Genomic DNA, 57,014 nt, shown 5'->3' with positions numbered 1-57,014 from the left:
CGGCGAGCGATTTCAGGAACGCGCGATAGAAAGGGAATTCGGCGCCCTGCAGCACCACCGAGGAGTGCTGCAGCCAGGCGATCACCCGCTTGGCCGTCGTTCCCGGCTCCCAGGCGATGCCGGAGATCTGGTTGCCATGCATGGCGATCCAGTCGGTCACCAGGGCTCTCGCGTTGGCGGCGGCGAGCTCGGTGCCGGTGGCGCGCATGTGGCGCAGCCAGCGGAAGCCATGCAACGATTTCTGCCAGCCGCGATTGGGCACGTCGAGCTGAAAAGGCGACTTGCCGCCGGTCTCGACCAAATGGCCGGACAGCGGGTAGCGGCCGTAATAGATCTCCAGCGCGATCTGCGGGTCGGCGAGCCGCAGATCCGGCGGGGCGATCAGGACGCGTTCGGGCGTGCGGCCGGAATAGCGCCAGCGATAGATCGGCCCGGCGCGGAGGCGCCGACGCGTTTTGCGCCAGAACTCCCTCGCGACAAGCGTCCAAAGACGCGTCGTGCTGCCGGCAACAAGTGCCAATAGCCCTCCTGATGTCCCCATAACCCAAGCACAAGCTTATGCGATTCAAGAACTTATGCGAAGGCGGATTTCGCCGAAGTGAACCGCTTCACGCCGCCTTGCCCGTGCCGTCGCTAAAAAAGTCAGCAAATTTTATGAGATAACGTCTCAATCGGCCCGTCTCATCCGCGCGGCAAAGAAGCCGTCCAGGCCTGAAATCCCGGGCGTTTCCAGCGCGAGGTCGGCCGGCGTGGTGCGCAACATACCCTCCAGGGTCAGAAACGGATCGACGCCGGCAAATTCGCCAGGCCGGATCGGATCGGCGACGACGCCGGGGTTCCCGGCGAGGAAATCGCGATAAAGCTCCTCGCCTTCGATCGGGTCGAGCGAGCAGTTGGAGAACACGATCCGTCCGCCGGGCCTGACGAGGGTAACGGCATGGGCAAGCAGCCGGCGCTGGAGGTCGGCGAGTTTTTCGACATCGGCCATGGTCTTGGTCCATGGCACGTCGGGATGGCGGCGCACCGTGCCGGTCGAGGAGCAGGGCGCATCGAGCAGCACGGCGTCGAACAATTGTGCCGGCCGGTAATCCAGGAGGTCGGTCTGTACGAGCTCGGCGGTCAGGCCAAGGCGCTCGAGATTCTGACTGAGCCGCGCCAGCCGGTTCTTCGAGGTGTCGATCGCGGTCACCTCGGCGCCGGCCAGGATAAGCTGCGCCGTCTTGCCGCCGGGCGCGGCGCACAGGTCGGCGACGCGCTGGCCTCTGATGTCGCCGAACAGGCGTGCCGGCAGGCTTGCCGCCGCATCCTGCACCCACCAGGCGCCATCGGCGAAACCGGGGAGGTCGATGACATTGGCGGCAAGCTTCTCGACGCGCACGGTGCCGGTCGGCAGCACGATGCCGCCGAGACGCTCGGCCCAGATCACCGGGTCGGCCTTGACGGTGAAGTCGACCGGCGCCTCGTGGCGATGGGCGGCAAGGATGGCTCGCGCCTTGTCGGCTCCGTAAGCAGCGGTCAGCCGCTCGGAGAACCATTGCGGCGCCTCGCTGGTGGCGGCAAGCGCCGGGGCAAGCTCAGCCTCCTTGGCGCGCGCCAGCGAACGCAGCACGCCGTTGACGAGCCCGGAGAAACGCAGCGTTCGCGGATCGGATTTGGCGTGGGTGACGGCAAGGTCGACGGCGGCGCTGTCGGGAACATCGAGAAACAGGATCTGCGCGGCGGCGACATTGAGGATATGCGAGAGCGCCGTGGCGTTGGCCGGCAGCGGCTTTTCCAGGCGCTTGGACAGCAGCCCGGCAATGGTCATGCGGTGGCGCAGCGCCGTGACCAGGATGGCGCGCACCAGCGCCCGGTCGCGGCCGTCCAGCGCCTTGTATTGCGGATGGCCGTGCTCGTTATCGGTCAACCCGTCCAGCGGCGTGCGGGCATCGATGACGGCGGCAAGTAGCCGCGCCGCTGCCTTGCGTGCGGCAAGGCCGGCGACGTTCTCGTCACCAGCCTTGTGTTGCGGATTGCCTGACTGTCCGCGCCTCGGCGGCGTCACGACCAGGGACCCTTCGACCGGACATTGCGCGGTCCGGTCGGGTTGCGGCCCCAGGGATTGGGCTTTGGCGGCGCCGGCTCAGCCTCCGCTGGCGGCGGGTCCGCCGGCTTGCCCCATGGCCCCGCCGACGGCTCCTCGGGCTGAATGGGTGGCGGAGAAGCCCGGCGCCGGGCGGCCGGCGATGCGCCACCCATCGCGCGCGCCATCTCCTGCAGCGCGGCTATGCGGTTCTCGGTGCTCGGGTGGGTCGAGAACAGATTGTCCATGCGCTCGCCATGCAGAGGATTGATGATGAAAAGATGCGCCATCGCCGGATTGCGCTCGGCATCCTCATTGGGGATCTGTTCGGCGCCCCGAGCGATCTTGTTGAGCGCCGAAGCCAGCCACAACGGGTTGCCGCAGATCTCGGCGCCGCGCCGGTCGGCTTCGTATTCGCGGGTGCGGCTCACCGCCATCTGCACGATCATCGCGGCGAGTGGCGCAACGATCATCGCTACAAGCACGCCGACAAAGCCGAACGGATTGTTGTTCTCGCGGCTGCCGCCGAAGAAAAAGGCGAAATTGCCGAGCATCGAGATGGCGCCGGCGAGCGTCGCCACGATCGTCATGGTCAGCGTATCGCGATGCTGCACATGGGCAAGCTCATGCGCCATCACCGCCGCGACCTCTTCATGGGAGAGCCGCTCGAGCAGGCCGGTGGACGCCGCAACGGCAGCATTTTCCGGATTGCGGCCGGTGGCGAAGGCGTTGGGCTGCGGGTTGTCGATCAGATATGTCTTCGGCATCGGCAGGCCGGCCTGCTTGGCCAGCGCCTGCACGATCGCGTAATATTCGGGCGCGTTCTTCGCGTCGACCTCGACGGCGCGGTTCATCGACAGCACCATCTTGTCGGCGTTCCAATAGCTGAACAAATTGGTGCCGGCGGCGATCAGAAGCGCGATGACCATGCCGCTCGGGCCGCCGATCAGATAACCGACGCCCATGAACAGCGCCGTCATCGCGGCGAGAAGCATGGCGGTGCGAAGCGTGTTCATCGTTTCATCCGTCTGGTCTGATGGCGGAGGAGGTGGCGAATAGGGGTCGATCCTTCTGTCGTCATGGCTATATGATGGGAGGCGCCGGTCTTCGTTTCAATCGGCGGGAGTATCGCATGACCGAAGAACCCAGCAAAACCGAAGCAGTTGCAACGACCAAAGAGCCGCAAAAAACGCTAACCCCAGCGGCGCAGCGCGCGTTGACCGAAGCCGAAGCGCGTCGCCGGACCTACCGAGCGGCCGAAGCGCAATTGCCGAAGGAAATCGGCGGTCGCGGCGGCAAGGAGCCCGGCCGCTACGGCGACTGGGAGGTGAAGGGGCTCGCCACCGACTTCTAAGCAACCGCACGCTCGGGCGCGAGCGCGATCCAGCCACTGACGTCCGTAGCGATGCCGATTTCGTCATAGGAACGGATTGTCGGGTGCGGCGTGACCAGCGGGTGGACATGCGTGGCGCTGATCACCACCACCGACGCGCCGGAGGCCTCGCCTGCCGCGATGCCCGCCGGCGCATCCTCGAAGACCAGGCAGTCGCGCGCCTCGACGCCGAGACGGCTTGCCGCCAGCAGGAAGCAGTCCGGCGCCGGCTTGCCATGAGTGACATCTTCCGCCGTGACCATCATGGCGGGAACCGGAATACCGGCCGCCTCGATGCGCAGCAGCGCCAGCTCGCGCGGCGCCGAAGTGACGATCGCCCAGCGCTCCGGCGGCAGCGATTGCAGAAACGCGATGGCGCCAGGAATCGGGACGATGCCTTCGAGGTCCTCCGCCTCGGCCTTGAGCAGCGCATCGGCTTCGGCGACGGCGTCGACGCCCGGCAGCTTCAGTCCCGCGATCGTCTCGATCGCGCGCTTGCCATGGATCGTGGGCAGGAAGCTCGCCACGTCGAGGCCGTGACGCTCCGCCCATTTTGCCCACACCCGTTCCGCCGCGGCGATCGAGTTGAGCACCGTGCCGTCCATGTCGAACAGGAAGGCAGCGAATTTTGAGCCTGCAAACATCGAATGTCCTGGAGAATCGTTTTCGGGAGGGGCGAAACGCAAAGCCCAGTTTAGACCGGCCGGCACCGCCTGAGAAGGCGAGAGGCCCACCATTTCATCCCGGCACGGGAACAAGCTCCGGCTCGCGGCGTTGAACGGGCAGTCTTTCCAAAATCATCAAGGGGGGCATGCGATGCTGATCCGGCTCGGCTATGAAATCGCCATCGAATGCGCGGCCGTGACGCCGATCATCTCGCTTCTCGACATCCATCCGGACCGCCATGCCGACATCAAGCGGCAGACGCGGGTTCTGACCTCGCCCTCAGTGCCGACCCGGACCTATCGCGACCGCCACGGCAATATCTGCCGTCGTTTCACGGCGCCGGCAGGCAACTTCCGCATCCTCTATGACGCGGCGGTCGAGGACAGCGGCGAGACCGACGAGGTGAACACGCTGGCGCACGAAACGCCGGTCGCGGAACTGCCGGACGATGTGCTGGTCTATCTGCTCGGCAGCCGCTATTGCGAGACCGACCATCTCAGCGACACCGCCTGGCAGCTTTTCGGCCAGCTGCCGCCCGGCTGGGCACGCGTCCAGGCGATCGTCGATTATGTAAACAGCCGGCTTTCCTTCGGCTACGGCTATGCGCGCGCCACACGCACGGCGGCCCAGGCGCATGAGGAGCGTGTCGGGGTGTGCCGCGATTTCGCGCATTTGGCGATCGCGCTTTGCCGGTGCATGAACATTCCGGCGCGCTACGTGAACGGCTATCTCGGCGATATCGGCGTGCCGGCCGACCCGGCGCCGATGGATTTCTCGGCCTGGATGGAAGTCTACCTCGACGGCAAATGGTACACGTTCGATCCGCGCCACAACCGGCCCCGCATCGGCCGCGTCGTCATCGCGCGCGGCCGCGACGCCACCGACGTGCCGCTGCTGCACAGTTTCGGCCCGCACCGGCTCACCCTGTTCAAGGTCTGGACCTACGAGCAGGAAGGCAACCGCTTCAATCCCCCGCATCACGGCGTCGATCGGACGGCCAGCGCGCAGATGCTGGGGTAGGTTCTGTCGATATTCAGGTGAGGGCCGGCCTGCGAAGGACGGCCTCCTGCGCTTCCGGTGCTCACGTACTTTAAGCACGCTCCGCTCCGGTTCTCGGAAGCCGCCCTTCTCGACTGGGCTGACCCGAATCTCAACAGACCCTGCGCTGCGCCATGTTTCACCGGAGCCGCTGACCCGCTTCGGCACAGTTCGATTGTGCCGAAGAGAGAACGACCGCGACAGTCTTCAAGACTATGGTAAGCGCTTCATGAAGGTCGCGTTTCCAAGGCATTTTCGTTTACTTCCGGTTCACCTTCAGATTTGCCGAAAGTCAGCAAAAACAACGGATTAACCTCTTGTTAATCGCCTTACGGCGGCTTCTGGCCGAAATCCTGCAACGCCTCTGCCGAGCGGCACGGTGCCGCGGACAGTGGAGGCGGAAGGGATGCGGCAGTTCAGAGGTGTCGTTCGTGGGGTGGACGGCTTTGCCCGCAACCGCGAAGGCAATTTCGCGGTACTGTTCGGAGCTGCCGCATCGGTCCTCGCGCTGGGGGTGGGATTCGCGGTCAACATCTCGCAACTCTACAATGCGAGATCGAGCCTGCAGGGCGTCGTCGACGCCGCCGTGACCTCGACGGCCCGCGATCTCACCCTCGGCGTCATCACGGAAACCGATGCCAACAAAACGGTGCAGGCGTTTCTCGACGCCAACAGCACGGCCGGCATCCTGCAGGCCAACCAGATCGTGCTCGACAGGCTTACGGTCAACAGGACGGCCAACACCGTACAGGCGGATGCGCATGTCGATGTCGGCCTCTATTTTCCGCTGTTCAGCACCAGCACCATGCGCCGCGTGACCGCCTCGACCTCGGCGCTCTATTCCGACAAGACCGTCGAGGTGGCGATGATGCTCGACGTCACCGGTTCGATGGCGGGCCAGAAGATCAAGGACCTGAGGGCCGCGGCGAGCAACGCGGTCAATTCCTTCCTTACCGGCCAGAACGCCGCCAATCCTCGGGTGCGGGTGGCGATTGTGCCTTATGCGAATTCCGTCAATGCCGGATCGCTTGCCGCAGGTTCGGTCTTCGTCGAGACAAAGGCCAGCGAGCGCAAACAGGCGCCGGGCAATGACGATCCGCAGTATGTTTCGGCGTCGACGCGGCCGGACAATTGCGCGACCGAGCGCAAAGGCGCCTATCAATATTCGGATGCTGGCCCCGAGGTCAGCATGGTCAACCGCGATCTCTTTTTGTCCGACTTCGCCAGGCAGAGCCGCACTCGGGCCTGTCCGCTCGCGACAATTCAGCCGCTGACCACGGATGCCTCGGCTCTGAACAACGTGATCAAAGACCTCGATGCCTCCGGCGGCACGGCGGGCCATATCGGCGTGCAGTGGGCCTGGTACATGCTGTCGGAAAACTGGGGCGGGGTGATGAAGGCCTCGGAGCGGCCGGCGAAGATGGATCCGAAGAAGGTGGCGAAATACGCGATCCTGATGACGGATGGCGAATTCAACCTGTCCTATTTCGACGCCAACGACCCGGATCAGGTCTACAACGATGCCGGCAAGGTACAGACACGCACCGCCGCGACGACACTGTGCGCGGCGATGCAAGACCAGGCCATCGAGATATTCACCATCGGCTTTGCGCTCACCGAGAAAAACGCCAAGTCGACGCTGCAGGCCTGCGCCAGCCCGGATACCGGAAACACCAAACATTTCTATCAGGCAGCCAACGGCGCCGAGCTCGATCAGGCGTTTCAGGACATCGTGCGCAACATCGACAAGCTGACGGTAACCAGATAGCGGCCGCGAGAAAATCGCACAACGATGGCGTTCAAAAGGAAAAGGCCGCCGCTTCTTGACGAAGCCGGCGGCCTTCCGTGTTTCCGTCCATGACGCGGCTTCCGGCGGCAACCCCATCGGGCTACCTGCCGCGCGTCTCGCGCCTTAACGGGAAGACTGCTTCCCGAAAGTGCAATCCGCTGAGCTCACGTTATGGAAAACGAAATCACTCGACATCGGATCACCTCCTTTCAGTTCGTTGAACACACACAGATGATGGGGTGCGTCGCGGCAAATGGCAAGGTGCCGCAACGGAATGGCAGGCGGGAAATCCCTGCCCGCGGTGTTTTTGGGCAACAGATCGGGATTGCGCTGGGCAGGCCAGTTGGATGACAGTGGCGCCCGGGAGGGCCCGCATTCGACGCATCGGGAGGTGAGAATGGACGCCGCCGACAAAGCCGCGCGGATCGCACGAACGGTCGTCGAGACGCTGAAACCGGGTTTCGCGGTCAAGCTCTGGACCGGTGAGCGCATCGGTCCCGCCGGCGGTCCTGTGCTCACCATCAACGACCAGGATATCGTCTGGCAATTGCTGCGCCGGCCGCGCTTCTCGACGCTGGTCGAGATGTGGATTTCCAAGACCATCGACATCGAAGAAGGCACGCTGTTCGATTTCTACGCGCTGCCTTCGCAAGGCAAGCTCAAGACGATGCTCAGATCGCTGCCGAAGCTGGCGATTTTGCGCGACCTGCCGGCGGTGCTTTTCTCGCGCAAACAAATGACGGCGCGCAGCGATCTTTCCGGCCGCAACCCTTATGTCAGCGGGTCGAACAAGGAGGCGATCCAGCACCATTACGACATTTCGAACGCCTTCTATCGGCTCTTCCTCGACGAGCGCATGGTCTACAGCTGCGGCTATTTCAGGGATTTCGCCAACGGCATCGACCAGGCGCAGATCGACAAGCTCGACCATATCTGCCGCAAGCTCAGGCTGAAGCCGGGCGAAACGTTGCTCGACATCGGCTGCGGCTGGGGCGCGATGCTGATCCACGCGGCGAAACATTACGGCGTCGTCGGCCACGGCGTCTCGCTGTCGCAGGCCCAGACCGAGCTTGCCCGCGAGCGCATTCGCGCCGAGGGGCTGCAGGACCGCATCACCATCGAAATAAAGTCCTATGCCGAGCTCTCCGGCAGCTTCGACAAGATCTCGTCGATCGGTATGTTTGAGCATTTGGGGATCGCCAACCACGCTGCCTATTTCTCGACTGTCCATCGCCTGCTGAACCCCGGCGGCATCTACCTGCACCACGCCATCACCAGGCGCAGCAAGGGCGACCTGAAGAAGACCCTGCGCAAGGGGCCGGAATACAAGGCCCTGATCAAATACATCTTTCCCGGCGGCGAGCTCGACACGATCGGCATGACGCTCGGCAATCTCGAGGCGCACGGCTTCCTGGTCTATGACGTGGAAAACCTGCGCGAGCATTATGCGCAAACCTGCCGCCTGTGGGCGGAGCGCCTCAGTGCACGCTTCGACGAGGCGGTCGCCGAGGTCGGCGAGCCCAAGGCGCGGCTGTGGCTGCTCTATCTGACGGGTTGCTCGATCACCTTCGAGCGCGCCTCGGCGCAGATTTTCCAGACCGTCGCCACCAGGCGCGCCCGCGGCCCGAGCGGCCTGCCGCCGACACGGGCGGATTTGTACCGGTAGACCCGACCCGCTTCAGTCCATCAAGCGCATCGGCGCGCCGAGCTCGATCCGTGCCGGCCGGTCGACCGTGCAGTAGACGCCGAGATTATGGGCATTGTGGCGTACCAAATTGCGCAGGATGCCGGGATCGGTGTCGAAACCGTCCTGGGCGATGATGGTGAAGCCGCAGCGGCGGCACGGTTCGGAGACGGTGAGCAGCAGATCGCCGACCGCGAGCTTCCTGCCGATCCATTGCGTCTCCGGAAAGGCGCCTTCGACCGGGTCCATCTCGACGACGATGTTGGGCCGGAAGCGGCGCGGATCGGGCACGCCTTCGGGATGCAGCGCCTTCAGTCTGGCCAGCGAGGCGGTGGTGAGCAGATGGATCGGCGCCTTGGCATAGCGGGCCTCGGTCAACGGGCCGGTGTAGCCGGGCGCTGCGTTCTGCGCGCCGAACGGCCGGATCGAGGCCTCGAAGCCGAGAAAGGCCGATACCGTGCGGTCGCTTTCAGGATCCGGCGCCGGCAGCCATTCGCCGCCGGGCACCGCCACTTCGAGCCGCCATTCCTTGTTCATCGGGGCCTCGCTCAGCCGGGTGCGAATCAGCGGCACCTTGTGCCACTTGGCCTCGCGGTCGGGCCTGGCGATCTCGCCGTCGGAAGCATCAACCAGTCCGAACAGCCGGTCGCCGTCGACGGTCCTCAGCCCGACGGAGATGGCATCGCGCCGCTCGCCGGCGAGCGAACTCGCCGGATAGCGCCAGAGCTGGCTGACGGTGCCGAGGATTGCCTTGCCGGTCATCAGCCCTTCTTGTTCTGCCGGTTGGCGACGAGATCGTCGACCACGGCCGGATCGGCCAGCGTCGAGGTGTCGCCGAGCGCGCCGAAATCGTCCTCGGCGATCTTGCGCAGGATGCGCCGCATGATCTTGCCCGAACGGGTCTTCGGCAGGCCCGGCGCGAACTGGATCTTGTCGGGCGCGGCGATGGCGCCGATCTCCTTGCGGACATGCGCGACCAGCTCCTTGCGCAATTCCTCGCTCGATTGGGTGCCGGCCATCAGCGTGACATAGCAGTAGATGCCCTGGCCCTTGATGTCGTGCGGGTAGCCGACGACGGCGGCTTCCGACACCTTTTCATGGCTGACCAGCGCCGATTCCACCTCGGCCGTGCCCATGCGGTGGCCGGAAACGTTGATGACGTCGTCGACCCGGCCGGTGATCCAGTAATAGCCGTCGGCGTCGCGCCGGCAGCCGTCGCCAGTGAAGTATTTGCCCTTGTAGGTCGAGAAATAGGTCTGCACGAAACGGTCGTGGTCGCCATACACGGTGCGCATCTGGCCCGGCCATGAATCGGCGATGCAGAGATTGCCGTCGGTGGCGCCGTCCAGCACCTTGCCTTCGCCGTCGACCAGCTGCGGCTGGACGCCGAAGAAGGGCCGCGTGGCGGAACCCGCCTTGAGGTCGGTGGCGCCGGGCAGCGGCGTGATCATGATGCCGCCGGTCTCGGTCTGCCACCAGGTGTCGACGATCGGCACCTTGGCGTTGCCGACGACGTTGTAATACCACTCCCAGGCTTCCGGATTGATCGGTTCGCCGACCGAACCCAGCACGCGCAGCGACTTGCGCGAGGTCTTCTTCACATGGCTGTCGCCGGCGCCCATCAGCGCGCGCAGCGCCGTCGGCGCGGTGTAGAAGATGTTGACCTGGTGCTTGTCGATCACTTCCCAGAAGCGCGACTGCGAGGGATAGTTCGGCACGCCCTCGAACATCAGCGTCGTGGCGCCATTGGCCAAAGGCCCGTAGACGATGTAGCTGTGGCCGGTGACCCAGCCGACATCGGCCGTGCACCAGTAGATGTCTCCGTCATGGTAGTCGAAGACATATTGGTGCGTCATCGAGACATAGACGAGATAACCGGCGGTGGTGTGCAGCACGCCCTTCGGCTTGCCGGTCGAGCCGGAGGTGTAGAGGATGAAAAGCGGGTCTTCCGCCTTCATCTTTTCCGGCTTGCAGTCGGCCTTAACGGTCTGCGCCTCGTCGTGGTACCAGACATCGCGTCCCGGCACCCAGCCGGTCTTGCCGCCGGTGCGGCGCACCACCACGACCTTTTCGACCTTGGTGCCGGCCTTGGCGGCGATGTCGATCGCTTTGTCGGTGTTGTCCTTGAGCGGGATCGGCTTGCCGCCGCGCAGGCCCTCGTCAGCGGTGATCACGATGGTCGATTTACAGTCGTCGATACGGCCGGCCAGCGCATCGGGCGAGAAGCCGCCGAACACGACCGAATGGATCGCGCCGATACGCGTGCAGGCGAGCATGGCATAGGCCGCTTCCGGAATCATCGGCATGTAGATGGTGACGCGGTCGCCCTTCTTGACGCCATGCTTCTTCAGCACGTTGGCGAAGCGGCAGACATGCGCGTAGAGCTCGTTATAGGTGACCTTGCGGTCGTCATAGGGGTTGTCGCCTTCCCAGATGATGGCGGTCTGGTCACCGCGCTTCTTCAAATGCCGGTCGATGCAATTGTAGGAAACGTTGGTCTGGCCGTCCTCGAACCACTTGATCGAGACCTTGCCGTTGAAGGAGGTGTTCTTGACCTTGGTGAAAGGCTTGAACCAATCGATGCGCTTGCCGTGCTTGCCCCAGAACTTATCCGGATTTTTCACGCTGTCGGCATACCATTTGAGATAGGTGTCGTTGTCGATCAACGCGTTCTTCTTCCACGCCGGCTGGACGCGGTGGACATGCACATCGGACATTTCTTTGCTTTCCTCCCAAACCATCCACCGGCTTGCGCCGCCGGCGCCATCGCAGCGAAGCGGCCGCGAATTCGCGGGCATTATTAACAGTTCCGCGGTGACGGCAACATTAGACGTTGGATTCGCGTGGCGGGATGACGCAGGGGCAATTGGGCCAGCCATTAGCACTCTCGCTTCGCGGCTGCTAACCGCCTGTTTTAACGACAAAAATTTTGCAGAGTCTCGAAGAAATCCATAGACAGTTAAGCAACCGTGGGCACAATTCAGCGTTGGGAGGAAGGAGAATCAACCAAGGAAACGCAATGCGCGACAATTCCGAAATGGATCTGATGCTCAGGGGATACGGGCTGACTACGGCTAAGATCCTTTATCATTATCCCGATCACCCGCACCTGCTGCAAAGCTATGTCTGGCAGGACTATGACCTAGCTCCGGAATTCCCGGTGCTGATCCGCTTCATCGAGTTCTGGAAGACCAAGCTCGACGGCCCGCTGCATTCGGTCACCTACACGCATCAGAAGCTGATCGCGCCGAACGAGTGGCGGAAGGTGGATGGGGAGTTTCGGGTGCACTGAGGCGGCGTAGAGTGTTTGGCGGAAACGCCCGTCGCTTCGTCATCCACGGGCGAAGCAAGGAGCGAAGCGACGCGGCGCAGACCCGAGGATCCATTCCGTGACTTCGAAGCGTTGCGACGATCCAGAATTCTGCCCCGCTGCGCTCTGCGATTGGGGTAACGGAATGGATCCTCGGGTCTTCGCGACGCCGCTTCGCGGCTGCTTCGCCCGTGGATGACGAAGCTCGCAGGGGTGCGGCTAATCGCATAAGTTCGCCCTGGATATGGACGGCCGCGACTTAGTCACACCGCCGGCGGGTTCAGCCGGGCGAAGCCTTCCTGGCGGCGATAGGGGAAGTACGGATAAGGCGCCGTCACCGCGCTTGCTTCATCGAGCGCCCCGATCTGCGTCGGCGTCAACGCCCAACCGACGGCGCCGAGATTCTGGCGCAGCTGCTCCTCGTTGCGCGCGCCGATGATCACCGATGCCACGGTCGGCCGCTGCAGGAGCCAGTTGATAGCGACCTGCGGCACGGTCTTGCCGGCCTCGGCGGCGACCGCTTCCAGCGCATCGATCACCTTGAAAAGCTGCTCGTCCTCGACCGGCGGGCCGAAATCGGCGGTGCCGTGCAGCCGGCTCTTCTCCGGCAAGGGTTTTCCGCGGCGGATCTTGCCGGTGAGCCGGCCCCAGCCGAGCGGGCTCCATACCAAGGCGCCGACGCCCTGGTCGAGGCCGAGCGGCATCAGCTCCCATTCATAGTCGCGCCCGACCAGCGAATAATAAACCTGATGCGCGACATAGCGCGGATAGCCGTGCTTTTCCGCCAGGCCGAGCGATTTCATCACCTGCCAGCCGGAGAAATTGGAGACGCCGACATAGCGCAGCTTGCCGGAGCGCACGAGGTGATCCAGCGTCGACAGCACCTCCTCGATCGGCGTCGAGGCGTCGAAGGCGTGGAGCTGAAGCAAGTCGATATAATCGGTGCCGAGGCGCTTCAGCGCCGCGTCGACGGAGCGAATCAGGCGCGAGCGGGACGAGCCCCAGTCGGCCGGGCCATCGCCCATCGGCAGGGACGTCTTGGTCGAGATCAGCACCGCGTCGCGGCGGCCCTTGATGGCCTCGCCCAGCACCTCCTCCGAAGCGCCGTTCGAATAGACATCAGCCGTGTCGAAGAGGTTGACGCCCGCCTCCAGGCAGATGTCGACCAGGCGGCGCGCTTCCTTCGCGTCGCTGTTGCCCCAATGGCCGAACAGCGGGCCGGAGCCACCAAAAGTTCCGGCGCCGAAGGAAAGCGCGGGCACTTTCAGGCCGGAGGCGCCGAGAGGTCGATAATCCATGTTTTTTCTCCTGATTGGATGTCGAAGGGAGTCAGCGCTCAGCACTGCGCGGTGACCGGCCTGCCGATCGCCCGGCCGCGTTCGAGACGCAGCGCCATGAACACGACGCCGAGCGCGGCGAGCGGCACCAAGCCGGCGATAAGGGGGACGGCGCCGAGGCCGGGGCCGTGGTCGATGACGAAGCCGCCAAGCCAGGCGCCGATGGCGTTGCCGAGATTGAAGGCGGCGATGTTGAAGGAGGAGGCCAGGCCCTGGCCGGCGCCCTTGGCCTTCTCCAGCACCCACATCTGCAGCGGCGCGACGGTGGCGAAGGCGGCGGCACCGAGCAGACCGACGGCGACAATCGCTGCCACCGGCTGGTGGATCGCCGCGGCCATGACGAACAGCATCGCCGAAAGTGCGACCAGCGTGCCGATAACCGTCGGCACCAGATGGCGGTCGGCAAGGCGCCCGCCAAGCAGATTGCCCGCCACCAGGCCACCGCCGAAAACCAGCAGGATCGGCGACACGGCTGCCTCGGAAAAGCCGGTGACGCGGGTGAGGATGGGCGCCAGATAGGTGAAGGCCGCAAAGACGCCGACCCAACTCAGCACCGTGGTCAACAAGCCGAGCAGCACCGGCCGGCGGCCGAGCACGGCGAGCGCGCCTTCGGAGGTCTCCTCTTCCTCCGTGGCGGTAGGCTCGTCGCGCGGCACCAGCAGCGCGATCACGGCAAAGGCGATGACGCCGACCAGCGTGACCGCCAGAAAGCTCGAACGCCAGCCATAGGCCTGGCCGAGCCAGGTGCCGAAGGGCACGCCGAGGATGTTGGCGACGGTAAGGCCGGTGAACATCAGCGCGATGGCCGAGGCCTTCCGGTTGGGCGCGACAAGGCTGGTGGCCACGACGGAGCCGACGCCGAAGAAGGAGGCATGGGCGAAGGCCGTCAGCACACGGGCCGCCATCAGCGTCCAGTAGTCGGGCGCCAGCGCACAGGCGAGGTTGCCGACGGTGAAGACCACCATCAGGGCAAGCAGCAAGGTCTTGCGCGGCAGGCGTCCGGTCAAGGCGCCAAGCAGCGGCGCGCCGACGACGACGCCCAGCGCATAGCCGGTAATGAGCAGGCCCGCGGCCGAGATCGAGACGCCGAGATCGGCGCTGACATCGAGCAGCAGGCCCATGATGACGAATTCGGTGACGCCGATGCCGAAGGCGCCGGCGGTGAGGGCATAAAGAGCAAGGGGCATGGCTGCGGTCCGGTTGATCAGGAAGGGACGCTCAGTCCCGCGCCCCGACACGCAAGATCGTGATCCGCCAAGCTGTGAACCAGCCTTGCATCGGGCATATTTTCTGTGAAATAGATTCACGAATGGCGAGACCGGACATCAACCGCTCCGGCGAGGTCGAAGTGTTCGTCCGCGTCGTCGAGGCGGGCAGCTTCTCGGCCGCGGCGCGGGCGCTGCGCATGACGCCATCGGCGGTGAGCAAGCTGATCGCGCGGCTGGAGGCGCGGCTTGGCGCGCGGCTGATCAGCCGTTCGACGCGCAAGCTGCAGTTGACGCCGGAAGGGGCTGCCTTCCATGACAGCGGCCTGCGCATCCTCGCCGATCTCGACGCGGCCGAGCGCGAAGCGGCGGCGGGCGCGGCGCCGCGCGGCAGGCTGAGGGTCAACTCCTATGTGCCATTCGGCCAGCACAGGCTGATGCCGCTCTTGCCGCTCTTCCTGGAAAAATTTCCCGAGATTTTCGTTGAAGCCGTGCTGACCGACAGTGTCATCGACCTTCTGGAAGAGCGCGCCGATGTCGCCATCCGCGCCGGGCCGCTGCGCGAGTCACGCCTGGTTGCGCGCAAGCTCGGCCAGAGCCGGATGGTCCTGGTCGCGTCGCCTGCGTATCTTGCAGCGCGCGGCACGCCACGCGCATTGTCCGATCTCGCTCGCCACAACATGCTGGCCTTCGGCTTCGCCAGGCACATCGAGGGCTGGCCCTTTATCGATGCGACAGGCAAATCGATCATCATGCCGATTGTCGGAAACATGTCGCTGACCGACGGCGAAGCGATGCGGCTAACGACGATGGCAGGAGCCGGCATAGCGCGGCTGGCGCGCTGGCATGTCGAACCCGATATTTGCGCCGGGCTGCTCGTGCCGTTGCTGGAAGAGTTCAATCCCGGCGACGAGGAGCCGACGCATGCCGTCTATGTCGGCCAGGGCAAGCATCTGCCGGCCCGCGTCCGAGCGTTCCTCGATTTTCTCGCGGAAACCGTTCGTCTCTGAATGAGGAAAGAGCCGCGCGCCAATGGCACGCGGCTCCGACCTGTCTGCGCGAACGGAATTACGCCTTCGGCACGAACGGCGCCGGACGCCGGCCGGCGCCTTGCCGCTCCAGCATCCAGCCGGGATATTCGGCAGGCAGCGCGCTCACCTCGTCGAGCCTGGCGAGGTCGTCGGCGTCGAGCTTCAAGCCGGTCGCGGCGAGGTTCTGCTGGAGCTGGTCCATGCGACTGGCGCCGATGAGGACGCTCATGACGAAAGGTTTTGCCAGCACATAGCCCAGCGCCACCGTGGCGACGCTGACTTCGTGCTTTTTGGCGACCTCGCGCATGACCGCAACCGCGGCCCAGGCGCGGTCCTCATTGACCGGCGGGAAATTGAAGGAAGCGCGCCGGCCCTCGCCATTGCCGGGTGCTCCGGGGCCGTATTTGCCGGAAAGCAGGCCGCCGGCCATCGGCGACCAGACCATCAGGCCAAGCTTTTCCTCGTTGATCAGCGGCACGATCTCGCGCTCGAGATCGCGGCCGGCGATCGAGTAGTAGGATTGGATAGTCTCGAAGCGGGCATAACCTTTGCGCTCCGCGATGCCCAGCGCCTTGGCGATACGCCAGGCCTGCCAGTTGGAGACGCCGACGTAACGGACCTTGCCGCTGGCGACGAGGTCGTCGAGCGCGCGCAACGTCTCGTCGATCGGCGTGACCGTGTCGGTGCCGTGCAGCTGGTATAGATCAATATGGTCGAGCTGCAGCCGCTTAAGGCTGCCGTCGACCGAATCCATGATGTGACCGCGCGAGGAGCCGCGCTCGTTCGGCCCGTTGCCCATGGCGCCATGCACCTTGGTGGCGATGATAACGTCCGAACGTTTCACGCCGAGATCCTTGAGCGACTGTCCCAGCAGCTGCTCGGACTGGCCGAAGGAATAGACATCCGCGGTGTCGAAGAAATTGACGCCGGCGGCGATCGAGCGGCCGACGATCTCGTTGACGCCCTTCTGGTCGAGACTGGCGATCAGGCCCCATTGGGCATTCTCGCCGGCGGCGCCGAATGTCATGGTGCCGAGGCAGAGTTCGGAAACGAACAGGCCGGTGTTGCCGAGCTGATTATAACGCATGGTGAGATTCCCCGAGAAAGGAGTGAATGTGCACCAAGCAAAATAGGAACGGTCCGTTTCGTTTCAAGTTCTGGCGCAAGCGCGGTGGTCAACTTGATGTGAAGTTGCCAATCAGCGGATCTTGAAACGTCAGACTTCCCAAGGATTGACGACCGTCACGCCCACGCCTTCGAAGTCGGCCACGTTTCGAGTGACCAGGATCAGGTCGTGCACGAGGGCGGTTGCCGCAATGAGGGTGTCGGCGTTCCCTCGCGTACGTCCGGCCGTGATACGGCCCCACGCGAGGGCGACCTCTTCCGTGATCGCCAGGATGCGGTCCGCATTGTCTCGGCGCAGTTCCCGCAGCCAGACGTCAAGCCGCGCTGCCCTGTCGGGGTCGGTCTTGCGCTGCTTGACGATCCCACGTTCGATCTCACCAATGGTGATCACACTGAGACTGATCGAGGTCGGATCAACCGAAGCCAGCCAGGCGGTTGGTTTCGGCAGTCGCCTTTGCACGTCTGAAACAACGTTCGTATCGAGCAGATACATCAGAGGTCGACGTCCCGGATCATCGTATCCGAGCGGCGGGTGATTTCCTTATGAAACTCATCGTCCCAGCCGGGGCCGGTCAGAAGATATTCAGCGAGCGATTTCTTCTTCCCGGCCAAGCGGTCGTAGTCCTCGGCGGACAGCACGACCGCAGCCCGTTCGCCGCGAAGCGTCACGGTCTGCGGCCCTTCTGTTCGCGCGCGCTGGACCACTTTTGAAAAATTATTCTTCGCGTCCTGAAGATGCCAGTTCATCCGCAGCTCCTAGCTAGCTTGGCTAGATATAGCGTGGCGGCAGCGGATCATCAATCAACCCCACGGAAAGATAGCGGGTGACGGCGTCACCGGTTGCCGAAGATTGCCGACCCGACCCTGACGCTGGTCGCGCCGAAGGCGATGGCGGTCTCGTAATCGCCGGACATGCCCATCGAGAGCTTCGCGACACCGGCCTCGCGGGCGAGCTTTTCCAGCAGCGCGAAATGCGGGCCGGGGTTTTCATCGGCCGGCGGGATGCACATCAGGCCTTCGATGGCGAGACCGTGCATGTCGCGGCAGCGTTTGACGAAAGCGACCGCCTCGCGCGGCTCGATGCCGGCCTTTTGCGGCTCGGAGCCGGTGTTGACCTGGACATAGAGTTTCGGCGCCCGGCCCTGCCGGGCCATTTCTTTTGAAAGCTCGGCGGCGATCTTCTCACGGTCGACCGTCTCGATGATATCGAAAAGCGCCACCGCTTCCTTGGCCTTGTTGGATTGCAGCGGGCCAATCAGGTGCAGCTCGATATCGGCAAATGCCGCCTTCAGCGCCGGCCATTTGCCTTGCGCTTCCTGCACGCGGTTCTCGCCGAAGACGCGCTGGCCTGCCTCGATGACGGGGCGGATGTCCTCGGCCGCGAAGGTCTTCGACACCGCCACAAGCGTGACGGCGCCGGGCGCTCGCTTCGCCTCGCGCTCGGCGTTCGCGATCTTCGCCCTGACCGCGTGAAGCTGCTCTACGGCGTTCGTCATGCCACTATCCTGCCTATAGTTTTCATGGTCGGCCGGCTCGCCGCAGTTGACGGGTCCGGCAATCCATGGTGAACACCGCGACGACATTGTCTCGGCTGCCGGCCCAGGCGTGTCGATATTCAGGTGATGCCGGCCTGCAAATGCCGGTTTCCTGCGCTTCCGGTGCTCACGTACTTAAGTACGCTTCGCTCCGGTTCTCGGAACCCGCCATTTTCGGCTCGGCCTGACCTGAATATCGACACGCCTTAATCCAGCACCGCGCACCTGCTTTTAAGTGAAAAACATCCGATGGCAACCGAACGATACAATCCGCGCACGTCAGAGCCCAAATGGCAGAAGGCCTGGGCCGAAAAGAAGCTGTTCGAGGCCCGCAACGACGACCCGAAGCCGAAATACTACGTGCTCGAGATGTTCCCCTATCCGTCGGGCAAGATCCATATCGGCCACACCCGCAACTACACGATGGGCGACGTGGTGGCGCGCTACAAACGCGCCAAGGGTTTCAACGTGCTGCATCCGATGGGCTGGGACGCGTTCGGCATGCCGGCCGAAAACGCCGCCATGCAAAACAAGGTCCATCCCAAGGACTGGACCTACGAAAACATCGCGGTCATGCGTGAGCAGCTCAAGATGATGGGCCTGTCGCTCGACTGGGCGCGCGAGTTCGCGACCTGCGACGTCGACTATTACCACCGCCAGCAGATGCTGTTCCTCGACTTCGTCGAGAAGGGCTTGGTGACGCGCAAATCCTCCAAGGTCAACTGGGACCCGGAGGACATGACGGTGCTCGCCAACGAGCAGGTCATCGACGGCCGCGGCTGGCGCTCGGGCGCGCTGGTCGAGCAGCGCGAACTGACGCAGTGGTTCTTCAAGATCACCGACTTCGCGCAGGACCTGCTGGACGCGCTCAACGGACTCGAAGAGTGGCCGGAAAAGGTCAAGCTGATGCAGCACAACTGGATCGGCCGCTCGGAAGGGCTGCTGATCCGCTGGCCGCTGGCGGCACCGGTTGGCGACACACATGAGCTGGAAGTCTACACGACAAGGCCGGACACCATCTTCGGCGCCTCCTTCATGGCGGTCGCCGCCGACCATCCGCTGGCGAGAAAAGCCGCCGAGAGCAATGTCGAGCTGGCGAAGTTCATCGAGGAGGTCCGCCATATGGGCACCTCGGTGGCGGCGCTGGAGACGGCCGAGAAGAAGGGCTTCGACACCGGCATCCGCGTCGTCCACCCGTTCGACGAGAACTGGACGCTGCCGGTCTATGTCGCCAATTTCGTGCTGATGGAATACGGCACCGGCGCCATTTTCGGCTGCCCGTCGGGCGACCAGCGCGACCTCGACTTCGCCAATAAATACGGCCTGCCGGTGATCCCGGTGGTGATGCCGGAAGGCGAAAACCAGGGGAGCTTCCAGATCATCGAGGAGGCCTATGACGGCGACGGAGTGATGATCAATTCGCGCTTCCTCGACGGCATGAAGCCCGAGAGGGCGTTCGATGAAGTGGCAAAGCTCCTGGAGCAGAAAAGCATCGGCGGCCGGCCGATGGCGGAGCGCAAGGTGAATTTCCGCCTGCGCGACTGGGGCATTTCGCGCCAGCGCTACTGGGGCTGCCCGATCCCGATGATCCATTGCGAAGCCTGCGGCGTCGTCCCGGTGCCGAAGGCCGACCTGCCGGTGAAGCTGCCCGACGACATCGAGTTCGATCGCCCGGGCAATCCGCTCGACCGTCATCCGACCTGGCGGCATGTGAAATGCCCGCAATGCGGCCGCGATGCGCGGCGCGAGACCGACACGATGGACACGTTCGTCGATTCGTCGTGGTATTTCGCACGCTTTACCGCGCCCTGGGCCAACGAGCCGACCGAGCCGAAGGCGGCCGACGAATGGCTGGCGGTCGACCAGTATATCGGCGGCATCGAGCACGCGATCCTGCACCTGCTCTATTCGCGCTTCTTCACCCGCGCCATGCGCGAGACCGGTCACCTCAATCTGGCAGAGCCGTTCAAGGGGCTGTTCACGCAGGGCATGGTGGTGCACGAGACCTACCGCGTCGGCGGCCCGTCCAACAATGGGCGCTGGCTGTCGCCGAGCGAGGTCAGGCTCGAGGACGTCGACGGCAAGCGCCGCGCCGTCGAGATCGCCACCGGCGAGGAGGCGACGGTCGGCGCGCTGGAGAAGATGTCGAAGTCGAAGAAGAACACGGTGAGCCCGGAAGAGATCACCGACGGTTACGGCGCCGACACGGCACGCTGGTTCATGCTGTCGGACTCGCCGCCGGAGCGCGACGTCGAATGGACCGACGAGGGTGCGGCCGGCGCGCACCGCTTCGTGCAGCGCATCTGGCGCCTGGTGCAGATCGCGGCCGAGCAGCTGCCCGGCGTGAAGCCGACGGCGGCGAAGGAAGGCGATGCAGGCGCCGTTTCCAAGGCCGCCCACAAGATCCTGAAGGCGGTCGGCGAGGACATAGAGAAGCTCGGCTTCAACCGTGCGATCGCCCGCATCTACGAGCTCGCCAATGTGCTGGCCGCGCCGCTGGCCGACGTTGCCGAAGGCAAGGCCGACGACGCGCTGAAGGGCGCCTGCCGCGAGGCGGTGGAAATCCTGGTGCACATCATCGCGCCGGTCATGCCGCATCTGGCGGAGGAATGCTGGCAGGAGCTGGGCGGCGCCGAAATGGTCGCCGAGCGGCCCTGGCCGGTCTACGATCCGGCGCTGGTGGTCGACAATGAGATCGTGCTGCCGGTGCAGGTCAACGGCAAGAAGCGCGGGGATTTGACAATTGCCCGCGACGCGGATCAAGGTGCCGTCGAAAAAGCGGTGCTGGCCCTCGACTTCGTGCAAAAAGCACTGGAAGGTAAGGCTCCGCGCAAGGTGATCATCGTGCCGCAGAGGATCGTCAATGTCGTTGCCTGATCCGGTGAAGTCAGATGCGGCCCGCCTGCGCGGCCGCTTGGCGCTCTGCGGCATGGTCGCCGCGCTGGCGCTGGTCTCGGCCTGCACCGTGCGGCCGCTCTATTCCAGCCAGCCGCTGTCGCCCGGATCGCTCAGCGCCTCCGCCGAGCTCGGTTCGATCTCGATCAAGCCGGTCAATACCCGTTACGCGCAGCAGGTGCGCAACAATCTGATCTTCGCTTTCGGGCAGGGCTCGGGCGAGCCGGCCTCGCCGGCCTACACGCTCGATCTCGGCGTCACCGAGCTCGTCGAATCGGCGGCCATCGTGCAGGTGCAGACCCAGGAAGACGAGCCGACGGCCGGCACGGTCACGCTGACCGCCAACTACGTGCTCAGGGACACCGCGACCAACACGGTGATTGCCGTCGGCAAGCGCTCGATCCCCTCGTCCTTCGACCGGCCGCGCCAGGAATTCGCGGCCTATCGTGCGCAGATCGATGCGGAGAACCGCGCTGCGCGTGAGTTGGCCGACCTGCTGCGGCTTTCCATCGCCCAGGATTTGGCCAGGCACGGCAAAAAGGCCTAGTTCCTCGCCGGAGATTGGCTGAAGCCTTCCGAACTTCGTCATCCCAGGGCGGAGCAGCCGCGAAGCGGCGTCGCGTAGATCCTAGGATCCATTCCGTTACCTCGGCCTGAAGGTGCGGCGGAGCAGAATTCTGCACCGTTGCGACGCTCGTATGTCACGGAGTGGATCCTCGGGTCTGCGCGCGTCGCTTCGCTCCTTGCTCCGCCCGTGGATGACGATCGCGATGGGCGTTACGGCCAATCGCCGAGGCAGGTGACCTGGCAAGGCATAGGCACTTTGCCACGAAAAAAGGCCGGTTGCCCGGCCTTCTTTGCTACTCAGTTGCTTTTTGCCTTGCGCAATTCCCAGACGGAAAATCGTTACACACTTTCCTGGAATTGCTCCGGCCTCAGCCGATCTTCTGGCCGGTTTTGGCCCAGTCGGCGAGAAAGGCGGCGAGGCCTTTGTCGGTCAGCGGGTGATTGACCAGCGCCTTCAGCGTGGCCGGCGGCGCGGTCACGATATCGGCGCCGATCAGCGCGGCTTGCTTGACGTGGTTCACCGTGCGCACCGAGGCGGTCAGGATCTCGGTCTTGAAATCGTAATTGTCGTAGATGGTGCGGATTTCCGAGATCAGCTCCATGCCGTCCGAGCCGGTGTCGTCGATGCGGCCGACGAAAGGCGAGATGAAGGAGGCGCCGGCCTTGGCGGCCAGCAGCGCCTGGTTGGCCGAGAAGCAGAGCGTCACGTTGACCATGCGGTTCATTTCGGTGCGGATGGTCTTGCAGGCCTTCAGGCCGTCTAGCGTCAGCGGCACCTTGATGGCCACGTTCGGCGCGATCTTGGCCAACACCTCGGCCTCGGCCATCATGTCCTTGTATTCGGTGGCCACCACCTCGGCCGAGACCGGCCCTTCGACGATGTCGCAGATTTGCTTGGTGACTTCGGAAATCTTGCCGCCCGATTTCAGGATCAGCGACGGGTTGGTGGTGACGCCGTCCAGCAGCCCCAGATCGTGCAGCTCCTTAATTTCCTTGATGTCAGCGGTGTCGACAAAAAACTTCATGGCTGTCTCCTTGGGGATCGCCTGGCGCCCGCCAGGCACATGCGAGGGTCCCCTTTGATCTAGAGCAAAGTCGGGGCAAGGTCACGCCCGATGATCGAAGATTCGCCCTTTGTCGCAGCCGCGCCCGTGCTGGTGCCGATGCCCGCCGAACGGCCCTATACCTATGCCGTGCCGCCCGGCATGCGCGTGGTGCCGGGCTCGATCGTGCGCGTGCCGCTCGGGCCGCGGCAGGTGGCCGGCATCGTCTGGGATGGCGCGGTCGAGACCGTCGATGCGAAGAAATTGCGGCCGATCGAGGAGGTGTTCGACTGCCCGCCGATCGACAAGGCGATGCGCCGCTTCGTCGACTGGATCGCGCAATACACGCTGTCGGCCCCTGGCATGGTGGCCCGTATGCTGCTGCGCGCGCCCGAGGCTTTCGACCCCGAGCCGTGGATCGAAGGGCTGCAGCGCACGCTGGCCGGGCCCGACCGGATGACCGACGCGCGGCGGCGCGTGCTCGAGACGGCCGAAGGCGGGCTTGCCTGGACGCGCTCGGGGCTGGCGCACGCCGCTGGCGTCTCCTCGACCGTCATCGACGGTTTGCGGGCACAGGGCGTGTTCGAGACGGTGATGATCCCGCCGCGTCCGGTGGTGGCGGCGCCTGATCCTTCTCATGCCGTGCCGGAATTGATGCCTGACCAGAAAGCGGCGGCTGACAAGCTGCGCGCCGCGGTCGCCGCCGATGGCTTTAACGTCACGCTGCTCGACGGCGTCACCGGCTCCGGCAAGACGGAAGTCTATTTCGAAGCGGTGGCAGCGGCGCTCGACAAGGGCAGACAGGTGCTGATCCTGTTGCCGGAAATCGCGCTGACGCATGCCTTCCTGGAACGTTTCCAGGACCGGTTCGGCGCCAAGCCGGCGGAATGGCATTCCGACCTGCCGCCGCGGATGCGCGAACGCGTCTGGCGCCAGATCGCGGAGGGCGGCGTGCGCGTCGTCGCCGGCGCGCGCTCGGCGCTGTTCCTGCCGTTCAAGGAACTCGGCCTGATCGTCGTCGACGAGGAGCACGATCCCGCCTACAAGCAGGAAGACCGCGTCTTCTACAACGCGCGTGACATGGCGGTGGTGCGCGGCCATATCGGTGGTTTCCCGGTCGTGCTCGCTTCGGCGACGCCCTCGGTGGAAAGCCGGGTCAATGCCAGCCAGGGCCGCTACGATCGGGCCGTGCTGTCGTCGCGTTTCGCCGAGGCAGCGCTTCCCGACCTCAAGTCGATCGACATGCGGCGCTCGCCGCCGGCGCGAGGCGGCTTCCTGTCGCCGGTCTTGCTGGAGCAGATGCAGCGCACGCTGGAGAGGAAGGAGCAGTCGCTGCTCTTCCTCAACAGGCGCGGTTATGCGCCGCTGACGCTTTGCCGCGTTTGCGGCCATCGCTTCGGCTGCCCGGTCTGCTCGGCCTGGCTGGTCGAGCATCGCTTTCGCGGCCAGCTCGTCTGCCATCATTGCGGCCACAACGAGCGGCGGCCGGAAGCCTGTCCGGAATGCGGCACGCTCGACCATCTGGTGGCATGCGGCCCAGGCGTCGAGCGCATCGCCGAGGAAGTGGTCGGGCATTTCCCCGATGCCCGCACCATCGTGCTGTCGTCCGATCTTCTGGGCGGCGTACGCCGGCTCAGGCTCGAGCTCGAGGCGGTCGCCAATGGCGAGGCCGATATCGTCATCGGCACGCAGCTGGTCGCCAAGGGTCATAATTTTCCCGGCATGACGCTGGTAGGCGTGGTCGATGCGGATTTGGGATTGGCCAATGGCGATCCGCGCGCCGCCGAGCGCACCTTCCAGCTGCTCAGCCAGGTGACGGGGCGTGCCGGCCGCACCGGCAAGAAGAGCCTCGGCCTCCTGCAGACCTACCAGCCGGATCATCCGGTGATGCGGGCGATCGTCTCGGGCGATTCGGAAGCCTTTTACGAGCGCGAGATCGCCGAGCGCGAACGGGCGGCGCTGCCGCCCTTCGGCCGGCTCGCCGGCATCATCGTCAGCGCCGCGACACGCGGCGAGGCGGAAAGCCATGCACGGGGGTTAAGGCGCGCGGCGCCGCAGGCTACCGATCTCTTCGTGCTCGGCCCGGCCGAGGCGCCCTTGTCGCTGATCGGCGGCCGTCACCGATTCCGGCTGTTGGTGCAAGGCGAACGGCGCGCGGACATGCAAGGCTTTATTCGGGCCATGCTGGCGGAAGGACCGAAGCTGCGCGGCTCGGTCAGGGTGCAGGTCGACATCGACCCGCAGAGCTTCTTATAACCGGGAGAGACAGTCCCAACGGAGTGGTCGCTTATGAAAACCCTTGCCCTTCTCGGCGGCATGAGTCGGGAATCGACGGCGATCTATTACCGCCTGCTCAACGAGATCGTGCGCGAGCGGCTGGGTGGGCTGCATTCGGCCAAGCTGTTGCTGTGGTCGTTCGATTTCGCCGAGATCGCCGAACGCCAGCATGCAGGCGACTGGGAGGGCGCCGGCGTCCTTCTGGTGGAAGCCGCGCGCAAGCTGGAGGCGGGCGGCGCCGAGGGCTTGATGGTCTGCACCAACACCATGCACAAGCTCGCCGACGCGGTGCAGTCGGCCATATCGATCCCGCTCATCCACATCGCCGACGCCACGGCGCAGGCTGTCGTCGATGCCGGCGTGAAGCGGCCGGCGCTGCTGGCGACACGCTTCACCATGGAACAGGATTTCTACAAGAGACGGCTCGCGGAGAAATACGGACTGCAGCCGATCGTGCCCGACCAGGGCGGCCGCGACATGGTGCATCGGGTGATCTATGACGAGCTCTGCCAAGGCATCGTCAGGCCCGAATCGAAATCCGCCTTTCTCGACGAGATCGGCCGGATGCGGCGCATTGACCGTGTGGACGGCGTCATCATGGGATGCACCGAGATCACCATGTTGATCGGCCAGGGCGATTTCGACATTCCGGTCTTCGACACGACGCGCATCCATGCCGCGGCCGCGGTCGATTTCGCGCTCGCCTGATGCGCTGTACCTAATGTGCCCGCCGTCCTCTGGCGCGCCTTCATTCCCTGGCTAGAATGCCGCTGTTTCAGAACAAGAAATAAGAGGGGGATTTTATGGACTTCGCGTTTCCGTGGCCCGCCAGCCAGGGTGAGTGGCTGGCTTGGTCGAGCGCCGTCGTGACCTTGGCGCTCGGCCTGTTCCTGTTCCTGGCGCCGGGGCTTGCGTTTCGCGCGCTGCGCCTGCAGCCGAGGCCCGAGAAAGCGGCGGCGATCGCCGAGGGACGCGGCCGCATGTCGGGCTTTTATCTCGGCGTCAGCCTGTGCTGCATTCTTCTGGCGCAGCCGCTGCTTTACATGGCGCTGGGCTTCTCCTGGCTGTTCACCGCCTTCGGCCGGCTCCTGTCGATGATGTCGGACGGCGCCAACACCCCTTTCAACTGGGTTTCGATCGTGGTTGAATTGGCGCTGGCGGCGCTGCCCCTGGCCTTTGCCTTCGGCTTTGTACTGTGAATCCGGCGCTTGGGATCGGCGCCAGCCGCCTGATGCGACAAAAGTGCCTGAAAACCATGCCGGACGATGCATTGCGGTCTTAAAAAGCCTGTGCTAGACGGCAATCGACTTTCGACCGGGGATAGCGGAAGCCGCGCCTCCGTGCTTGGAAAAATGCAGTAAGGTCAAAGATTTAGCCAGAGTTCTCGCTCGCGCCAACAATCTGCGGCCTGTCAGACAAGAGAAAAGACGGTCCGTGGCCCAATCGTCATCGCCAATCTCAGCTGTCGCCGAACGCTATGCAGGCTCGCTGTTCGAGCTTGCGCTGCAGGACAATTCAGTCGCCAAGGTCGAGGCCGACCTGGCCAGCTTCGAGGCAATGCTCAACAGCAGCGACGATCTCGCGCGGTTGATCAACAGCCCGGTGTTTTCCGGCGAGGACCAGGCAAGGGCCATCGCCGCCATCGCCGACAAGGCCCAGATCACCGGCCTGGTGGGCAATTTCCTGCGCGTCGTCGCCAAGAACCGCCGCCTGTTCGCGGTACCCGGCATGATCAAGGCATTTCGCCAGATCGCAGCCGACCATCGCGGCGAGGCATCGGCCGAGGTCACCTCGGCGCATGCGCTGACGGCGGCGCAGCAGGCTGAACTCCAGGCGACGCTGAAGGGCATCGCCGGCAAGGACGTGGCCATTGCCATGACCGTCGATCCGTCACTGCTCGGCGGCCTGATCGTCAAGATGGGCTCGCGTCAGATCGACACGTCGCTCAAAACCAAACTCAATTCGCTCAAGCTTGCACTGAAAGAGGTCGGCTGATGGACATCCGCGCCGCGGAAATTTCCGCAATTCTGAAAGACCAGATCAAGAATTTCGGCAGGGAGGCCGAGGTCTCCGAAGTCGGCCAGGTTCTGTCCGTCGGTGACGGCATCGCCCGCGTCTACGGCCTCGATAACGTCCAGGCCGGCGAGATGGTCGAATTCCCGGGCGGCATCCGCGGCATGGCGCTGAACCTCGAAGCAGACAATGTCGGCGTCGTCATCTTCGGTGCCGACCGCGACATCAAGGAAGGCGACACCGTCAAGCGCACCGGCGCCATCGTCGACGCGCCTGTCGGCATGGGCCTGCTCGGCCGCGTCGTCGACGCGCTGGGCAATCCGATCGACGGTAAGGGCCCGATCAAGGCGACCGAACGCAAGCGTGTCGACGTCAAGGCGCCCGGCATCATCCCGCGCAAGTCGGTGCATGAGCCGATGTCGACCGGCCTCAAGGCCATCGACGCGCTGATCCCGGTCGGCCGCGGCCAGCGCGAACTGGTCATCGGCGACCGCCAGACCGGCAAGACCGCCATCATCCTCGACACGATGCTGAACCAGAAGTCGGTGCACGACAACGGCCCCGAGAAGGAAAAGCTCTACTGCGTCTACGTCGCCGTCGGCCAGAAGCGCTCGACCGTCGCGCAGTTCGTCAAGGTGCTGGAAGAGCGCGGCGCGCTCGAATATTCGATCATCGTCGCCGCCACCGCGTCCGATCCGGCGCCGATGCAGTTCCTGGCGCCGTTCACCGCCTGCACCATGGGCGAATATTTCCGCGACAACGGCATGCATGCGCTGATCAGCTATGACGATCTGTCGAAGCAGGCCGTCGCCTACCGCCAGATGTCGCTCCTGCTGCGCCGCCCGCCGGGCCGTGAAGCCTATCCGGGCGACGTCTTCTACCTGCACTCGCGCCTGCTCGAGCGCGCCGCCAAGCTCAATGACGACAACGGCAACGGGTCGCTGACCGCGCTGCCGATCATCGAGACGCAGGCCAACGACGTGTCCGCCTACATTCCGACCAACGTGATCTCGATCACCGACGGCCAGATCTTCCTCGAAACCAACCTGTTCTTCCAGGGCATCCGCCCTGCAGTGAACGTCGGCCTGTCTGTGTCGCGTGTCGGCTCTTCGGCGCAGATCAGGGCGATGAAGCAGGTCGCCGGCTCGATCAAGGGCGAGCTCGCGCAGTATCGCGAAATGGCTGCCTTCGCGCAGTTCGGCTCCGACCTCGACGCGGCAACGCAGCGTCTGCTCAATCGCGGTTCGCGCCTGACGGAGCTGCTCAAGCAGCCGCAATTCTCGCCGCTCAAGGTCGAGGAGCAGGTCGCGGTGATCTTCGCCGGAGTCAACGGCTATCTCGACAAGCTGGCGTTGAACCAGGTCGGCAAATTCGAGCATGGGCTGCTCAGCCACATGCGCTCGGCCGGCAAGGACGTGCTCGATGCTATCCGCAAGGAGAAGGCGCTGTCGGACGATTTGCGCGCCAAGCTCAAGGCCGAGATCGACGCCTTCGCCAAGACCTTCGCTTGAACGAAGCTGGACGGGATCAGGTTTGAAGCATGGCTTCGTTAAAAGACCTTCGTAACCGTATCGCCTCGGTCAAGGCGACGCAGAAGATCACCAAGGCGATGCAGATGGTCGCCGCGGCGAAGCTGCGTCGCGCGCAGGAAGCGGCGGAAGCAGCCAGACCCTATTCCGAGCGCATGGGCGCGGTTCTGGCCAACATCACCCAGGCGATCGGCGGCGGCGGCGATGCCCCGGCGCTGATGACGGGCACCGGCCGGGACGATGTGCATCTGCTTATCGTCTGCACGGCCGAGCGCGGCCTGTGCGGCGGCTTCAACTCGCAGATCGCGCGTCTCGCCCGCGACCACATCCGCAGGCTGCTGGCCGACGGCAAGCAGGTGAAGATCATCTGCGTCGGCAAGAAGGGCTACGACATCCTGCGCCGCGAATACGCTTCGATGATCCTCGAGCGCGTCGACCTGCGCGAAGTGAAGACGCTCGGCTTCGCCAATGCCGATGCGATCGCGCGCAAGGTCATCCACCTCTTCAACGAGGGCGGCTTCGACATCTGCACGCTGTTCTATTCGCAGTTCAAGTCGGTGATCAGCCAGGTCCCGACGGCGCAGCAGATCATTCCGGCGGCCGCCGGGTCGACCGCTCCCGAGGCGACCAGTGGCGGCAATGCCGTCTACGAATACGAGCCGGAGCCGGGCGAGATCCTTTCCGACCTCATCCCGCGCAACATCGCCGTGCAGATCTTCCGCGCGCTGCTGGAGAACGCGGCCGGCGAGATGGGCGCCAAGATGAGCGCGATGGACAATGCGACGCGCAACGCCGGCGACATGATCAACAAGCTGTCGATCACCTACAACCGCCAGCGGCAGGCGCAGATCACCAAGGAACTGATCGAGATCATTTCGGGCGCCGAGGCGCTCTAATCACGCCCCGCGCGGGACACCCGGCGAGTGGCGTGAACAACGGATAGACGAAAAGGGCAAAGACGATGGCGAAAGCAGCTACCCCGAAGACCGCCGCCAAGGCGGCACCGGCCCCCAAGGCGGCGAAGGCCCCGGCAGCCGCCGAGAAAGCCGCCGCTCCGGCGAAGAAGGCGGCCGCTCCGGCCAAGGCCGCGGCTTCCGCAGCCAGCGTTGCGGCCAAGCGCGTCGGCGCCGCCGGCAAGGTCCGCCAGGTCATCGGCGCCGTCGTCGACGTGCAGTTCGAGGATCACCTGCCGGCCATTCTGAACGCGCTGGAAACCGACAATGTCGGCAACCGCCTGGTGCTCGAGGTGGCCCAGCATCTCGGCGAGAACACTGTGCGCTGCATCGCCATGGACTCGACCGAAGGTCTCGTCCGCGGCCAGGAAGTCTATGACACCGGCGCGCCGATCTCGGTTCCGGTCGGTCCCGGCATGCTCGGCCGCATCATCAACGTCATCGGCGAGCCGGTCGACGAGGAAGGCCCGGTCGACGGCGTCGAAATGCGCGCCATCCACCAGCCCGCTCCGGCCTATGTCGACCAGTCGACGGAAGCGCAGATCCTGGTCACCGGCATCAAGGTTCTCGACCTCTTGGCGCCTTATGCCCGCGGCGGCAAGATCGGCCTGTTCGGCGGCGCCGGCGTCGGCAAGACCGTGCTGATCCAGGAACTGATCAACAACGTCGCCAAGGCCCATGGCGGCTTCTCGGTGTTCGCCGGCGTCGGCGAGCGCACCCGCGAAGGCAACGACCTCTATCATGAGTTTATCGAATCGGGCGTCAACAAGAAGGGCGGCGGTGCCGGCTCCAAGGCCGCGCTCGTCTACGGCCAGATGAACGAACCGCCGGGCGCGCGCGCCCGCGTCGGCCTGACCGGCCTCACCGTCGCCGAATATTTCCGCGACCAGGGCCAGGACGTGCTGTTCTTCGTCGACAACATCTTCCGCTTCACGCAGGCGGGCTCGGAAGTGTCGGCGCTGCTCGGCCGCATTCCTTCCGCCGTGGGTTACCAGCCGACTCTGGCCACCGACATGGGCGCGCTGCAGGAGCGCATCACGACCACGACCAAGGGCTCGATCACCTCGGTGCAGGCGATCTACGTGCCGGCCGACGACTTGACCGACCCGGCGCCGGCGACCTCCTTCGCCCACCTCGACGCCACGACCGTGCTCAACCGCGCGATCTCGGAAAAGGGCATCTATCCGGCCGTCGATCCGCTGGATTCCACCTCGCGCATGCTCGACCCGATGGTCGTCGGCGAGGAGCACTATCAGGTTGCCCGCCAGGTGCAGTCGATCCTTCAGCGCTACAAGTCGCTGCAGGATATCATCGCCATCCTCGGCATGGACGAGCTGTCGGAAGAGGACAAGCAGACGGTTGCCCGCGCCCGCAAGATCGAGCGCTTCCTGTCGCAGCCGTTCTTCGTCGCCGAAGTGTTCACCGGCTCGCCGGGCAAGCTGGTCGACCTCGCCGACACGATCAAGGGCTTCAAGGGCCTTTGCGCCGGCGACTACGACCACCTGCCGGAAGCCGCCTTCTACATGGTCGGCGGCATCGACGAGGCGGTCGAGAAGGCGCAGCGCCTGGCGGCGGAAGCGGCATAAGAAAGCGAATAGCGAATAGGGAGTAGCAAATAGGGAGCAACGGGTTTGGCGAGTTTCTTCACTACTCGCTACTCGCTATTCCCTACTCGCTAAATTGAACATGGCTGAAGCTTTCAAATTCGAACTGGTCTCGCCGGAGCGGCTGCTCGTTTCCGAGCAGGTCGAGTCCGTCGTGATACCCGGTGCCGAAGGCGAGATGACGGTGATGGCGCAGCACGCGCCGGTCATGACGACCATCAAGCCCGGCGTCGTCACGATAAAGACCGCGGGCGGCAAGGAAGAGCGCTTCGTCGTGTTCGGCGGTTTCGCCGACATCCTGCCTTCCGGCTGCACGCTTCTTGCCGAATCGGCGACGCATGTGAACGACATCGATCGCGCCGATCTGGCTCGTCGCATCCAGGAGGCCAAGGAAGACGCGGCCGACGCAAAGGACGACGAGAGCCGCAGCAAGGCGGAGCAGTTCCTCAGCCAGCTCACCACGCTGGAAGGCGCGCTGCTGCCGGCCTGAAGTCGGCTGCCGGGAAGCGTTTTACAAAGCGGGGCTAGCCCCGCTTTTTTGTTTTTGCTGTTTGCGAGACAGTTTCGCGCTGCATGGGGCGCAATCCCTGGCGGGTAGGCGGGCGAATAGCTATTCGGCCAGCCTTGGCGGCTCGCTGCCGATGCCGAGCGCGGCAAAAGCCAGCTTCGGACCGCCCTGCTTGAAATGGACGAGGTGGGTGGCGACAAACTCGATCAACCTTTGTCGTTCCGCGTGGCCTTTGGCAAAGCCGGCGAGGTCGAACACAGCCTCGGCCAATGTTGCGGTCGGCAGATTGCGGCCGAACAGGTCGCCGAGGGCGATATCGAGCGGGTCGGTGAAATGGCCCTCAGGCAAGCTGCTACCGCGCGCGGCGCAGGCGGTGATCCAAGCGGCGACAACCAGCGACAGATGTTCCGGCAGCAAGCCGGCCTCCAGCCGGGCGAGGGCGGAGGCGACGATGCGTTGCGGCAGCTTCTGGCTGCCGTCATTGGCGATCTGCGCAGTGCGGTGGGCGAGCGCGGTGTTGGAAAAGCGCTCGGCGAGCTCGGCCGTATAGGCACTTGTGTCGAGCCCAGCCTGCTGCGGCAGGGTTGGAATAGCCTCGGCCCAGAGCCAATCGACGAACTGCCGGATCGACGGATCGGCAAAGGCGCGGTCGACGGTGGCGTGGCCGCTGAGCAGGCCGAGATAGGCGATGCCGGAATGCGCGCCGTTGAGCAGCCGCAGCTTCATGTCCTCGAACGGGCCGACGTCCTCGACCATGGTGACGCCGAATTTCTCCCAGGCCGGCCGCCCGGCGGGAAAGCGGTCCTCGATCACCCATTGCCGGAACGGCTCGGTCATCACCGGCCACGCGTCATCGATGCCGAGCTCGCCAGCGATGCGGGCGCGATCGGCGTCCGTGGTCGCTGGCACGATGCGGTCGACCATGGAAGATGGAAACGCCACTTCGTCGGCGATGTGACGCGCGAGGTGGGCACCGCCTTCGCGGCTGTCTCGCAACTCGGCGAACTCGACCATCAGCCGGTGCAATGTGGCGCCGTTGGCCGGCAGGTTGTCGCAGCAGAGCACCGTGAAGGGCGGCGTGCCGGCGGCGCGGCGGCGCGCGAGCGACTCGGCGAGAAATCCATGCGCCGTCTTCGGCGATCCGGGGTTGGCGAGGTCGTGGACAATTTCGGGGTGCGCGCTGTCGAGCGTGCCGTCGGCTGCCCTGAGATAGGCCTTTTCGGTGATGGTGAGCGTGACGATACGGATGCGCGGATCGGTGAGCGCGGCGAGCACAGCGCCAGGGTCCTCCGGGGCGACAAGCAAGGACTGGATCGAGCCGATGACCTGCAGCTGTTCGCCGGCGCTGTCCCTTATTGCCAACGTGTAGAGCCCGTCCTGCGGCTTGAGCGCATCGCGCGTGTCGGGGCTGCGCAGTGAGACGCCGATGATGCCCCAATCGCTCTCGCCATCCGCCAGACAGGCATCGACATAGGCGGCCTGGTGGGCACGGTGAAAGGCGCCGACGCCAAGATGGACGATGCCGGGCGCGACGGACTTGCGATCATAGCGAGGCACCAGAACTTCGGCCGGCAGCTCCGCAAGGGTGGCGTTGGACAGACGGCCGTTCATGGAAGCTGGTCTCCGATCGGAAAACGACGGCAGCGACCTAACACCCGCTGTCGCCGCGCACAATGGCCGCGTTCCTTTCGAAAGTCATCATACAACTGCATAATATTTGTATGTTGACATTATCTCTGGCCGATCTACCAATAGCGAAGCCTAGGAGGAGCCGCGTGGCCGCATTGACCGATCCGGACCTGCTGTTTTCGCCGGAAACGCGATCATTGGCGCGCGCCCTTTACGCGGGTGTGAAGGACCTGCCGATCGTCAGTCCGCATGGCCACACCGACCCGCGCTGGTACGCGCTCAACGAACCGTTTTCCGACCCGGCGCAGCTCTTGATCGTGCCGGACCATTACATTTTCCGCATGCTGTTCAGCCAAGGCGTGCGGCTGGAGCAACTCGGCGTCCCGACGCTCGACGGCGCACCCGTCGAAACCGACGGCCGGGCGATCTGGCGGCGCTTCGCCGAGCATTATTATCTCTTCCGCGGCACGCCCACACGGCTGTGGCTCGATCATGTGTTCGAGCATCTGTTCGACATCGGGGAGCCGCTTACCGCAGCCAGCGCCGACCGCATCTACGATACGATCGCCGCGCTGCTGCAACGCGATGACTATCGGCCGCGCGCGCTGTTCGAGCGCTTCAACATCGAGGTGATCGCGACGACCGAAGGCGCGCTCGACGACCTCAAATGGCACCGGACGATCCGCGACAGCGGCTGGAAGGGCCGCGTCGTCACCGCGTATCGGCCGGACGCCGTGGTCGATCCCGATTTCGAGGGGTTCCCGGCCAATCTGGATAGGCTCGGCGAGATCACCGGATGCGACACCGGCAGCTGGTCCGGCTATCTCGAGGCGCATCGAAAGCGCCGCGCCTTTTTCAAGGAGTTCGGCGCGACCTCATCCGATCACGGCCATCCGACGGCCGAGACCGCCAATCTCTCCGACGCGGCGGCGCAGGAGCTGTTCAACCGCATCCGGCGCGGCTCCGAGGATGAGCGCGAGCGAAAACTGTTCCGAGCCCAGATGCTGACCGAGATGGCCAAGATGAGCCGCGACGACGGCCTGGCAATGCAGATCCATCCTGGATCATGGCGCAATCATTCGCCTTCCGTTTTCCGGAAATTCGGCCGCGACAAGGGCTTCGATATCCCGACGCGGACCGATTATGTGTCGGCGCTGAAGCCGCTGCTCGATTGCGTCGGGCTGGAGCGCGACCTCACGATCATCCTGTTCACGCTCGACGAGACGAGCTATGCGCGCGAGCTGGCGCCGCTCGCCGGCGTCTATCCGGCGCTCAAGCTCGGGCCGGCCTGGTGGTTCCACGACAGCCCGGAAGGAATGCGCCGCTTCCGCGAGATGACCACCGAGACGGCGGGCTTCTACAACACCGTCGGCTTCAACGACGACACGCGCGCCTTCCCGTCGATCCCGGCGCGCCACGACGTTGCGCGGCGTGTCGACTGCGCCTTTCTGGCGCGGCTGATCGCCGAGCATCGGCTCCGGGAGGAGGAGGCGCATGAGCTGGCGCGGGAGCTTGCCTACTCGCTTGCCAAGAAGGCGTACCGGCTCTGAGCCGGGATATCCGTGATTTTTGAAGGGAGGAAAGACATGTTGCATATTTCGAGATTGCTGACGGCGACATTCGCCATCGGATCCTTGATGATCGGCGCCGCGCAGGCCGAAACCGTCCTGCGCTCTTCGGACACCCATCCGGACGCTTATCCGACAGTCGAGGCGGTCAAATATATGGGCGAGCTGATCAAGCAGCGCACCAACGGGCGCTATTCGATCGAGGTCTATCATTCGGCGCAGCTCGGCGAGGAAAAGGATACGATCGAGCAGACCCAGGCCGGCGTCGTCGACCTCGATCGCGTCTCCATGGGGCCGTTCAACGGCATCGTGCCGGAAACCGCCGTGCCGTCGTTGCCCTACATCTTCCGCTCGGTCGAGCATATGCGCCATGTCATGGACGGGCCGATCGGCGACCAGATCCTGAAGGCGTTCGAGGCGCATGACCTTGTCGGGCTCGCCTTCTACGATTCCGGCGCGCGCTCCTTCTACAACACCAAGAAGGACATCGCCTCGATGGCAGATATGAAGGGCATGAAGTTCCGCGTCATCCAGTCGGACGTCTTTGTCGACATGGTCAATGCGCTCGGCGCCAACGCCACGCCGATGGCCTATGGCGAGGTCTATTCGGCGCTGCAGACCGGCGTCATCGACGGCGCCGAGAACAACTGGCCGAGCTTCGAATCCGCCAAGCATTACGAGGTCGCCAAGCACTACACGCTGGATCAGCACCAGATCGTGCCGGAGGTGCTGGTGATGTCGAAGGCAAGCTGGGACAAGCTGGCGCCGGAAGACCAGGCGATCGTGCGCCAGGCGGCCAAGGACAGCGTCGTCAAGATGCGCGAGCTGTGGGACGCGCAGGAGAAGAAGTCACGCGACATCGTCGAGAAAGCCGGCGTCAAGATCAGCGAGATCGACAAGCAGCCGCTGATCGACGCCATGAAGCCGGTCTACGACAAATATCTGTCGACGCCCGAGCTCAAGGACCTCGCCGCCCGTATCCAGGCGACGAAATGACCGGGATCGGCAACAGGCCCGGTGGCACGGAGGCTTCCGTGCTGCCATCCAGCCGGTCGGGTACGAAAGGGTTCTGGCTGCGGGTGGAACAGGCCCTTTCCGGGCTTGCGCGGTTGGCCTTGTGGGTCAGCGGCACCGGGTTGACGCTGATGACCGTCATTATCTTCTGGCAAGTCTTCTCGCGCTACATGCTGAACCGCTCGCCGAGCTGGACCGAATCCTCATCCGTGCTGCTGATGGGCTGGTTCATCTTCCTGGGCGCCGCCGTCGGCGTGCGCGAGCGCACGCATCTCGGCTTCGACGTGCTGCTCTATGTCTTGCCTGCCTCGGCCAAGGCGGTGCTGCGCAGCATTTCCGATCTCGTCGTATTGGCCTTCGGCGCCGGCATGATCGTGTATGGCGTGCAGCTCGCCAGGTTGACCTGGAACACGGTGATGCCGTCGCTGGCCTTGCCCGGCGGCGTCAGCTTCCTGCCGGTCATCCTGGGAGGCGCGCTGGTCTGCCTGTTTTCACTCGAGCGGCTGGCGGGGCGCTTTGCCGGGCTGCCGGTCGATGCCGACATCTACGCGACCGGCGAGGAGCTCTGAACCATGGCGCTGATCGTGCTTTTCGGCACTTTCGTCTTCCTGCTGGTTATCGGCACGCCGATCGCGTTCTGCCTCGGCATCGCCAGCTTCGCGACGATCCTCACGATCGGCCTGCCACCGGTCGTGGTGTTCCAGCGGCTCAATTCCGGCGTCAGCGTCTTTTCGCTGATGGCCATCCCGTTCTTCATCTTCGCCGGCGACCTTATGGTTCGCGGCGGCATCGCCGCCCGCCTGGTGGCATTGGCCGGGTCCCTGGTCGGCCATCTGCGCGGCGGCCTGGGTCAAGTGAACATTGCCGCGTCGACCATGTTCGGCGGAATTTCCGGTTCGGCGGTGGCCGATGCCTCAGCGGTCGGCGGGCTGATGATCCCGCAGATGAAGGCGCGCGGCTACGGCATCGACTATGCCGTCAACATCACCTCCGTCGGCGCCATCATTGCGCTGCTGATCCCGCCGTCGCACAACATGATCATCTATTCGATCTCGGCCGGCGGCCGCATCTCGATAGCGGATCTGTTCACCGCCGGGGTTCTGCCGGGGCTGCTGCTGGCCCTGTCGCTGATGGTCACCGCCTATCTGGTGGCAAGCCGGCGCGGCTATCCGACGGAACCTTTTGCCGGTTTCGGCCGGGCCTTGCAACTGCTTGTCGCCGCCATTCCCGGGCTGATCCTGATCGGCATCATCTTTGGCGGCGTCCGCTCCGGCATCTTCACCGCCACCGAAAGCTCCTGCATTGCCATCGTCTATGCTTTCCTGGTGACGTTGATCATCTACCGGTCGATGAGCTGGAACGATTTCGTCACCGCGACGACAGCGGCGGTGCGCACGACAGCGATGGTGCTGATGATCATCGGCTGCGCCGCGGCCTTCGGCTGGCTGCTGGCCTATCTCCGGGTTCCGGCAGCGCTTGTCGCGTTTTTGCAGTCCGTGTCCGACAACAAGCTGGTCATACTGCTTCTGATCAATGTCGTCCTGCTCATCCTCGGCACATTCATGGATATGTCGCCGCTCATCATCATCACCACGCCGATCTTCCTGCCGGTGGTCATGGCCTATGGCGTCGATCCCGTGCATTTCGGCGTCATCCTGATCCTCAATCTCGGCATCGGCCTCTGCACGCCGCCGGTCGGCGCGGTGCTGTTCGTCAGTTGCGCCATCGGCCGCATTCCCATCTGGACGGCAATGCGCTCGATCTGGCCGTTCTATGGAGCGGCCTTCGTGGTGCTGATGCTTGTCACCTACATACCGGAGATCTCATTGTGGCTGCCGAGCCTGTTCCATTAGGAGGGCACCACGTGTCCCAAACAGTTGCCGACCTCAGGGTCGAACGCAAACCGAAACTGTCGGAGACCGTGGTCGCGGCGATCCGCAAGCAGCTCTTGGCAGGCGAGGTTCCGCCCGGACAGAAGCTGCCAACCGAAGGCCAGCTGACGGAGACTTTCGGCGTCAGCCGCACGGTCATCCGTGAGGCGCTGGCCAAGCTTGCCGCCGATGGCCTGGTCGAAGCGCGGCAAGGCGCCGGCGTCTTCGTCAGCGAGCACATCTCGACCACCTTCGGCGTTTTGGCCGCCGACATGGGAGCCAAGGATTCGGTCGCGCTCAACGTGCTCGAGGTCCGCCTCGCGATCGAGATCGAATCGGCGGGCCTGGCCGCCATCCGCCGCAACGCCGCCCAGGAGGCCGCGATCCAGGAGGCCTTCTTCGAGTTCGAGCGGCTGCTGCTCGCCAGCCAGCCGACTGGCCCGGCCGACCTCGCCTTCCACCGCGCGATCGCCAGCGCCACCAACAACCCGTTCTATGTCGAGATGCTCGATGTGCTGGGACGCCGCGCCATTCCTTGCGACGTGACGTCGCCCTGGTCGACAGAGCTCGTCCAGTCGGACGAGTACCAGCGCGGCCTGCAGCGCGAGCATCTCGTCATCCTCAATGCGATCTCGGCGGGCGATGCCGAGGCCGCGCGCGAGGCGATGCGCACGCATCTGACCCGCAGCCAGCAGCGCTACCGCGAGCGGCTGCAGGCCAGACAGGCCTATTATGCCAATTCGCTGAAAGCCGCATCGACCGAGTGACCTCAGACAAGGCCTAGAAATGGACCAGACACAATTTTCCTCGCGCTTCGCCATCGATCCCATCACCGCCGCGGCCATGGGAACAGACGAGCTGCGCCACCATTTCCACGTCGAGGGGCTTTTCCAGCCGGGCCTCGTCAGCCTGACCTACACGCATTACGACCGCATGATCGTCGGTGGCGCGATGCCTATCGACAAGACCCTGCCGCTCGAGGCGATCAAACCGACCGGAACCAAGGCTTTCCTCGACCGCCGCGAACTGATCGCCGTCAACATCGGCGGCGCCGGCACCGTCACGGCCGACGGCATGGCTTACGAATTGGCGGCGCGCGACATGGTCTATCTCGGCATGGGCGCTGAGCAGGTGTCGTTCGCCTCGGCGGAGCCCGACAAGCCGGCAAAATTCTACCTGCTTAGCGCACCGGCGCATTGGACCTATCCCAGCCAGTTAATCCGCATCGGCGACGCCAGGCGGATCGATCTCGGCAGCCAGGCGACCAGCAACGAACGCTCGATCTTCCAGTTCATCCACGCCGGCGGCGTCAAGACCTGCCAGCTCGTCGTCGGCATCACGCAGCTCGCCCCAGGCTCGGTGTGGAACACCATGCCTTGCCATGTGCATGACCGGCGCATGGAAGCCTATCTCTACTTCGATCTGCCGGAAGGGCAGCGCGTCTTCCACTTCATGGGCGAACCGGACGAGACGCGCCACATCGTCATGCGCAGCGAGGAGGCGGTGCTGTCGCCGGGCTGGTCGATCCATTCGGGCGCCGGCACATCCAACTACGCCTTCATCTGGGCGATGGCCGGAGACAATGTCGACTATACCGACGTCGACCAGGTGGCGATGGATCAATTGCGGTGAGCGATCTTTCCGCCTTCAGCCTTACCGGCAAGCGCATCCTGGTCACCGGCGCCAACACCGGCATCGGGCAAGGCATCGCCGTGTCGATCGCGCGCGCCGGCGGCCTGGTGGTCGGCGTCGGCCGATCGGCGATGGATGACACCGCCGCGAAAGTTATGGCCGCGGGCGGCAGCTTCGAAGCGGTGAAGGCCGATCTCGGCGACCCGGCCGAGGCGGCCGCGATGTTAGACCGGGTCTGGGACGAGAGCGGCCGGCTCGACGGCCTCGTCAACAATGCCGGCATTATCCGGCGCGCCGATGCGGTCGACCTTACCGAAGCCGATTGGGACGAGGTGATGGACGTCAATCTGAAGACGGTCTTTCGCCTGTGCCAGAGCTTTGCCAGGCGCGTGCTGGCGGAGCCCGGACGGCGCAGCAAGATCGTCAATATCGCCTCGGTGCTGAGTTTCCAGGGCGGCATCCGCGTTGCTTCCTATACGGCCTCGAAGCACGGCGTGCTCGGCCTCACAAGGCTGCTCGCCTGCGAATGGGCGGCGAAAGGCATCAACGTCAACGGCATCGCGCCGGGCTATATCGAGACCAACAACACCGAGGCGCTGCGCGCCGACCCGGACCGCAGCGCCGCCATCCTCGGGCGCATCCCCGCGGCGCGCTGGGGCCGGCCCGACGATATAGGCGACACAGCCGTGTTCCTGCTGGCGCGGGCGTCGGATTATATGCATGGCGCGGTGGTGCCGGTCGATGGCGGCTGGCTGGCGCGGTGACCGTCTCCCGCCGGAAAACCGCGCCGGACCTTTCCTGGATTTGCTTTACAAGCCGAACGGAAGCTGAGCGATGACCGATATCTTTTCCCATGCGGGCGAAAAAGCCTGGGAGCCGACGCCGGACGGCAACAGGCGGCGCGTGCTGGTGCATACTGATGAATTGATGATGGTCGAGTTCGCCTTCGAGAAGGGCGGTGTCGGGGCGCTGCACTCGCATCCGCATGTCCAGGCAAGCTATGTCGCCGAGGGCTGCTTCGAGGTTACCATCGGCGGCCGATCGGAGATCCTCGAAACAGGCAGCAGCTTCATCGTGCCGTCCAATCTCGTGCATGGCGTCAAGGCGCTGAAGGCCGGGCGGCTGGTCGACAGCTTTGCGCCTTGCCGGGCCGATTTCCTCGGCTAGGACAGATCGGCGGTTCTATCGAACGCCGATTGCACCGGAGCGGTTTCACGCCTTTCCGGAACCGCTGCGACCGCCATGTGATCGCGGCGGCCTGCCGCGAGCAGGCGATGCGCGGCATCGAGTATGGCCTCGACCGGCGCGTCGGCGACATAGGCCGAACGGCCTCGCCTTGGCGCCGTGACGACTTCGACCGCATTTGAAAGGGGGCGCCAGCGCTCCATATTGGCGCCGTTGTTGACGATCACCGCCGGCGTCATGACGGCGGCCATGAAATGCGCCAGTCCGCCCTCCATGCCGATATAGGCGACCGCCATCTCGCCCAACGCAAGCAGGAGATCGTCGAAACTTGCAATGTCCGGCGCCAGTTCCGGACCGGCCACCTGGAGGCGGCCTTCCCTTGCGAGGAGCGCCAGTGGCGCCGGTCCGCTGCCGGGGGTCGCCAGATACAGCACCCGGTAGCCGGCATCGATGAGATTGCCGGCAACGGCCACCACCTGATCTTCACTCATGCACTTCCTGCCATGGGCATTGCCGCCAAGCAGGACAAGCGGACGGCCGCAACCGCCGCGCAGCTGGCGCGCCAAAGCCCGCGCGGCGTCCGGCACATCGAGCCTGTGATCGAAAGGCAGATGCCGCCCCGCCAGACGCTCGACCAGCCGGTGGTAGCGCCAGGCATTGTGTTCCGGCCGCAGCGTCAACCGCGTGCCCCAGCGCAGCGACAGAAGATGGCCGGCAAAGTTCGCTTCGTAGCGGATGCCCCGGCCTGCAAGTCGAAGAGCCGTGAGGATGAGGCCCGGCACGCCGGTGCGCAGATCGACGACGATGGCTTTGCGGCCGCGCGGCGCGAATTCGGCGAGGATGGCTGAAAGCGGCGTCTTCGTCCTGAAATCGTCGACGAGATGCGCGACATGCTTGTGCAACGCATGCGAGAGCGATGAGCCGCGCATGGCGCCGTAGACGACACGGCTTTGCGGAAAGGCCGTCCTTGCCGCCCGCAGGGCCGGAATCCGCAGCAGGCCGTCGCCAAGCGCGTCGTTGCGGGCATAGAAGATCAGCACGGGCGCGGACGAATCCATGGCGGTGACGGATTCCATTGCTGTGGTGTCGGAGAAGCAGGACGACTGCGGAAGAATAATATCAGCAAGCCCCCGGCTGAGTTCTGCAAGAATATGCTTGGTTTCTTTTATAAAGAAAGCGCGATCTCGTCACCCCGCCGACGCCGGCCATGCGGGCCTTCTGTCGCGAATTCAGCTATGACATGCCTGCCTGGGACCGGCGCCGCCGGGTGAAGCGTTTCAGCGCTGCTGCAGCGCCAGGCGTATGCCGAGCGCGCAATAGATGCCGCCGACCACCTTGCCCTGCCATTTCAGCACCGCCGGATTGCGGCGCAGGAAGGAACCCAGGCCGCCCGCGCTGACGGCGAAGACGGCCGTGCTGAAGAGCCCGAGCAGAACAAAGATGATGCCAAGCTGCATCAGCTGCAGCACCACGAAACCACCTTGCGGGTGCACGAATTGCGGCAGGAAGGCCAGGAAGAACAGCGCGGTCTTCGGATTGAGCACTTCGGTCAGGATCGCCTGCCGGAAGGCCCGGCCCGCGGAAATGGGGAGCGTCGTGGCCGCCAGGTCTGCCGGCGCCTTTTCGAAAATGGCGCGGATGCCGAGATAAACGAGATAGGCCGCGCCGATATATTTGACGATGCTGAACAGCATCGCCGAAGCGGCGATGACGGCCGAGATGCCGACGATGGCCATGACGGTGTGGATCACGTCGCCAGCCGCGACACCAGCGCCGGTGGCGATGCCGACCTTCGTGCCCGAGCTCGTCGCCCGCGCGACCGTGAGCAGCGTCGCCGGCCCCGGGATGAAGACGAAGCCGAACACGACCGCGATGTAGGTGACGAGCGTCGCGGGATCGATCATGCCAAGGCTCCTATAACGTCGAGCGTCGCTCTTTATTCGGAGCGGCTCGGCGTTATAGCACCGCAGAACGGGCCGGGGGAACTCTCGGGCGGCGAAGTCGGCGGTCGCAGCGATTCGAGCGGAATGTCGTGACGGCCTTCCACGCTTCGATGATTTAGTCGCAAGCGCACCCTATCCCACAGCCCTGTCGTTCGAAGCCGCCGGGAATGGACCGCGGCATTGCTTTGACCTTTCGTTTCAATGCACGTCGTTGTATCGAAACGACAAGGCCGAACGATGCCGGATCGGCAATCGAGCCAAGGCGCCTGCCCCAGGCGGCGGCAAGATCAAGGGGGCTAGCTTGGAAGAGCAAGCGACATGTGAGACCCGGCGATGCCGGGCTGGAACGTGCAGGCTCCACGACAGGCGCGCTTGTCGCCAGGATGGAATCGGCGACCGGAAGCAGCCTGCCGCATGATCGCGCCACCCATTCTCACCGCGAGCCGGCTTGGGCTTATCGTGACGCCGGACATGTTGCCCGGCGGTGATGGGATCAACATCAACGGGCCGTCGCTGATCGGCATGCCGGACTGGGCGCCGGGGCGGCTGGGCGCCTACTATCTCTATTTCGCCGACCACGGGGGTTCCTATATCCGCCTCGCCTACGCCGATTCGATCGAAGGCCCGTGGCGCATCCATCCCGGCGGGGTACTATCTCTCGCTCAATGTCCGTTCATCAAAGGCCACATCGCGTCTCCCGACGTTCATGTCGATCAGCGGAATCGCCGCTTCGTTATGTATTTTCACGGACCGGCAAAAGGCGGAGAAGGCCAGACGACCTTTGCCGCGACATCCGGTGACGGCCTTCATTTCAATCCGCTTTCCGAGCCGCTCGGGCCTTCCTATGCCCGGTTCTTCCGCCACGATCAGTGGTGGTACGGTCTTCTCGGGACAGAAGCCATCACCGTCTTCCGCTCCAGGACCGGCATCTCCGATTTCGAACGGGGTGCGGTCGTTCTGTCCGGCATGAAGCATCTTCCCACCCCGCGGCATCTTGCACTGCAGAAATCCGGTCGCTGGCTGCGGGTCTTTTACACGCGCAGGGGCGACGCGCCGGAACGGATACTTCACGGCACGATCGATCTCGCCGAGGACTGGCGACGCTGGACGGTCAAAGGCGAGACCGAACTGCTGCGGCCGCAGACGGACTTCGAAGGCGCGGGCCTGCCGGTCTGCCCCAGCCGGGACGGGCCGGCCGAAGGCGCGGAGAACGCGTTGCGCGATCCTGCGATTTTCGAGGAGAGCGGCCGCACCTGGCTGCTCTACGCCGTTGCCGGAGAGAGCGGCATCGCCTTGGCCGAGATCACGTCGAGGGACGTTCCTGGCAAAGCAGCCCGGATGCCGGCGACCACTCTACGCCGTGGCGCAAGAAGACTGTTCTGGCGCTTGCGCAAGGCTGCGCCCCGGCTGCCCTCGGCAATGACGTTTCGCAAAAGAATCTTCATTGCCGGCTGTGCTCGCAGCGGAACCACGCTAAGCCGTCGTTTGATGGCGTGTTTCGACGATATCTATGTTCATAGGGACGAGGCGCCCTATCAGGCGCTGCTCGAACTGGATCGCCCCGAAGTCAATCTGGTCGTCAAACGCACCTATGAGAGCCATAAGGACATCGAGCATCTGCCTGGCTCAGTCGGATTGATCTATTGCGTGCGGCATCCTTTCGACGTGCTCACAAGCTCCCATCCAGAGACGGTGAACGAACGGCGTTTTCACGTAACGACCGAGCGCTGGGAGGCGGAGTATGACGGGTTGACGCGCCTTAGAAAGGCTCAACCCGAAAGAGCCGTTTTCTATCTGCGCTATGAGGAATTGATCGCCGAACCCGATATCGTCCAGGCCAGGATCGCCCGGTCGTTCGGTCTGTCACCGGTCACGCTTTACAGCCGCGATGCGGACAATCCGATACGGCCGACGTCGCTAAGAAAATGGGAGCGCAATGAAGAATTCCAGACCTACCTGCATGGCCTGCCAGCGGCGTTCCTCGCCCGCGTGGAGGGCTTCTGCCACGAATTCGGCTACGAAATGCCGGCCTACACCTTGAACGCGGGAACGGCGCGGTGATGCCGGCGCAGGCAGTGAGCATCCGGGCCGAGGATCACAAGCGGCGCGTCCTGAAGGATGTGTTCGGCTTCGACGATTTTCGCCCCGGGCAAGCGACCGTGATCGAGGCGTTGCTGTCCGGGCGGCATGTGCTGGCGGTGATGCCGACAGGCGCCGGCAAATCGCTCTGCTATCAGGTTCCGGCTCTGGTCAAAGGCGGGCTTACCATCGTGGTGTCGCCGCTGGTGGCGCTGATGCAGGACCAGGTCGCCGCCTTGCGCCTTGCCGGCGTGGCCGCCGACACCATCAATTCCTCGCTCGACCGCGACGCCAATGTCGCGGCCTGGCGCCGCGTGGCGTCCGGGCAGTCGCGGCTGCTCTATATGGCGCCGGAGCGGCTGATGACAGAGCGGATGCTCGAAGCCCTGTCCCGGCTCGATGTCGGCCTGATCGCCATCGACGAGGCGCATTGCATCTCGCAATGGGGACCGGCCTTCCGGCGCGAATATGAAGACCTGTCGCAATTGCGCGGCGTGTTTCCGCAGGTGCCCATCATCGCGCTGACGGCGACGGCGGACGAGGCCACGCGCGCCGACATCGAAGCGCGGCTGTTTGCCGGGCGCGCCGAAACCCTGGTGCTGGGCTTTGACCGGCCCAATATCAAGCTGGCGATAGAGCCCAAGCAGGACAGCAAGCGCCAGCTGCTGCGCTTCATCGAGCGTCACCAGGGCAAGAGCGGCATCATCTATTGCCTGTCGCGCCGCAAGACGGAAGAAATGGCGGCTTTCCTGGAGAAGAACGGCGTCAGCGCGCTCGCCTACCACGCCGGCATGAGCAAGGACGCGCGAGAGGCGAACCAGAACACCTTCATGAGCCTGTCCGGCGTCGTCATGGTGGCGACCATCGCCTTCGGCATGGGCATCGACAAGCCCGACGTCGCCTATGTCTTCCACACCGACCTGCCCGGCAGCCTCGAGGCGTATTACCAGGAGATCGGCCGCGCCGGCCGCGACGGCCGAGCGGCGGAAGCGCACATGCTCTACGGCGCCGGCGACATCCGCACGCGCCGGATGTTCATCGACGACGAGGATACCTCGCCCGAGCACAAAAGGCGGGCGCATCGCCGGCTCGACACGCTGATCGGCTATTGCGAGACGGCGCAGTGCCGGCGCCAGGTGCTGCTCGGCTATTTTGGCGAGGAGGCGCAAGCCTGCGGCAATTGCGACAACTGCCTCGACCAGGCGCCGCGCGCCGATGGCGGGGCGGAGGCGCGGATCATCCTCGCGGCCGTCGCGCAGAGCGGCGAGCGCTTCGGCGCCGCCCATGTCATCGACATCCTGCTCGGCCATGAGACCGAAAAGGTGCTGGCCAGAGGCCATCAGCAGCTCGCCAGCTTCAGGACCGGCATCATGCACCGGAAGCCGGTCTGGCTGTCGCTCATCCGGCAACTTGTCGCCGGCGGCTTCCTGGTGCCGGACCCCGACGGCCATGGCGGCCTCGCCATCTCCGAAAGCGGCCGCGCGCTCGGGCGCGGCGAGGTCGCGTTTGAATATCGCGTCGAAGGCCGGGACCGTCTTGCGCGTGGCAGGAAGCGTGCCGCGCAGGGTTCCGCCATGGGCGGCGAGGGCGTGGACACTTCCTTGCTGGCCGCGCTCAAGACGCTGCGGCTGCGGCTTGCCAAGGAACGCCAGGTGCCTGCCTATGTGGTGTTCTCCGACCGCACGCTGATCGACATGGCCGAGCGCCGTCCGCGCGACCTCGACGACTTCGCCGAGGTGAACGGCGTGGGTGCAGCGAAGCTCAAGGAGTTCGGGGAGGCGTTCTTGAGTGCGATCGCGGCGCACCCGTCAGAAAGCTGACAACACGCACATCTCAGCCTACTGCCGCCGGAGTCTGCCGCTTAACCCACGCCTTGGACGGCCCGAACCATGGTGTTTACGGCTTCAACGGGCTGCAGGCCAGCTTCGCGCACCAGCGTGCGCCAGGTGAAGAAGCTCAGCGCCACACGCAGCATCGCTCGCTGGCTGCCGCCAAGGCCTTCGCCGAGCACTCCCTGGCAGGTCGCGAAATACGGGCCGATGCTCGTCTCGACAGCCTCCCGGGTTGGCGGGTGATGTTCGGCGTCGCGCAACACGCTGGCCACCACGCTTTCATTGCGCCCGTACCATTCGTAGAGCGCCAGCAGCGCGATCCGCATCCGTTCGCCTGGGTCGGCCACAACTCGCCACGGCTCCGGGCTCGGCAGCGGATGAGTCTCGATGTGCGTGCTCGAGCAGGCCTGCAGCAGACTGCGCTCGTCGGGGAAGTGGGCGTAGAGCGTGTGTCGCTGAACGCCGGCACGCTCGGCGACCAAGCTGAAGGTCGTTGCTGCGGGACCAACGCTACCGTGCAGGTCGATCGCAGCTTCGACGATGCGCCGCCGGGTTTCCGCCTGCTGCTCGGCACGGCGTTTAAGGGTGTATTTGCGGGTCATGTATTTAAATGCACACGTATGTGCACCCATTGTTGACAGGGTTCTAATATTTCGCTACACACATATGTACTTCGATTTTGGTCGAAGTCCAGCCCTGGGTAACCGGGAGAGGGAACGCAACCATTGTTTTGGAGGAGATTCCATGGAAACGAAAATCGATGAAATCGCCGAGGGCATCTACCGCCTATCGACCTATGTACCGGATATTGCTCCGCCCGTCGGCTTCACCTTCAACCAGTTCCTGGTCATGGGCGATGAGCCGCTCATGTTCCACACCGGTCTGCGGAAGATGTTCGCGCTCAACCGCGACGCGCTTGCCCGCATCATCCCGCCGGAGCGTCTTCGCTGGATTGGATTTGGCCATTTCGAATCCGACGAATGCGGCGCCATGAACGAATGGCTCACCGTTGCGCCGCAAGCAACGGCCGCGCACGGACAGACAGGCGTCTACGTGTCGCTCAACGATTTCGCGGATCGTGCGCCGCGGGTGCTGAAGGATGGCGAGGTGATCGACATCGGCGGCGGCAAGCGCGTGCGCTTCATCGATACACCGCACACGCCGCATGGTTGGGACGCCGGCGTCATGTACGAGGAATCGACCGGCACCCTGCTCTGCGGCGATCTGTTCACCCAACTCGGCAACGACCGCGCGCTGACCGACGGCGATGTTGTCGGCCCGGCGATCGCCGCCGAGGATCTGTTCAAATATTCGGCACTCAATCCCGGCATGGGCACGACCATCCGCGAGCTTGCCAAGCTCGCGCCACGCACTCTGGCGCTCATGCATGGCCCGTCATTTTCCGGCGACGGGGCTGCGGCCCTGCGGGCGCTTGCCGAGGACTACGACCGCCGTGTCTCGGCTCAGATGGCCGAAGCCATGCAGAGGCTGGCAGCATGAGCGCGCCCGTAGAGGGCACAAAGACGGACTGCCGGATCACCGGCGTTTGCGGCCGTCAGGGGCGCACCTGCCCGAGCTCCGGCTTCCTATGCCGCATCCGCTTCGGGCTCAGGATGTCAGTCCTGCGAAGGGCGCCGCGCGAATGCGTAGCCTGAAATGAATGAGCGGCCTCCGCCAAGGCTTCGGAGGCCATCTTCGCGAAGGATCGCCAATCAGCTGGCGAGCCCAACCGCTCACACTTTTCCTGGAATTGCTCAACGCCAAAGGCACACCCGGACGTCCTTCCCGACATAGCATGCGCCTTCGCGGCGAAGCTCTCCCCAATCGCCTGCCTCGCCGTGCGTGTCGCGAATATCCGCGTTGCCGTAGCCGGCCCAAAGATCACCGTCCTTGTAGACGACGGCCCAGTAATCCTTCGACATTTCACCGGCCCCGCTATGCGTGGCGGGATAGTCGATGCCCGCAAAAACCTGACGAGGCCCCTGGACATTGAAATCGCCGCCCTTCTCGATTTGGTAGGAGCATCTTCCGGAGATGCGGGTCTCGCCGTGAACGACCAGCAGGCAGCGGCCCCATTTATAGCCGCTTGGTAGACGATGCTGCGGTTGCGCATGCGAAGGCGAAAGGGAAAACGCAATTGCCAGGGCAACCGCGATGGTTCGCCCGGTCATCTTGTCCCCCGTTGTGAAGCCGCGACCGCGCATTGTTAGATTTCGCCCCCCGTGCGCATGTCGAATGGCCCTGTGCGCAATGACCGCCGACAGAGCAAGGATCAAGGCGCCAGACATTCCGGCAAGCGTGGCGAACGGATCAAGCGAGAAGAAGCTGGATATGTAGGCGCCAATCGCGAAGAAAACCACGATAGCCTTAGAGCGAGGCGAACTGACCAGGAAAAGCCAGATTGCCAGCAAAGGGATAAGAACCAAAGACATTGCCGCCATGCGAAGAACCTCATATGCAAATTTTGGCGTCAGCTCCAAGCTTTGAAGTTTGCCGAGCCGGCAATCATCGTGAACTTGTTGCCATCCAAAACTATGCAGTCTGGGTTCGAAGCCTCAATAGCGCGGCCGACAGCTTTTTCTAGCGTTCTTACGGCTCGCTGCATTTGTGTCATTGGCGGTGGCCTTTGCGTCGGATCATTCGGGTCGTCCAACCTGAAATCGTATCGTATTCGAGTGTAATCCCTTGCCACTGATCGTAGGCGAATGAATGCCTCGACGGCTTTTGGTATCACCAGTCCAAAGAATTTGCTGTCATCGAGCATTTTCTCGAAATCATGGTTGTAGTTGCGGACCTCCTCGGGTGTCTTGCCATTGAGCAAAAGATGGCATCGAAAGAAGTGCTCCAAAGCCTGGAAATACAGAAGCCTGCGCGGGTGGTCTGACATTCCAGGTAGTGAGACAGCCCCGAGCGCATCAGCATTCAGCCCGTAAGTCCTGGCAAAGAGATACACTCCGTATGGTGTCATACTGGCGCCGTAGACCCTTTGCGATTTCGGTGCGATGTCGTCCACTGCCTATACCTTCGATCTTCGCCAGCCGGCCGCCTGCCTTCTGCCTAGCTGCAAAACCACCTTTCGCCCTTGCTCGGGTTAATCACTGTCGAGCTGTAATATTTCTGGCCGGGCAGATGATAGATGTGTTCGCCCGTGTTCATGGAGATGTTGCCCTTAATCACGCAGCCGGGCACCCTGGGCGTGAAGGCGCCACCGCGCCCAACAGGCTGTGCGACATGACGAATTGCGTTGCGAAGGTGGAAGCAGCGGCGACTGTCACGACAACAAGGCGCATAGGAACAAGAAAAGGCCGTCTGGCGCGATTGCGCCACCGGCTCGCCTGATCTGCCCCTCGATACTGCTGACGCTTGCCCACACCCCTCACTCCCGCAAGCAGTATGCTTCTGGCGGCGCTTGAGCGCAAGCAGACGCTAATATAGCTTATCAAAAGAGGGATCGAGCATGCTCAAGCCGAGACGAAATCCGCAGAAGATATACCCGAACGCAGATCGCTTCGGAGAGGCCGGTCGAAGTTACGATGCATCCGCTCCAAAAGGCCGCCGCTTGGGCTCTGCGATACCTGCGATCGATTTACTGATAAGTATCGTCGCCGCAGCCATGGTCTTGGCTTTGGTGTTTTGGGTCGCCTTCTAGCCTGCGAAGGCGTGGACCATCGCAAAGCCAACGCCGATTGCGAGGCCCGTGCAGAGGCTTTCAGCCAGGCGCCAAAGCGGCCATAGCGAGTCGGGAAACCGCACTGGCGAGGCTCGTAAGGCTGCGGCAATGTCGTCAAATGCCTGTTCCGTCACTGAATCATAGATCGAAACCGCGAATCTGTGAATCCCCCGCTTGCCGACCTTGCGACACATGAGAACGATGTTTTTCGAAAAGCGGGCCGTCTGCCGGCAATGATGCCCAGGAGTATAAAGCGGCTCGCCCCATTTGGCCCGCGTATCTTCGGAGCCGCGGGCTTTCATTTTTTGTCCAAAGAAGGGTCGTCTCATCGATAAGCTTGGTCAAGCTCAATTAGCCGTGTAGCCAATTCCTCCAGGTGCGGTCCGGCTCGCTGAAGATCCATCATCAGCTTACGTGCAAGTTCACGGTCCGAAACCATGACGCCAAGGTTCAGACGACCGCCAGCCGACCCTTCGATTTCCAAAGCTACGGAGTCAATCCGGGCAACAAGGTCTTCGTAAATGAAGAAAAGCTGGTGGCCAAAAAGATCGGTCGCTTCGGCTAGCGCCCGCCTCTTGGGATGTTGTTCAGAGCGAATGCGAGTTCGGCGACTCTGGCGCTGTCATCCTTTTCAAGTTCCCCTATGGCTTCACCGAACGGAAGCCTGAACCGATCGAAATCCGCAATCCATATTCGGATGTCCAACGCGGTGGGAAACGTCGCGCGTTCCGCTCTGAGTTGATCGCCACGCAGTGTCAGACGAACGAGCTGCCGATGACGATCCTCTTGTCGTTCCTCTGCCTCTTGAGCACGCAATTGTTGCGCTTCGTCAGTCTGCCGCATTTGATAAACGGTTATCACTGCAGCCAGGACAGCCGCCAACCCGGCAATTAGCGTTGACCATCTTTCCAGCCAATCGGTGGTCGGGTCGCCCTTCCAACCAAATAACATAACCATCATGATAACGACGAGTGGCAGGGCAAAACCGAGGAACGCAAATCGTCCGCTGTAATCAGGCCCCATGAGCCCCCTCCTGCTAGTTGGAGCATGAGACATGAAGGGGCTTGCAGCAATCCATGTGAATGCACGCCGCTGGCTAGGGAAGCCCGCCAGAGAGCGATCGACGCAAGGGCGCTTAGACCATTGAGGCAAGTCGTCGCTGCCGGAGCGCAATTTGGCAGCCTTAAGCTCTCGGGGCGTCTCTTCCTCCGGGATTGAACGTGAGATCTGTAATTCGGTCGCTCTCAGGCATGGTCAAGCCTCCTCGCAGGGTGGAAACTAACTCTATTAGGCCTCGTTTTTCGTTCTGCAGCACAGGAAGGCTCTTTAAGAAGAAACTTTCCGGCGTCCCATATCGGCCATAGTCTTGCTCTTTAGAAAGGATGATCCACTCGACAGTTTCGAGGGCAGCCAATGCGTATCCAAGCCGACTATTGAGTCTTGGAAGAGCTGAGAAGTCGCAACCTCTTACCCTAGTCCACCTGCTTCCAACTAGCTCGTAAACCCTGCCATCGCCATTTTCCTGAAGAGCAGGGTTATTATCTAGCAAACCTTCCTTTTGATGTTGCCGGCGCATCGGCTGGGCCAGAATCTTGGCAGGAGGGATGCGACAAAAACGAGTTCCAAAGCCCGGGGCGAAGGTTCCCGTACCGGGAATGTAGGTGGCCGAATTGTTCTGCATCAAGTAGCTCCCGAGACCGAAAGCTGCTGACAGCAAGTAGTTATTGCTGGCATATACAATAACCAGGTCTTTCACTCGGAGCGTGATTGCCGTCGGCGTTGTCAAAAATCCATCATTAAGACAGTCCCACAGATCAAGCGGAGGCGTCCCTTCCGAGAGGCGGTAAATTAACGCTAAGCGATCAAATGCTCCCACGCGTTTGTTGGGGAACGATATATCCTCATAGCCGAGTCGAAGATTGTGACTACGCAACGCGATCGCCATATGTGCAGAAGCGGATTTTATCTTGTCCAGCCAATCGAAGGCCGCATCAAGCTGTGTCCACGTCAGTCTCCTGCCTTCAACCATGGCTTTGATAGCCGTGATCGACGGGTCTTCGAGTTTCCGTGCAAACAACCTGTTGCATTCCTTATGGGAGCTTAAGGAAAGCTGACGCCAAGTCGGCTGAATTGTCTCAGATACTCTGAAGGCGGAAGCTTTCCTATCGCCCATGTCGCCAGCATATTTGTGGAGCCATTGCGGAAGTGGATGCTCCAACGTCGCCTCTTCCCCCACGATGACCCCACCGCAAAGCACACAAGTCGAAATGAATGTGTTTTGGATGCCTACGCTGTCAGCAATCTGAAGCCGACCACCAGCCTGGAAACGGCGGGGTATAAATTGCAGATTCTCACCCGCTGGCCGAGCGACCTCAACCAGCGGCGTAGTATCTATCACTCCGTCTCCACCCGCACTCATGACAAGTTCATCTTATCAATTCGCCGGCTCCTCTGGCCCGATCTAACGCGCTATGTGCAACGCGCATCCGTGATCGCGCCATCATCAGCAGACCAGCGGCTTTGCCGATCATGTCACGCTGCCGGGAGCGCCAGACCGCACTGGCGAAATTCACGGCGCCGATCGCGGCGATGTAGAGCGGGGCGAGGCTCAGGGGCGCTTCTCAAGATCCGGCGATGGCGTTTCGAGAATTATCCCGCCTTTCTTGCCACGCCGATTCCAGAGTGGATTAAGGGTAGCTATGAGACCGCTTTCCACACCCAACACCAAATCCACCGGTGCTCCGCCGTGTTCAACTATTCGTTCGACGAATGTCCGAACGTAGACATCGACATCTCGCCTGGCCAATTCCTGTTGCAGATGTTTATGGACTGGCCGCGTGCTCGTACCCTTCTTTTGCCGAAGCAAATAGGATTTCAGCCGACGCCGAACTCGATTTGCAGATCCGACATAGCGGACATTTTCACCGGTTATAAGGGGTAGATACCCTCCTCTTTCGGAAGGGAAATCCCGTCCTTCGCGAGAATGTAATCTCCAACGGGCGTTCGGTGGAATGTGTCGAGGTGTTGAAAGCCGGTCAGCGTCGCGGGTACATTCGCCATCATCGATCGCCGAGCCTCGTTGGATGATCTCCACTTTGAACGGTCACGTCATGTCGATAGGTCCGACCGACCAACATCATGACACAACCCAATAAGAACGCGATCCCACCGGCCGCTTGGACGAGCAATGGGCCGCTGATCTGAGGATATCCGCTTGAAAATTCATTCATTAGCCAAGCGTATCCAAGCCCGCCGGCAATCGGCCCGCAGACGAATAGGAACGCGCCAACCCGGCCTTCGTAAGTAAACTCCTGCTGGCTCTGAATCTGTACCTTGGTCATAGCCTCCCCCTCTTTGCGGTGAGCATCGCGCAACAGTTGCAGGTGCGCAAGCGGGCCTCCCCTGACGGGAGGGCTTGGCGATTTCAGCGCTCACCGGTGGTCTACGGAAAATCGATTTTGAGCAGTTCTGTTTCGAGGTCTTTAATCTTTTGTGGCGGCACATAAAGGTAAGCGAAAAGGTTTGTCGACGAGCTCGACCATCTGCCTCGCCAGCGCTTCGTTTGGCTCGCGCTCCGAATCAAAATGAGCGCCGAGGTTTCCACCGCTTCTGACCAGGTGCGATAGGTTTGTAAGGGGCTCAGCGAGTGCCGGGGAGGGCATCCTGTTTCGCGCGGAAAAGAAATTCGCCAGACCTGTCCTGCGAAGCGCGCAGCGCGAAGCAGGATGGCGGAGAGGGAGGGATTCCCTTTCACCTCTATGATACTGAAAATACTAGTCTTTTCGCGCTTTTTGTTACACAGTTTGTTACACAGCTACAACTACGATTTATAACCGCTCTAAGCTCGCAGCTTTTGGGCTCGCCTGCCCAATCCATCCGATCTGTCGAAACCGATGGCTTGTAGGACACTCCCGCGTGTGTACGTTGGGGCTTGGGTCAGAAGGTGACCCACAGCAAAGACGGGAGCGCCGCAGCGCAAAAGATCTCATCGGTCAAGGAACAGATAGTGAAGTAGCCTGTGACAATCGGCGCCAGCATCACCTCCAAAGCCGACCAGGAAAAACCCGCAAAAAACGTCGCCCTCAGATACCCCGTCGGCAATGAATATGGGACCGAAGTTGCGCGGCAGATCGGGCGTTAGATGCCTTCATGACATCTGAACCTGAGCAGGCTCCTACGCCGCGAGCCGGCACATTTCCGAACGGAGTTTCGTCCGGCTGCGCAAAAAGGTGCCCTGTCGAGACTTACTTGTTGGCCAAATGGCTTAGCAGGGACGAACTCGTGAAGAGATTGATAATGCAACACTATCAGTCGTTGTGCTGATCCGACAGGCTGTGCGTTTTGGCACGAAAATCATGGCGAAAAGCGCACCGGCACTTTACTCTCCAAATTATGATTCGCCTCGATCCCGCGACCGCCAGCTCCTCTGCGCCGCCCTCCGTTCCCGCGTGGGCGATCACAAGCGCCGGCGCGCCGAGTGACGGCGACGCCGCCTTCCGGGCCGGCGCCGCCCTGGGTGCCCTCGACACGCTCGCCCGCGCGCAGGCAGCCTGGGCCGGCGCTTGGCGGCAGCGGCTGGCGGTTCGCTGCGCCGCCTCCAGCATGCGGCTCGCCGGCCGCGCCGAGGATGCGGCCGCCTTGCGCGATGCCTGGCATTTGCGTCCCCTACGTGCTGACCCCGGTCCCGCAGGCGCCGTCTTTGGCGCCTGGCGGCAGTTGGCCAGGCAGCCGCCCGCCGCTACGCCCGGCCGGCTCGGGAAGATACTCGACCAGCTTGGCCTCCATTGGGACGGCGCCGCGCTCGCCGACCTTTGCACGCAGATCGAAAAACTCGGGGTATCCCAGCGGTCGGCGCCATTCGACGCCGCGGCGATCGCCGCTGAGGTCGTCGCCATGCGTCCCGATGCCGAAGTCTTTGGCTGGTGGCTCGCCGACCTGGTACTGGCGCAACGCCTGGGCTGGCCGCAGCCCCTGCCGCTCCTAATGGCGCAGGGTTTTGGACCATCTTTCCGCACCGAGGCCGGCGGTGGCCGGCGCATCCGGCCCGGGGACAAGAATTTTGAGCGGGCGGTTTGCATCGCGCTCGTCGCGGCCGCCGCGGACGCTTGTCGGTTGGCCGCCGAGCTGTCGCGCCGGGCCGAAAAACTCCTGGCGGTGGCGCCGAAACTGCGCGCCAAAGGCGCCGGCGACGTAATCTTTCTGCTGCTCAGTGAAGACGCCGTGTCCGGATCGCTGACGACGGACAATCTGTCGCGCTTTGCATCGCGACGGCTGTTCGAACGGCTGCAGCAACTGGAGGTCGTGCGCGAGCTCTCCGGCCGCCCCACATTCCGGCTGTTCGGGCTGTAGCGATGAGCGAAGCGTCCGCCCGCCGCAAGCCAAACGATCAGCCGGCGCTGCTCGACACCGAACTGGAACATCTGCCGCCGGAGCTGCGCTGGTGCGAATGGATGGCCCGCGTCGAAGCGGTGATCTTTGCGGCAAATGAACCGGTGACACGTAGTGTCCTCGCGCGGGTGGTGGGAAAAAACTGCAATATCGAGCTGATCATCGACGACATTCGCGCCGAACTCGCCGGCCGCCCTTACGAGCTGGTCGCGGTCGCCGGCGGCTGGCAGCACCGGACCAAAAAGGTTTTTGGCGACGCCATTCACGCAGCCTTCGGCACGGCAGCGGGCGAGGGAGCAAAAGAACTGTCGCAGGCGGAGGCGCTTGTCTTGATGTGCATTGCCTATTTCCAGCCGATCACCCGTGGCGAGCTGTCGAGCTTTTTCGGCAAGGAGGTGTCACGTGACCTGATCGGCGTGCTGCGCGCTGAGCAGCTGGTCGCCTCGGGGCCGCGCAGCCCGCAGCCGGGCGCGCCCTACACCTATGTGACGACCAAAACTTTTCTGTCGCAGTTCGGGCTCGACACGCTGCGCCAGCTGCCGGATTTCGAGGCGCTCGAGGACGCCGGGCTGCTGTCGAAGGAGAAGCTGCTGGATCATCCCAGGGTTTGCAGATATCGACGATGATGGCGCCAGCGCCGCGCTCGACGAATAGATGATCCCATCACGGCGGGACACACGCGATCTCGCCGCTCGTCACATAGAAGATTGCGCCACGCACGCCGTCTGGTCTCGCCGGCTGGGTCCTTCGCGTGACGGAAGGGAGGTGGCGGCACGCGTCCGCTTGTCGATGAAGGATAAGCGAACAGGCAATTGATCGAGCCTGGTCGCACATGTCGATCACCATTGAGAGCTCTCGAAGGGAGAAAGTTCAATTGAACCACGTCTACCTTGAGCTTCTCGCGACGATTGAGGCGTTAAGATCCAGCCCATCGGGGCGACCATTCAGACGCTGATGGACAAGGTTCGCGACCTTTCACAGACGATCAAAGCCCTGAAAGACGATCTCCACCAGACAGCCGGCTATGGCCTGCTAAGAACCTAGCCAGCCGGCGAGTGCCCATCCCGGCCATTGTCAGCGAGGCGGCCATCCCAACAAGATCGCCTTGCCGCCACCGCCAATGGCGGATGCTGACAGCAGCGCCATAAGAACGCCAACGTAGATGGGGAAGATCATCCTCGGGCTATTCGTCCTTCCAAATGACAGTCTTCCCCCGAAAATCCCAATGAAATTTGAGGTTGGCTTTCAGTACCTCGGTGGGGATCCTCGGCTCGATCGCTGTGTGGAGAGCGTTATACGTTTCTCGGCAGAAGCTCGGCGGCGGGACATTCAGCTTGTACCCCGACGGGTACCTAAAATCTTGCTGAGAATTCATCAGGTCAAGGTTGTTGGCAATCATCTTCACGTTCCCAATCGGCGGCATTCCTAGGGCCACTGCGGCTTCGTAAATGTCCTCGATCTTGTGACCGAAGCCGAGCCGGAGACCGCGTTTCGACACGCCCTTTGAAGCTAGATACGCTTTCAAGAGGAGTTCTAGGTGTGAGCTTTCGAGAGGTTGTCCATTCGGACCGGACCGAGGAGACTGGAGTTACCACGCTTCAGCATCCATCGGAGGGTCCGAATGAACATCCACAAGAATGCCCGTCTCACACCGCTGCGT

At 63.5% G+C, this 57,014-nt stretch carries 52 protein-coding genes (1 of these 52 running past the window's edge); 29 read left to right on the top strand and 23 right to left on the bottom strand.

All coding sequences use genetic code 11. From position 1 onward, the window contains the following. The 3 genes from CK219_RS27500 to htpX all read right to left on the bottom strand — a co-directional run. On the bottom strand, window positions 1-520 hold the beginning of the coding sequence (locus CK219_RS27500; RefSeq protein ID WP_095769753.1) for a heparinase II/III family protein. The gene continues 1,205 nt to the left of window position 1, outside the view; only the first 520 of its 1,725 coding nucleotides appear in the window; it begins with the start codon at window positions 518-520; its stop codon lies off the left edge, out of view. A gap of 147 nt (window positions 521-667) precedes the next feature. Beyond that, the gene (locus CK219_RS27495) at window positions 668-2,050 is read right to left on the bottom strand and encodes an RsmB/NOP family class I SAM-dependent RNA methyltransferase (protein ID WP_176477172.1); all 1,383 of its coding nucleotides are present in this window, start codon (window positions 2,048-2,050) and stop codon (window positions 668-670) included. Beyond that, on the bottom strand, window positions 2,041-3,078 hold the full coding sequence (gene htpX, locus CK219_RS27490) for a zinc metalloprotease HtpX (protein ID WP_095769751.1): 1,038 nt from the start codon (window positions 3,076-3,078) through the stop codon (window positions 2,041-2,043). Before htpX ends, CK219_RS27495 begins: the two co-directional genes overlap by 10 nt. Before the next feature lie 116 nt (window positions 3,079-3,194). On the opposite strand from htpX, the gene CK219_RS27485 reads away from it, so the two are divergent. After that, window positions 3,195-3,416 (top strand): DUF1674 domain-containing protein, encoded by a 222-nt coding sequence (locus tag CK219_RS27485; protein ID WP_095769750.1) that lies wholly within the window; start codon window positions 3,195-3,197, stop codon window positions 3,414-3,416. Here CK219_RS27485 and CK219_RS27480 read toward each other — a convergent pair. Next, the gene (locus CK219_RS27480; protein ID WP_095769749.1) at window positions 3,413-4,078 is read right to left on the bottom strand and encodes an HAD-IA family hydrolase; all 666 of its coding nucleotides are present in this window, start codon (window positions 4,076-4,078) and stop codon (window positions 3,413-3,415) included. The two genes, CK219_RS27485 and CK219_RS27480, sit on opposite strands and share 4 nt — an antisense overlap. A gap of 172 nt (window positions 4,079-4,250) precedes the next feature. Here CK219_RS27480 and CK219_RS27475 point away from each other — a divergent pair, with 172 nt between their 5' ends. The 3 genes from CK219_RS27475 to CK219_RS27465 all read left to right on the top strand — a co-directional run bounded on the left by CK219_RS27475 (window position 4,251) and on the right by CK219_RS27465 (window position 8,593). Beyond that, the gene (locus tag CK219_RS27475) at window positions 4,251-5,120 is read left to right on the top strand and encodes a transglutaminase family protein (RefSeq protein WP_095769748.1); all 870 of its coding nucleotides are present in this window, start codon (window positions 4,251-4,253) and stop codon (window positions 5,118-5,120) included. A gap of 424 nt (window positions 5,121-5,544) precedes the next feature. Next, complete coding sequence (locus CK219_RS27470) at window positions 5,545-6,906, top strand: pilus assembly protein (protein ID WP_095769761.1); 1,362 nt, start codon at window positions 5,545-5,547, stop codon at window positions 6,904-6,906. A gap of 418 nt (window positions 6,907-7,324) precedes the next feature. After that, window positions 7,325-8,593, top strand: a complete 1,269-nt coding sequence (locus CK219_RS27465; RefSeq protein WP_095769747.1) for a cyclopropane-fatty-acyl-phospholipid synthase family protein — start codon at window positions 7,325-7,327, stop codon at window positions 8,591-8,593. Window positions 8,594-8,605: 12 nt separating this feature from the next. On the opposite strand, the gene CK219_RS27460 is transcribed toward CK219_RS27465, so the two are convergent. Both CK219_RS27460 and acs read right to left on the bottom strand, forming a co-directional pair. Continuing rightward, window positions 8,606-9,373: an MOSC domain-containing protein gene (locus tag CK219_RS27460; protein WP_095769746.1), complete on the bottom strand. Its 768-nt coding sequence runs from the start codon at window positions 9,371-9,373 to the stop codon at window positions 8,606-8,608. After that, window positions 9,373-11,328 carry an acetate--CoA ligase gene (gene acs / locus CK219_RS27455; protein WP_095769760.1) on the bottom strand — a complete coding sequence of 652 codons (1,956 nt, stop codon included), beginning with the start codon at window positions 11,326-11,328 and terminating at the stop codon, window positions 9,373-9,375. The genes CK219_RS27460 and acs overlap by 1 nt, the downstream gene beginning before the upstream one ends. A 302-nt stretch (window positions 11,329-11,630) precedes the next feature. Between acs and CK219_RS27450 the strand changes: the two genes are divergently transcribed. Beyond that, window positions 11,631-11,903, top strand: a complete 273-nt coding sequence (locus CK219_RS27450; protein WP_095769745.1) for an usg protein — start codon at window positions 11,631-11,633, stop codon at window positions 11,901-11,903. A 281-nt stretch (window positions 11,904-12,184) separates the two neighbouring features. Here the strand turns inward: CK219_RS27450 and CK219_RS27445 are convergent, their stop codons facing one another. Together CK219_RS27445 and CK219_RS27440 are read right to left on the bottom strand one after the other, a co-directional pair. Then, on the bottom strand, window positions 12,185-13,219 hold the full coding sequence (locus tag CK219_RS27445; RefSeq protein WP_095769744.1) for an aldo/keto reductase: 1,035 nt from the start codon (window positions 13,217-13,219) through the stop codon (window positions 12,185-12,187). 38 nt (window positions 13,220-13,257) lie between these two features. Further along, window positions 13,258-14,445, bottom strand: coding sequence for an MFS transporter (locus CK219_RS27440; protein ID WP_095769743.1), 1,188 nt, complete (start codon window positions 14,443-14,445; stop codon window positions 13,258-13,260). A 122-nt stretch (window positions 14,446-14,567) separates the two neighbouring features. Between CK219_RS27440 and CK219_RS27435 the strand changes: the two genes are divergently transcribed. Next, entirely contained in the window at window positions 14,568-15,473 is a 906-nt protein-coding gene (locus CK219_RS27435; RefSeq protein ID WP_095769742.1) for a LysR family transcriptional regulator, read from the top strand. A gap of 58 nt (window positions 15,474-15,531) precedes the next feature. Here the strand turns inward: CK219_RS27435 and CK219_RS27430 are convergent, their stop codons facing one another. The 4 genes from CK219_RS27430 to CK219_RS27415 all read right to left on the bottom strand — a co-directional run bounded on the left by CK219_RS27430 (window position 15,532) and on the right by CK219_RS27415 (window position 18,115). Next, window positions 15,532-16,581, bottom strand: coding sequence for an aldo/keto reductase (locus CK219_RS27430; protein ID WP_095769741.1), 1,050 nt, complete (start codon window positions 16,579-16,581; stop codon window positions 15,532-15,534). Between the two features lie 129 nt (window positions 16,582-16,710). Further along, a complete protein-coding gene (locus tag CK219_RS27425) occupies window positions 16,711-17,112 on the bottom strand; it encodes a type II toxin-antitoxin system VapC family toxin (protein WP_095769740.1) in 402 nt (133 codons plus the stop codon). Next, window positions 17,112-17,366: a type II toxin-antitoxin system Phd/YefM family antitoxin gene (locus tag CK219_RS27420; RefSeq protein ID WP_095769739.1), complete on the bottom strand. Its 255-nt coding sequence runs from the start codon at window positions 17,364-17,366 to the stop codon at window positions 17,112-17,114. The genes CK219_RS27425 and CK219_RS27420 overlap by 1 nt, the downstream gene beginning before the upstream one ends. Window positions 17,367-17,452: 86 nt before the next feature. Then, a complete protein-coding gene (locus CK219_RS27415) occupies window positions 17,453-18,115 on the bottom strand; it encodes a YggS family pyridoxal phosphate-dependent enzyme (RefSeq protein ID WP_095769738.1) in 663 nt (220 codons plus the stop codon). A gap of 288 nt (window positions 18,116-18,403) precedes the next feature. On the opposite strand from CK219_RS27415, the gene leuS reads away from it, so the two are divergent. Then, a complete protein-coding gene (gene leuS / locus CK219_RS27410; RefSeq protein ID WP_095769737.1) occupies window positions 18,404-21,031 on the top strand; it encodes a leucine--tRNA ligase in 2,628 nt (875 codons plus the stop codon). Continuing rightward, window positions 21,018-21,596 carry an LPS assembly lipoprotein LptE gene (lptE, locus tag CK219_RS27405; RefSeq protein ID WP_095769736.1) on the top strand — a complete coding sequence of 193 codons (579 nt, stop codon included), beginning with the start codon at window positions 21,018-21,020 and terminating at the stop codon, window positions 21,594-21,596. The genes leuS and lptE overlap by 14 nt, the downstream gene beginning before the upstream one ends. Window positions 21,597-21,984: 388 nt before the next feature. On the opposite strand, the gene fsa is transcribed toward lptE, so the two are convergent. Beyond that, complete coding sequence (gene fsa / locus CK219_RS27400; protein ID WP_095769735.1) at window positions 21,985-22,641, bottom strand: fructose-6-phosphate aldolase; 657 nt, start codon at window positions 22,639-22,641, stop codon at window positions 21,985-21,987. A gap of 90 nt (window positions 22,642-22,731) precedes the next feature. Between fsa and CK219_RS27395 the strand changes: the two genes are divergently transcribed. The 8 genes from CK219_RS27395 (at window position 22,732) to CK219_RS27360 (ending at window position 31,525) form a co-directional block, all read left to right on the top strand. Next, the gene (locus CK219_RS27395; protein WP_095769734.1) at window positions 22,732-24,915 is read left to right on the top strand and encodes a primosomal protein N'; all 2,184 of its coding nucleotides are present in this window, start codon (window positions 22,732-22,734) and stop codon (window positions 24,913-24,915) included. A gap of 33 nt (window positions 24,916-24,948) precedes the next feature. Next, window positions 24,949-25,644: an aspartate/glutamate racemase family protein gene (locus tag CK219_RS27390; RefSeq protein WP_095769733.1), complete on the top strand. Its 696-nt coding sequence runs from the start codon at window positions 24,949-24,951 to the stop codon at window positions 25,642-25,644. Window positions 25,645-25,739: 95 nt separating this feature from the next. Continuing rightward, window positions 25,740-26,135, top strand: a complete 396-nt coding sequence (locus CK219_RS27385; protein ID WP_095769732.1) for a DUF4345 family protein — start codon at window positions 25,740-25,742, stop codon at window positions 26,133-26,135. Between the two features lie 235 nt (window positions 26,136-26,370). Then, window positions 26,371-26,931 carry a F0F1 ATP synthase subunit delta gene (locus CK219_RS27380; RefSeq protein WP_095769731.1) on the top strand — a complete coding sequence of 187 codons (561 nt, stop codon included), beginning with the start codon at window positions 26,371-26,373 and terminating at the stop codon, window positions 26,929-26,931. Next, window positions 26,931-28,460 carry a F0F1 ATP synthase subunit alpha gene (gene atpA / locus CK219_RS27375; RefSeq protein ID WP_095769730.1) on the top strand — a complete coding sequence of 510 codons (1,530 nt, stop codon included), beginning with the start codon at window positions 26,931-26,933 and terminating at the stop codon, window positions 28,458-28,460. Before CK219_RS27380 ends, atpA begins: the two co-directional genes overlap by 1 nt. A gap of 29 nt (window positions 28,461-28,489) precedes the next feature. Beyond that, window positions 28,490-29,374 carry a F0F1 ATP synthase subunit gamma gene (locus CK219_RS27370; protein ID WP_095769729.1) on the top strand — a complete coding sequence of 295 codons (885 nt, stop codon included), beginning with the start codon at window positions 28,490-28,492 and terminating at the stop codon, window positions 29,372-29,374. Between the two features lie 65 nt (window positions 29,375-29,439). Continuing rightward, window positions 29,440-31,017, top strand: coding sequence for a F0F1 ATP synthase subunit beta (gene atpD / locus CK219_RS27365; protein ID WP_095769728.1), 1,578 nt, complete (start codon window positions 29,440-29,442; stop codon window positions 31,015-31,017). Between the two features lie 100 nt (window positions 31,018-31,117). Beyond that, complete coding sequence (locus CK219_RS27360; protein ID WP_095769727.1) at window positions 31,118-31,525, top strand: F0F1 ATP synthase subunit epsilon; 408 nt, start codon at window positions 31,118-31,120, stop codon at window positions 31,523-31,525. Window positions 31,526-31,645: 120 nt separating this feature from the next. Here the strand turns inward: CK219_RS27360 and CK219_RS27355 are convergent, their stop codons facing one another. Next, window positions 31,646-33,154, bottom strand: coding sequence for a mannitol dehydrogenase family protein (locus tag CK219_RS27355; RefSeq protein WP_095769726.1), 1,509 nt, complete (start codon window positions 33,152-33,154; stop codon window positions 31,646-31,648). 164 nt (window positions 33,155-33,318) lie between these two features. On the opposite strand from CK219_RS27355, the gene uxaC reads away from it, so the two are divergent. The 8 genes from uxaC (at window position 33,319) to CK219_RS27315 (ending at window position 40,424) form a co-directional block, all read left to right on the top strand. Next, window positions 33,319-34,722 (top strand): glucuronate isomerase, encoded by a 1,404-nt coding sequence (gene uxaC, locus CK219_RS27350; protein WP_095769725.1) that lies wholly within the window; start codon window positions 33,319-33,321, stop codon window positions 34,720-34,722. 36 nt (window positions 34,723-34,758) lie between these two features. Continuing rightward, entirely contained in the window at window positions 34,759-35,736 is a 978-nt protein-coding gene (locus CK219_RS27345) for a TRAP transporter substrate-binding protein (RefSeq protein ID WP_095769724.1), read from the top strand. Beyond that, window positions 35,733-36,323, top strand: a complete 591-nt coding sequence (locus CK219_RS27340) for a TRAP transporter small permease (RefSeq protein WP_245340635.1) — start codon at window positions 35,733-35,735, stop codon at window positions 36,321-36,323. The genes CK219_RS27345 and CK219_RS27340 overlap by 4 nt, the downstream gene beginning before the upstream one ends. Window positions 36,324-36,326: 3 nt before the next feature. After that, the gene (locus tag CK219_RS27335; protein WP_095769723.1) at window positions 36,327-37,607 is read left to right on the top strand and encodes a TRAP transporter large permease; all 1,281 of its coding nucleotides are present in this window, start codon (window positions 36,327-36,329) and stop codon (window positions 37,605-37,607) included. Window positions 37,608-37,618: 11 nt separating this feature from the next. After that, window positions 37,619-38,392 (top strand): FadR/GntR family transcriptional regulator, encoded by a 774-nt coding sequence (locus CK219_RS27330; RefSeq protein ID WP_095769722.1) that lies wholly within the window; start codon window positions 37,619-37,621, stop codon window positions 38,390-38,392. 19 nt (window positions 38,393-38,411) lie between these two features. Further along, entirely contained in the window at window positions 38,412-39,257 is an 846-nt protein-coding gene (gene kduI / locus CK219_RS27325; RefSeq protein ID WP_095769721.1) for a 5-dehydro-4-deoxy-D-glucuronate isomerase, read from the top strand. Then, window positions 39,254-40,021 (top strand): 2-dehydro-3-deoxy-D-gluconate 5-dehydrogenase KduD, encoded by a 768-nt coding sequence (gene kduD, locus CK219_RS27320; RefSeq protein WP_095769720.1) that lies wholly within the window; start codon window positions 39,254-39,256, stop codon window positions 40,019-40,021. The genes kduI and kduD overlap by 4 nt, the downstream gene beginning before the upstream one ends. Window positions 40,022-40,091: 70 nt before the next feature. Next, window positions 40,092-40,424 (top strand): cupin domain-containing protein, encoded by a 333-nt coding sequence (locus tag CK219_RS27315; RefSeq protein ID WP_095769719.1) that lies wholly within the window; start codon window positions 40,092-40,094, stop codon window positions 40,422-40,424. On the opposite strand, the gene CK219_RS27310 is transcribed toward CK219_RS27315, so the two are convergent. Both CK219_RS27310 and CK219_RS27305 read right to left on the bottom strand, forming a co-directional pair. After that, entirely contained in the window at window positions 40,421-41,518 is a 1,098-nt protein-coding gene (locus tag CK219_RS27310) for a glycosyltransferase family 9 protein (RefSeq protein ID WP_095769718.1), read from the bottom strand. The genes CK219_RS27315 and CK219_RS27310 overlap by 4 nt on opposite strands. A 201-nt stretch (window positions 41,519-41,719) precedes the next feature. Further along, on the bottom strand, window positions 41,720-42,346 hold the full coding sequence (locus CK219_RS27305; protein WP_095769717.1) for a LysE family translocator: 627 nt from the start codon (window positions 42,344-42,346) through the stop codon (window positions 41,720-41,722). 453 nt (window positions 42,347-42,799) lie between these two features. Between CK219_RS27305 and CK219_RS27300 the strand changes: the two genes are divergently transcribed. Further along, a complete protein-coding gene (locus tag CK219_RS27300) occupies window positions 42,800-44,446 on the top strand; it encodes a hypothetical protein (protein ID WP_095769716.1) in 1,647 nt (548 codons plus the stop codon). Beyond that, entirely contained in the window at window positions 44,446-46,284 is a 1,839-nt protein-coding gene (recQ, locus tag CK219_RS27295; protein ID WP_095769715.1) for a DNA helicase RecQ, read from the top strand. Before CK219_RS27300 ends, recQ begins: the two co-directional genes overlap by 1 nt. A 41-nt stretch (window positions 46,285-46,325) precedes the next feature. Here recQ and CK219_RS27290 read toward each other — a convergent pair whose 3' ends face one another. Then, entirely contained in the window at window positions 46,326-46,898 is a 573-nt protein-coding gene (locus CK219_RS27290; protein ID WP_095769714.1) for a TetR/AcrR family transcriptional regulator, read from the bottom strand. Window positions 46,899-47,040: 142 nt separating this feature from the next. On the opposite strand from CK219_RS27290, the gene CK219_RS27285 reads away from it, so the two are divergent. After that, on the top strand, window positions 47,041-47,796 hold the full coding sequence (locus tag CK219_RS27285) for an MBL fold metallo-hydrolase (protein WP_095769713.1): 756 nt from the start codon (window positions 47,041-47,043) through the stop codon (window positions 47,794-47,796). A gap of 254 nt (window positions 47,797-48,050) precedes the next feature. On the opposite strand, the gene CK219_RS27280 is transcribed toward CK219_RS27285, so the two are convergent. From CK219_RS27280 to CK219_RS27240, 6 genes are all read right to left on the bottom strand, one after another. Further along, on the bottom strand, window positions 48,051-48,737 hold the full coding sequence (locus CK219_RS27280) for a hypothetical protein (protein ID WP_095769712.1): 687 nt from the start codon (window positions 48,735-48,737) through the stop codon (window positions 48,051-48,053). Between the two features lie 29 nt (window positions 48,738-48,766). Further along, the gene (locus CK219_RS27275) at window positions 48,767-49,309 is read right to left on the bottom strand and encodes a hypothetical protein (protein WP_141245420.1); all 543 of its coding nucleotides are present in this window, start codon (window positions 49,307-49,309) and stop codon (window positions 48,767-48,769) included. 632 nt (window positions 49,310-49,941) lie between these two features. Then, on the bottom strand, window positions 49,942-50,268 hold the full coding sequence (locus CK219_RS27265) for a hypothetical protein (protein ID WP_141245419.1): 327 nt from the start codon (window positions 50,266-50,268) through the stop codon (window positions 49,942-49,944). Window positions 50,269-50,527: 259 nt separating this feature from the next. Further along, window positions 50,528-50,989: a hypothetical protein gene (locus tag CK219_RS27255; RefSeq protein ID WP_095769708.1), complete on the bottom strand. Its 462-nt coding sequence runs from the start codon at window positions 50,987-50,989 to the stop codon at window positions 50,528-50,530. 160 nt (window positions 50,990-51,149) lie between these two features. Next, window positions 51,150-52,364 (bottom strand): hypothetical protein, encoded by a 1,215-nt coding sequence (locus CK219_RS27250; protein ID WP_141245418.1) that lies wholly within the window; start codon window positions 52,362-52,364, stop codon window positions 51,150-51,152. Window positions 52,365-53,025: 661 nt separating this feature from the next. Further along, the gene (locus CK219_RS27240) at window positions 53,026-53,307 is read right to left on the bottom strand and encodes a hypothetical protein (RefSeq protein WP_141245417.1); all 282 of its coding nucleotides are present in this window, start codon (window positions 53,305-53,307) and stop codon (window positions 53,026-53,028) included. Between the two features lie 1,051 nt (window positions 53,308-54,358). Between CK219_RS27240 and CK219_RS27235 the strand changes: the two genes are divergently transcribed. Both CK219_RS27235 and CK219_RS27230 read left to right on the top strand, forming a co-directional pair. Further along, the gene (locus tag CK219_RS27235; RefSeq protein WP_063169437.1) at window positions 54,359-55,315 is read left to right on the top strand and encodes a DUF1403 family protein; all 957 of its coding nucleotides are present in this window, start codon (window positions 54,359-54,361) and stop codon (window positions 55,313-55,315) included. A gap of 2 nt (window positions 55,316-55,317) precedes the next feature. Continuing rightward, a complete protein-coding gene (locus CK219_RS27230; protein ID WP_063169436.1) occupies window positions 55,318-55,980 on the top strand; it encodes an SMC-Scp complex subunit ScpB in 663 nt (220 codons plus the stop codon). Window positions 55,981-57,014 lie beyond the last annotated feature (1,034 nt).

This window comes from Mesorhizobium sp. WSM4313 (genome assembly GCF_002294725.1).
Classification (GTDB): Bacteria; Pseudomonadota; Alphaproteobacteria; order Rhizobiales; family Rhizobiaceae; genus Mesorhizobium.
This window is presented reverse-complemented; position numbering and strand designations above follow the sequence as displayed.

Bases quoted from the DNA above. Each gene is read 5' to 3' on its own strand.
- htpX (WP_095769751.1), bottom strand. From the start codon at position 3,078: ATGAACACGCTTCGCACCGCCATGCTTCTCGCCGCGATGACGGCGCTG.
- CK219_RS27485 (WP_095769750.1), top strand. From the start codon at position 3,195: ATGACCGAAGAACCCAGCAAAACCGAAGCAGTTGCAACGACCAAAGAG.
- CK219_RS27480 (WP_095769749.1), bottom strand. From the start codon at position 4,078: ATGTTTGCAGGCTCAAAATTCGCTGCCTTCCTGTTCGACATGGACGGC.
- CK219_RS27475 (WP_095769748.1), top strand. From the start codon at position 4,251: ATGCTGATCCGGCTCGGCTATGAAATCGCCATCGAATGCGCGGCCGTG.
- CK219_RS27470 (WP_095769761.1), top strand. From the start codon at position 5,545: ATGCGGCAGTTCAGAGGTGTCGTTCGTGGGGTGGACGGCTTTGCCCGC.
- CK219_RS27465 (WP_095769747.1), top strand. From the start codon at position 7,325: ATGGACGCCGCCGACAAAGCCGCGCGGATCGCACGAACGGTCGTCGAG.
- CK219_RS27460 (WP_095769746.1), bottom strand. From the start codon at position 9,373: ATGACCGGCAAGGCAATCCTCGGCACCGTCAGCCAGCTCTGGCGCTAT.
- acs (WP_095769760.1), bottom strand. From the start codon at position 11,328: ATGTCCGATGTGCATGTCCACCGCGTCCAGCCGGCGTGGAAGAAGAAC.
- CK219_RS27450 (WP_095769745.1), top strand. From the start codon at position 11,631: ATGCGCGACAATTCCGAAATGGATCTGATGCTCAGGGGATACGGGCTG.
- CK219_RS27445 (WP_095769744.1), bottom strand. From the start codon at position 13,219: ATGGATTATCGACCTCTCGGCGCCTCCGGCCTGAAAGTGCCCGCGCTT.
- CK219_RS27440 (WP_095769743.1), bottom strand. From the start codon at position 14,445: ATGCCCCTTGCTCTTTATGCCCTCACCGCCGGCGCCTTCGGCATCGGC.
- CK219_RS27435 (WP_095769742.1), top strand. From the start codon at position 14,568: ATGGCGAGACCGGACATCAACCGCTCCGGCGAGGTCGAAGTGTTCGTC.
- CK219_RS27430 (WP_095769741.1), bottom strand. From the start codon at position 16,581: ATGCGTTATAATCAGCTCGGCAACACCGGCCTGTTCGTTTCCGAACTC.
- CK219_RS27425 (WP_095769740.1), bottom strand. From the start codon at position 17,112: ATGTATCTGCTCGATACGAACGTTGTTTCAGACGTGCAAAGGCGACTG.
- CK219_RS27420 (WP_095769739.1), bottom strand. From the start codon at position 17,366: ATGAACTGGCATCTTCAGGACGCGAAGAATAATTTTTCAAAAGTGGTC.
- CK219_RS27415 (WP_095769738.1), bottom strand. From the start codon at position 18,115: ATGACGAACGCCGTAGAGCAGCTTCACGCGGTCAGGGCGAAGATCGCG.
- leuS (WP_095769737.1), top strand. From the start codon at position 18,404: ATGGCAACCGAACGATACAATCCGCGCACGTCAGAGCCCAAATGGCAG.
- lptE (WP_095769736.1), top strand. From the start codon at position 21,018: ATGTCGTTGCCTGATCCGGTGAAGTCAGATGCGGCCCGCCTGCGCGGC.
- fsa (WP_095769735.1), bottom strand. From the start codon at position 22,641: ATGAAGTTTTTTGTCGACACCGCTGACATCAAGGAAATTAAGGAGCTG.
- CK219_RS27395 (WP_095769734.1), top strand. From the start codon at position 22,732: ATGATCGAAGATTCGCCCTTTGTCGCAGCCGCGCCCGTGCTGGTGCCG.
- CK219_RS27390 (WP_095769733.1), top strand. From the start codon at position 24,949: ATGAAAACCCTTGCCCTTCTCGGCGGCATGAGTCGGGAATCGACGGCG.
- CK219_RS27385 (WP_095769732.1), top strand. From the start codon at position 25,740: ATGGACTTCGCGTTTCCGTGGCCCGCCAGCCAGGGTGAGTGGCTGGCT.
- atpA (WP_095769730.1), top strand. From the start codon at position 26,931: ATGGACATCCGCGCCGCGGAAATTTCCGCAATTCTGAAAGACCAGATC.
- CK219_RS27370 (WP_095769729.1), top strand. From the start codon at position 28,490: ATGGCTTCGTTAAAAGACCTTCGTAACCGTATCGCCTCGGTCAAGGCG.
- atpD (WP_095769728.1), top strand. From the start codon at position 29,440: ATGGCGAAAGCAGCTACCCCGAAGACCGCCGCCAAGGCGGCACCGGCC.
- CK219_RS27360 (WP_095769727.1), top strand. From the start codon at position 31,118: ATGGCTGAAGCTTTCAAATTCGAACTGGTCTCGCCGGAGCGGCTGCTC.
- CK219_RS27355 (WP_095769726.1), bottom strand. From the start codon at position 33,154: ATGAACGGCCGTCTGTCCAACGCCACCCTTGCGGAGCTGCCGGCCGAA.
- CK219_RS27345 (WP_095769724.1), top strand. From the start codon at position 34,759: ATGTTGCATATTTCGAGATTGCTGACGGCGACATTCGCCATCGGATCC.
- CK219_RS27340 (WP_245340635.1), top strand. From the start codon at position 35,733: ATGACCGGGATCGGCAACAGGCCCGGTGGCACGGAGGCTTCCGTGCTG.
- CK219_RS27335 (WP_095769723.1), top strand. From the start codon at position 36,327: ATGGCGCTGATCGTGCTTTTCGGCACTTTCGTCTTCCTGCTGGTTATC.
- kduI (WP_095769721.1), top strand. From the start codon at position 38,412: ATGGACCAGACACAATTTTCCTCGCGCTTCGCCATCGATCCCATCACC.
- CK219_RS27315 (WP_095769719.1), top strand. From the start codon at position 40,092: ATGACCGATATCTTTTCCCATGCGGGCGAAAAAGCCTGGGAGCCGACG.
- CK219_RS27310 (WP_095769718.1), bottom strand. From the start codon at position 41,518: ATGGAATCCGTCACCGCCATGGATTCGTCCGCGCCCGTGCTGATCTTC.
- CK219_RS27305 (WP_095769717.1), bottom strand. From the start codon at position 42,346: ATGATCGATCCCGCGACGCTCGTCACCTACATCGCGGTCGTGTTCGGC.
- CK219_RS27300 (WP_095769716.1), top strand. From the start codon at position 42,800: ATGATCGCGCCACCCATTCTCACCGCGAGCCGGCTTGGGCTTATCGTG.
- recQ (WP_095769715.1), top strand. From the start codon at position 44,446: ATGCCGGCGCAGGCAGTGAGCATCCGGGCCGAGGATCACAAGCGGCGC.
- CK219_RS27290 (WP_095769714.1), bottom strand. From the start codon at position 46,898: ATGACCCGCAAATACACCCTTAAACGCCGTGCCGAGCAGCAGGCGGAA.
- CK219_RS27285 (WP_095769713.1), top strand. From the start codon at position 47,041: ATGGAAACGAAAATCGATGAAATCGCCGAGGGCATCTACCGCCTATCG.
- CK219_RS27280 (WP_095769712.1), bottom strand. From the start codon at position 48,737: ATGGCGGCAATGTCTTTGGTTCTTATCCCTTTGCTGGCAATCTGGCTT.
- CK219_RS27265 (WP_141245419.1), bottom strand. From the start codon at position 50,268: ATGAAAGCCCGCGGCTCCGAAGATACGCGGGCCAAATGGGGCGAGCCG.
- CK219_RS27255 (WP_095769708.1), bottom strand. From the start codon at position 50,989: ATGGGGCCTGATTACAGCGGACGATTTGCGTTCCTCGGTTTTGCCCTG.
- CK219_RS27240 (WP_141245417.1), bottom strand. From the start codon at position 53,307: ATGACCAAGGTACAGATTCAGAGCCAGCAGGAGTTTACTTACGAAGGC.
- CK219_RS27235 (WP_063169437.1), top strand. From the start codon at position 54,359: ATGATTCGCCTCGATCCCGCGACCGCCAGCTCCTCTGCGCCGCCCTCC.
- CK219_RS27230 (WP_063169436.1), top strand. From the start codon at position 55,318: ATGAGCGAAGCGTCCGCCCGCCGCAAGCCAAACGATCAGCCGGCGCTG.